General features: G+C 52.3%; 48 protein-coding genes. 28 read left to right on the top strand and 20 right to left on the bottom strand.

What is annotated here, in order from left to right:
* From JMI88_RS37775 to JMI88_RS37765, 3 genes are all read left to right on the top strand, one after another.
* The coding region (locus JMI88_RS37775; RefSeq protein WP_201367262.1) for a phosphotransferase at nucleotides 1-614 on the top strand (614 nt) is incomplete at its 5' end.
* Between the two features lie 720 nt (nucleotides 615-1,334).
* Nucleotides 1,335-1,601 (top strand): hypothetical protein, encoded by a 267-nt coding sequence (locus JMI88_RS37770; RefSeq protein WP_201367261.1) that lies wholly within the window; start codon nucleotides 1,335-1,337, stop codon nucleotides 1,599-1,601.
* A gap of 38 nt (nucleotides 1,602-1,639) precedes the next feature.
* Complete coding sequence (locus tag JMI88_RS37765; protein ID WP_201367260.1) at nucleotides 1,640-2,341, top strand: hypothetical protein; 702 nt, start codon at nucleotides 1,640-1,642, stop codon at nucleotides 2,339-2,341.
* A 317-nt stretch (nucleotides 2,342-2,658) separates the two neighbouring features.
* Here the strand turns inward: JMI88_RS37765 and JMI88_RS37760 are convergent, their stop codons facing one another.
* Nucleotides 2,659-3,045 (bottom strand): hypothetical protein, encoded by a 387-nt coding sequence (locus tag JMI88_RS37760; RefSeq protein ID WP_201367259.1) that lies wholly within the window; start codon nucleotides 3,043-3,045, stop codon nucleotides 2,659-2,661.
* 490 nt (nucleotides 3,046-3,535) lie between these two features.
* Here JMI88_RS37760 and JMI88_RS37755 point away from each other — a divergent pair, with 490 nt between their 5' ends.
* Both JMI88_RS37755 and JMI88_RS37750 read left to right on the top strand, forming a co-directional pair.
* A complete protein-coding gene (locus tag JMI88_RS37755; protein ID WP_201367258.1) occupies nucleotides 3,536-4,387 on the top strand; it encodes a sugar phosphate isomerase/epimerase family protein in 852 nt (283 codons plus the stop codon).
* Nucleotides 4,384-4,533 carry a hypothetical protein gene (locus tag JMI88_RS37750; protein WP_201367257.1) on the top strand — a complete coding sequence of 50 codons (150 nt, stop codon included), beginning with the start codon at nucleotides 4,384-4,386 and terminating at the stop codon, nucleotides 4,531-4,533. The genes JMI88_RS37755 and JMI88_RS37750 overlap by 4 nt, the downstream gene beginning before the upstream one ends.
* Nucleotides 4,534-5,066: 533 nt before the next feature.
* On the opposite strand, the gene JMI88_RS39915 is transcribed toward JMI88_RS37750, so the two are convergent.
* The 3 genes from JMI88_RS39915 to JMI88_RS37730 all read right to left on the bottom strand — a co-directional run bounded on the left by JMI88_RS39915 (nucleotide 5,067) and on the right by JMI88_RS37730 (nucleotide 7,236).
* Nucleotides 5,067-5,288 (bottom strand): LLM class flavin-dependent oxidoreductase, encoded by a 222-nt coding sequence (locus tag JMI88_RS39915; RefSeq protein WP_236023241.1) that lies wholly within the window; start codon nucleotides 5,286-5,288, stop codon nucleotides 5,067-5,069.
* Between the two features lie 268 nt (nucleotides 5,289-5,556).
* Nucleotides 5,557-6,324, bottom strand: a complete 768-nt coding sequence (locus JMI88_RS37735) for an SDR family NAD(P)-dependent oxidoreductase (RefSeq protein ID WP_201367255.1) — start codon at nucleotides 6,322-6,324, stop codon at nucleotides 5,557-5,559.
* Between the two features lie 24 nt (nucleotides 6,325-6,348).
* Nucleotides 6,349-7,236, bottom strand: a complete 888-nt coding sequence (locus JMI88_RS37730) for an SDR family oxidoreductase (protein WP_201367254.1) — start codon at nucleotides 7,234-7,236, stop codon at nucleotides 6,349-6,351.
* 288 nt (nucleotides 7,237-7,524) lie between these two features.
* Between JMI88_RS37730 and JMI88_RS37725 the strand changes: the two genes are divergently transcribed.
* Nucleotides 7,525-8,439 (top strand): AraC family transcriptional regulator, encoded by a 915-nt coding sequence (locus JMI88_RS37725; protein WP_201367253.1) that lies wholly within the window; start codon nucleotides 7,525-7,527, stop codon nucleotides 8,437-8,439.
* A gap of 229 nt (nucleotides 8,440-8,668) precedes the next feature.
* Here the strand turns inward: JMI88_RS37725 and JMI88_RS37720 are convergent, their stop codons facing one another.
* The 5 genes from JMI88_RS37720 to JMI88_RS37700 form a co-directional block, all read right to left on the bottom strand.
* Nucleotides 8,669-9,187: an SRPBCC family protein gene (locus JMI88_RS37720; RefSeq protein ID WP_201367264.1), complete on the bottom strand. Its 519-nt coding sequence runs from the start codon at nucleotides 9,185-9,187 to the stop codon at nucleotides 8,669-8,671.
* Nucleotides 9,180-9,587, bottom strand: a complete 408-nt coding sequence (locus tag JMI88_RS37715) for an ArsR/SmtB family transcription factor (RefSeq protein ID WP_201367252.1) — start codon at nucleotides 9,585-9,587, stop codon at nucleotides 9,180-9,182. The genes JMI88_RS37720 and JMI88_RS37715 overlap by 8 nt, the downstream gene beginning before the upstream one ends.
* An 85-nt stretch (nucleotides 9,588-9,672) precedes the next feature.
* Nucleotides 9,673-10,017, bottom strand: a complete 345-nt coding sequence (locus JMI88_RS37710; protein ID WP_236023239.1) for an SRPBCC domain-containing protein — start codon at nucleotides 10,015-10,017, stop codon at nucleotides 9,673-9,675.
* Between the two features lie 453 nt (nucleotides 10,018-10,470).
* The gene (locus JMI88_RS37705) at nucleotides 10,471-11,256 is read right to left on the bottom strand and encodes an SDR family NAD(P)-dependent oxidoreductase (RefSeq protein WP_201367251.1); all 786 of its coding nucleotides are present in this window, start codon (nucleotides 11,254-11,256) and stop codon (nucleotides 10,471-10,473) included.
* Between the two features lie 490 nt (nucleotides 11,257-11,746).
* Nucleotides 11,747-13,252 (bottom strand): sulfatase family protein, encoded by a 1,506-nt coding sequence (locus JMI88_RS37700; protein WP_201367250.1) that lies wholly within the window; start codon nucleotides 13,250-13,252, stop codon nucleotides 11,747-11,749.
* 505 nt (nucleotides 13,253-13,757) lie between these two features.
* Between JMI88_RS37700 and JMI88_RS37695 the strand changes: the two genes are divergently transcribed.
* The 6 genes from JMI88_RS37695 to JMI88_RS37670 all read left to right on the top strand — a co-directional run bounded on the left by JMI88_RS37695 (nucleotide 13,758) and on the right by JMI88_RS37670 (nucleotide 17,548).
* Nucleotides 13,758-14,249, top strand: coding sequence for an SgcJ/EcaC family oxidoreductase (locus JMI88_RS37695; RefSeq protein ID WP_201367249.1), 492 nt, complete (start codon nucleotides 13,758-13,760; stop codon nucleotides 14,247-14,249).
* A gap of 2 nt (nucleotides 14,250-14,251) precedes the next feature.
* Complete coding sequence (locus JMI88_RS37690; protein ID WP_201367248.1) at nucleotides 14,252-14,944, top strand: nucleotidyltransferase domain-containing protein; 693 nt, start codon at nucleotides 14,252-14,254, stop codon at nucleotides 14,942-14,944.
* Between the two features lie 403 nt (nucleotides 14,945-15,347).
* Complete coding sequence (locus tag JMI88_RS37685) at nucleotides 15,348-16,373, top strand: plasmid pRiA4b ORF-3 family protein (RefSeq protein ID WP_201367247.1); 1,026 nt, start codon at nucleotides 15,348-15,350, stop codon at nucleotides 16,371-16,373.
* Between the two features lie 71 nt (nucleotides 16,374-16,444).
* Nucleotides 16,445-16,657, top strand: coding sequence for a hypothetical protein (locus JMI88_RS37680; protein WP_201367246.1), 213 nt, complete (start codon nucleotides 16,445-16,447; stop codon nucleotides 16,655-16,657).
* A 75-nt stretch (nucleotides 16,658-16,732) separates the two neighbouring features.
* On the top strand, nucleotides 16,733-16,888 hold the full coding sequence (locus tag JMI88_RS37675; protein WP_201367245.1) for a hypothetical protein: 156 nt from the start codon (nucleotides 16,733-16,735) through the stop codon (nucleotides 16,886-16,888).
* A gap of 207 nt (nucleotides 16,889-17,095) precedes the next feature.
* Nucleotides 17,096-17,548: a pyridoxamine 5'-phosphate oxidase family protein gene (locus tag JMI88_RS37670; protein ID WP_201367244.1), complete on the top strand. Its 453-nt coding sequence runs from the start codon at nucleotides 17,096-17,098 to the stop codon at nucleotides 17,546-17,548.
* 88 nt (nucleotides 17,549-17,636) lie between these two features.
* On the opposite strand, the gene JMI88_RS37665 is transcribed toward JMI88_RS37670, so the two are convergent.
* From JMI88_RS37665 to JMI88_RS37655, 3 genes are read right to left on the bottom strand one after another with little or no spacing between them, the layout of a single operon-like run.
* Nucleotides 17,637-18,293 carry a sugar nucleotide-binding protein gene (locus tag JMI88_RS37665; RefSeq protein WP_201367243.1) on the bottom strand — a complete coding sequence of 219 codons (657 nt, stop codon included), beginning with the start codon at nucleotides 18,291-18,293 and terminating at the stop codon, nucleotides 17,637-17,639.
* Nucleotides 18,275-18,517, bottom strand: coding sequence for a hypothetical protein (locus JMI88_RS37660; RefSeq protein ID WP_201367242.1), 243 nt, complete (start codon nucleotides 18,515-18,517; stop codon nucleotides 18,275-18,277). Before JMI88_RS37660 ends, JMI88_RS37665 begins: the two co-directional genes overlap by 19 nt.
* A 32-nt stretch (nucleotides 18,518-18,549) precedes the next feature.
* Complete coding sequence (locus tag JMI88_RS37655; RefSeq protein ID WP_201367241.1) at nucleotides 18,550-18,912, bottom strand: hypothetical protein; 363 nt, start codon at nucleotides 18,910-18,912, stop codon at nucleotides 18,550-18,552.
* 292 nt (nucleotides 18,913-19,204) lie between these two features.
* Between JMI88_RS37655 and JMI88_RS37650 the strand changes: the two genes are divergently transcribed.
* The 5 genes from JMI88_RS37650 (at nucleotide 19,205) to JMI88_RS37630 (ending at nucleotide 23,073) form a co-directional block, all read left to right on the top strand.
* Nucleotides 19,205-19,441, top strand: coding sequence for a ferredoxin (locus tag JMI88_RS37650; RefSeq protein WP_201367240.1), 237 nt, complete (start codon nucleotides 19,205-19,207; stop codon nucleotides 19,439-19,441).
* The gene (locus JMI88_RS37645) at nucleotides 19,431-20,789 is read left to right on the top strand and encodes an NAD(P)/FAD-dependent oxidoreductase (protein ID WP_201367239.1); all 1,359 of its coding nucleotides are present in this window, start codon (nucleotides 19,431-19,433) and stop codon (nucleotides 20,787-20,789) included. Before JMI88_RS37650 ends, JMI88_RS37645 begins: the two co-directional genes overlap by 11 nt.
* Nucleotides 20,790-20,863: 74 nt before the next feature.
* Entirely contained in the window at nucleotides 20,864-22,057 is a 1,194-nt protein-coding gene (locus JMI88_RS37640) for a cytochrome P450 (RefSeq protein ID WP_201367238.1), read from the top strand.
* Nucleotides 22,058-22,286: 229 nt separating this feature from the next.
* Nucleotides 22,287-22,613, top strand: a complete 327-nt coding sequence (locus JMI88_RS37635; RefSeq protein WP_201367237.1) for an ArsR/SmtB family transcription factor — start codon at nucleotides 22,287-22,289, stop codon at nucleotides 22,611-22,613.
* Entirely contained in the window at nucleotides 22,606-23,073 is a 468-nt protein-coding gene (locus JMI88_RS37630) for an SRPBCC family protein (protein WP_201367236.1), read from the top strand. The genes JMI88_RS37635 and JMI88_RS37630 overlap by 8 nt, the downstream gene beginning before the upstream one ends.
* Nucleotides 23,074-23,165: 92 nt before the next feature.
* On the opposite strand, the gene JMI88_RS37625 is transcribed toward JMI88_RS37630, so the two are convergent.
* The 3 genes from JMI88_RS37625 to JMI88_RS37615 all read right to left on the bottom strand — a co-directional run bounded on the left by JMI88_RS37625 (nucleotide 23,166) and on the right by JMI88_RS37615 (nucleotide 26,227).
* Entirely contained in the window at nucleotides 23,166-23,567 is a 402-nt protein-coding gene (locus JMI88_RS37625; protein WP_201367235.1) for a VOC family protein, read from the bottom strand.
* 228 nt (nucleotides 23,568-23,795) lie between these two features.
* Nucleotides 23,796-25,100 carry a HEAT repeat domain-containing protein gene (locus tag JMI88_RS37620; RefSeq protein WP_201367234.1) on the bottom strand — a complete coding sequence of 435 codons (1,305 nt, stop codon included), beginning with the start codon at nucleotides 25,098-25,100 and terminating at the stop codon, nucleotides 23,796-23,798.
* Nucleotides 25,101-25,270: 170 nt separating this feature from the next.
* Entirely contained in the window at nucleotides 25,271-26,227 is a 957-nt protein-coding gene (locus tag JMI88_RS37615; RefSeq protein WP_201367233.1) for an LLM class F420-dependent oxidoreductase, read from the bottom strand.
* Between the two features lie 193 nt (nucleotides 26,228-26,420).
* On the opposite strand from JMI88_RS37615, the gene JMI88_RS37610 reads away from it, so the two are divergent.
* Entirely contained in the window at nucleotides 26,421-27,059 is a 639-nt protein-coding gene (locus JMI88_RS37610) for a TetR/AcrR family transcriptional regulator (RefSeq protein WP_201367232.1), read from the top strand.
* 151 nt (nucleotides 27,060-27,210) lie between these two features.
* Nucleotides 27,211-27,693, top strand: a complete 483-nt coding sequence (locus tag JMI88_RS37605; RefSeq protein ID WP_201367231.1) for a MarR family winged helix-turn-helix transcriptional regulator — start codon at nucleotides 27,211-27,213, stop codon at nucleotides 27,691-27,693.
* Nucleotides 27,694-27,720: 27 nt separating this feature from the next.
* On the opposite strand, the gene JMI88_RS37600 is transcribed toward JMI88_RS37605, so the two are convergent.
* A complete protein-coding gene (locus JMI88_RS37600; RefSeq protein WP_201367230.1) occupies nucleotides 27,721-28,287 on the bottom strand; it encodes a peroxiredoxin-like family protein in 567 nt (188 codons plus the stop codon).
* A gap of 699 nt (nucleotides 28,288-28,986) precedes the next feature.
* Between JMI88_RS37600 and JMI88_RS37595 the strand changes: the two genes are divergently transcribed.
* Entirely contained in the window at nucleotides 28,987-29,403 is a 417-nt protein-coding gene (locus JMI88_RS37595) for a group I truncated hemoglobin (protein ID WP_201367229.1), read from the top strand.
* A gap of 78 nt (nucleotides 29,404-29,481) precedes the next feature.
* Here JMI88_RS37595 and JMI88_RS37590 read toward each other — a convergent pair whose 3' ends face one another.
* Complete coding sequence (locus tag JMI88_RS37590) at nucleotides 29,482-30,342, bottom strand: pentapeptide repeat-containing protein (protein WP_201367228.1); 861 nt, start codon at nucleotides 30,340-30,342, stop codon at nucleotides 29,482-29,484.
* Between the two features lie 284 nt (nucleotides 30,343-30,626).
* On the opposite strand from JMI88_RS37590, the gene selD reads away from it, so the two are divergent.
* From selD to thrS, 4 genes are all read left to right on the top strand, one after another.
* A complete protein-coding gene (gene selD, locus JMI88_RS37585; RefSeq protein WP_201367227.1) occupies nucleotides 30,627-31,688 on the top strand; it encodes a selenide, water dikinase SelD in 1,062 nt (353 codons plus the stop codon).
* 215 nt (nucleotides 31,689-31,903) lie between these two features.
* Nucleotides 31,904-32,347, top strand: coding sequence for a MarR family winged helix-turn-helix transcriptional regulator (locus JMI88_RS37580; protein WP_201367226.1), 444 nt, complete (start codon nucleotides 31,904-31,906; stop codon nucleotides 32,345-32,347).
* Nucleotides 32,348-32,372: 25 nt separating this feature from the next.
* Entirely contained in the window at nucleotides 32,373-33,305 is a 933-nt protein-coding gene (locus JMI88_RS37575; RefSeq protein WP_201367225.1) for a TIGR03621 family F420-dependent LLM class oxidoreductase, read from the top strand.
* Between the two features lie 980 nt (nucleotides 33,306-34,285).
* Complete coding sequence (gene thrS, locus JMI88_RS37570; protein ID WP_236023238.1) at nucleotides 34,286-36,148, top strand: threonine--tRNA ligase; 1,863 nt, start codon at nucleotides 34,286-34,288, stop codon at nucleotides 36,146-36,148.
* A 453-nt stretch (nucleotides 36,149-36,601) separates the two neighbouring features.
* Here the strand turns inward: thrS and JMI88_RS37565 are convergent, their stop codons facing one another.
* The 3 genes from JMI88_RS37565 to JMI88_RS37555 all read right to left on the bottom strand — a co-directional run bounded on the left by JMI88_RS37565 (nucleotide 36,602) and on the right by JMI88_RS37555 (nucleotide 41,183).
* A complete protein-coding gene (locus JMI88_RS37565; protein ID WP_201367224.1) occupies nucleotides 36,602-37,312 on the bottom strand; it encodes a hypothetical protein in 711 nt (236 codons plus the stop codon).
* 246 nt (nucleotides 37,313-37,558) lie between these two features.
* Nucleotides 37,559-39,169 carry a hydantoinase B/oxoprolinase family protein gene (locus JMI88_RS37560; RefSeq protein ID WP_201367223.1) on the bottom strand — a complete coding sequence of 537 codons (1,611 nt, stop codon included), beginning with the start codon at nucleotides 39,167-39,169 and terminating at the stop codon, nucleotides 37,559-37,561.
* A gap of 4 nt (nucleotides 39,170-39,173) precedes the next feature.
* On the bottom strand, nucleotides 39,174-41,183 hold the full coding sequence (locus tag JMI88_RS37555) for a hydantoinase/oxoprolinase family protein (RefSeq protein WP_201367222.1): 2,010 nt from the start codon (nucleotides 41,181-41,183) through the stop codon (nucleotides 39,174-39,176).
* 480 nt (nucleotides 41,184-41,663) lie between these two features.
* On the opposite strand from JMI88_RS37555, the gene JMI88_RS37550 reads away from it, so the two are divergent.
* From JMI88_RS37550 to JMI88_RS37535, 4 genes are all read left to right on the top strand, one after another.
* Nucleotides 41,664-42,818, top strand: coding sequence for a HoxN/HupN/NixA family nickel/cobalt transporter (locus tag JMI88_RS37550; protein WP_201367221.1), 1,155 nt, complete (start codon nucleotides 41,664-41,666; stop codon nucleotides 42,816-42,818).
* A gap of 215 nt (nucleotides 42,819-43,033) precedes the next feature.
* Nucleotides 43,034-43,777, top strand: a complete 744-nt coding sequence (locus JMI88_RS37545) for a phytanoyl-CoA dioxygenase family protein (RefSeq protein ID WP_201367220.1) — start codon at nucleotides 43,034-43,036, stop codon at nucleotides 43,775-43,777.
* Nucleotides 43,778-43,833: 56 nt separating this feature from the next.
* On the top strand, nucleotides 43,834-44,691 hold the full coding sequence (locus tag JMI88_RS37540; protein WP_201367219.1) for a helix-turn-helix transcriptional regulator: 858 nt from the start codon (nucleotides 43,834-43,836) through the stop codon (nucleotides 44,689-44,691).
* Nucleotides 44,692-44,830: 139 nt separating this feature from the next.
* Nucleotides 44,831-46,153, top strand: a complete 1,323-nt coding sequence (locus JMI88_RS37535; protein ID WP_201367218.1) for a serine/threonine protein kinase — start codon at nucleotides 44,831-44,833, stop codon at nucleotides 46,151-46,153.
* Nucleotides 46,154-46,249 lie beyond the last annotated feature (96 nt).

Genomic DNA, 46,249 nt, shown 5'->3' with positions numbered 1-46,249 from the left:
TGGGCACCTTGCATCGAGAATTGGCGACGCTCGACATAACCGTTCCGCGACCTCTGGTTGCCACATATGCGCCTCCAAGTTCTCTAAGTCGATGGCTGCCCATCACAGAGGCAGCCGTCCAAGGTGATCGAGAGGCAGTTGATATTGTACGGTTCCTTCGCAATTTGGTCAGCCGGTTACGCAGGCAATGGCTGCCTGCGTCCCACCTTCCGCAGCAACTTATCCATGGCGATGTTCACCTAAGCAATGTAGGTCAGACTTCAACAGGCAAGACGGTCTACCTGGACTTCGGTTTTCTGGCCTACAGGCCACGGGTTCACGATCTTGCTTATTCTCTGGCGTTTATGGTGCTTGCACTCCAGGGGCACCAAGTACCAGAGAGCTTCGCGTGGCAACATGTCCCGCGGCTTGTTGAGGAATACGAGGCCCACGCGAACTTCCGTCTTACCGCTGAGGAAAGAAAGGCCCTCCTCCCCTACACCGCTGCTATGCCGCTCTATGCTGCGGCTCTCGACGGATTCACCAATGATCCTGCAAGGCAGATTCGAGGTAGGCTGCCTTTCCTGCGCCTTAGCGATTGGCTGCTGGCTCATCCCGCAGCAATGACAGGCTAGTTGGGAACATGATCCCTGATACTTCAAAATCGACTCTGGGCCGATTCCATTGTCTGGACAGAAAATCTGCCTTGTGATGTGGCTAGACTATTGGCATATGAAATCACTGATGGGCAAGTATGTACGCTAAATATATCTCATTACCTTTATATGGCAGCATAACAATTTTTGTCAGATAACGGTATCCCAGCTCTTTGGAACCGAGTTAAAAATTCAATTTACCCGATTGAGATAAAGCTTATGCGCCAATTATATAGATTAAACTTTGCAGTATTAGAAACAAATGGTGTATTGCACTTATATCGTAGTAAAGGGTATAAAGGTATTCCACCTTTGCTACATATTCGAGGCAATAAGGCCCGATTCTGTTATTTTATAGGGCATTTTGTGGGAAAGTAACATAATGGCACATATTTTTGTTGGGGTCATTGTTCCAGGATCTACAGCATTTGAGAAGATTGAAGAGACAGTCAAAAGTCAGCTAGAACCATTCGGTGATTACTGGGAAGTCGAACCTCATAAAGTCTATTTAAGCAAAGGGGAAATCAGTGATATAGCTGAGAGGACAATAATATCTCTCTGAAAGAGCTCGAAGAGTGGTACAAGCGTCCGTTAGCTATTGATGAGCAAGGTATCTATTATATTAGTACATATAACCCTCAAGCCAAGTGGGAGGACTGGTGGGGCATTGGAGGGCGGTGGAACGGAGTAGTCAGCAAGATGTCTCGCCATAATAGTGGTCAGAGTACAAATACTGAACCAGAACATTGTAGATTAAATGAAAACATGATTCGCATTGAGCAGCTAGACACCATTCCTCACTTTTTTGCGCTGCTTACACCAGATTTACATTGGTATGAAATTGGAACTGAAGGGGTAAAATTAGAATACAGTGAACAAGAAGAATCTGAATGGCAAATAAAAGCACAACAAATTTTAGCAGAATATCGAAACGATATCTTAGTAGGAGTTGATTGCCATTCTTAAATGTCTATCACACATTCATGAGAAATAAAGGAACATTCATGGAACTCGATTGGTCAACGCAATCCCCTCATATTCGCTCACTGTACCCTCCCTGGCAATCTGGCGATGGATACGAGGAAAACATCATTCAGGCCGCCGAGGCGCGGCTCGGTAGCCGCTTGCCAGATCCTCTCCGAACCTTTTACTCGACCTGGGGCCGACGCAAGGATCTGACCAGACTCAATCAAGCGTTGGTTGGACCTGATAAACTGGTTGCGCGGCCAGATGCCCCCATTTTCTGCTTTGAAAATCAGGCGGTCTGCTCCTGGGCGATCCGACACGAGGATCTGGAGAAAGCGAATCCTCCCGTTGTCGTCGCTTACGCTTTACCAGATTGGGAGTGGTGGGAAGTTGATGCACCTCTTATCTGGATGCCAAGCCACACCCATGTGTCAGACTTTCTTGACACGCTTACCTATCATCATGCTCTCTGTGGAGGAGCTATACATGGCGGGTACACACATTTTTTCCATCACCAGGAGTATCAAAACGCATGGTTGGAGCAGCAGTGGCAGCGCACGACTGTTGGTCCCCTGGTCTTTGGGCTTGTAGATGATTTTTCCGATGATCTCCCACCTCTCTATGTACGAAATGGTCAGGCGCTCGCCTGGTTTTTGGGTTGTAGTGTCGCTGTTCGGGAGATGGAGGCCCTTGATGAGATCAGCCAGGCACTTCAGGTAACCTGGGTCAAACAATGGTGAATCCAGATACAAACGAATTCAAAGATGAGTAAAATTCCTCCCTTATCCTCTTGCCTTGCTTTAAAAACGGCGGTAAGCTCATCTAGAAATGAGATCTCTTTCATCAAACGCATAGTAGCAAAGCTAAAGCGAAACAATGGCACCTTCTTTAGATCGATTGAATCTCATAAAAGAGAAGCTAAAATCCTTAAAACGACAGGATACCCAGTTTCAGACGTTCGGAGCGAGCGAGCATAAATATAAGCTGAATCCTCCTTTAACTCCTTCGGCGCAGTCTTACCGCAGGAAGGGGCAAAAACGTAAGCAAGAGACCCGCCCTATAAGTATTCGGCAAGAAGAAGATGGGAGGCGTTTCTTATGATACCTGGCACGCGTTCGCTGTTTTTCAGCGCAGTTGAAATCGACAGGGCTATCAACACCCCAAACTGAGAAGAAGGGAGCCAGGCCTTTTTCAGCTTCCGTCGCGCGTTTTCAATATGCTTTTCTAGAGCCTCCTTCGTCCACATATCCAGCTCTCCGTTAAAAATATTTTTCACGATTTCGCGATCGGAAACAGGACGTTCGCATAACAGCTGAAGCATTACCTGGTATTCAATGGGAGAAAAACGCATCTGCTTCGATCCAAAGATAAGGACTCGCACATCATCTAGATGATAAATACTACGGCCATTCATCGTAAAGACAGCATTCTGATTATCAAACATACAAGACATCTCTCACTTTCTAGATCACATACGATCGCCGGGACAAACGCTACCAATAATTACTATTTTGAAAAAGTGCAAAGGGATAATTTGCCCAGAACACTTGCCTTCACGATGCCAAATGTGAGCTGCGCAGAACAGATACAGAACCTATACAGTACCTATACAGTACCGTTACAGCCCTGTTTTTCACTACAGTTGCACTTAATATGATCGATGTCGCTAGCATCACAATATATAATACCAACTGGAGAATTTGGGCATGAAGTATGTTTAATCCCAACGCAGAGGATTTATCTCATTGCATGAATACTTTGCAGGTAAAACCTTGAAAATAGGATTCAAATCCAGTACGCTAAGAGGAGTACGTCTCTGTGACAGAAAACATTCATTGGCCACCCAAAAAGGAATAACCTGACCGCATTGCCATTTGTCAAAATGGTTGGGTCCCCACCCTTCCTTCCAACAACTCAGCAAGAAAGGATCATCCATGTTCCCATTCAAAATGGCGTTAAATGCATCCACTCTGTTTCCGTTTCAGCTCTCTGTCAAGCAACAGTTGCAGGTTGCTGCAGAAGCAGGCTATGAGGGCGTTGAGCTATGGATGCGCGACATTGAGCACTATCTGGCCGACGGAGGAAACCTCCATGACTTGAAGCAATATGGGGACGAACTTGGTATCTCCATCGTCAACGCCATTAGCTTTTTCACCTGGGCCGATGCGGATGCGACTGTGCGCAAGCAAGGAATGGTCCAGGCAGAAAAGGAGATGCAACTCCTGGCGGACCTGGGGTGTCCAGCTATCGCCGCTCCTCCATTTGGGAATGTGGAGCATGTCACGCTGGACGATATGGCCGCCTCTTTTGCACAACTCGTGGAGATTGGTCGCCGCATAGGCGTCGAGCCCTATCTAGAGTTCTGGGGCAGAGCAAAGCAGCTTTCGACTCTCAGTGATGCGTTCTCTGTCGCCCTTCAGAGCGGATTGCCCGATGTGAAGATGTTGCTGGACCCCTATCACATGTATACTGGCGGGAGCGCGGTCAACAATCTCGCATATATCAAGGACAGCCATATTGGCATCGTACACGTCAATGATTACCCAGCCGATCCAGATCGAGCAACCATTCAGGATAAGGATCGCGTTTTTCCTGGTGACGGCATTGCTCCTACCGCAGAGATAGCGAGATTTCTTCATCAAACAGGATACCAGGGGTATTTATCGCTTGAGTTGTTTATCGCGGATTTTGGTGGCCAGACGGCCTTAGACATTGCCACGTTGGGCCTGACAACAAGCAAGCAGGCATTCAGCATCAGCGACAGCTACGGCAAAGAGGCACGATGACTATCGCTGTTTTTGCAGATGTGCGTGGAAGATTGCTGCTTGCGCTTCAGCTTTGTGAACGCTGGCAGAGAGACCGTGAACATTTTTCCTCCTTCTATTCTTTAAACTATCAAACAAATTTGCCCGAGGTAAAAAAAAACATGTAAGATAGTAAACCTCATCTAAACGTGATAAACTAAAAAGCCAGTACTGTTCAGTTGTCTTACAATACGCTCGCAGAATACGTGCCGTCACCGTGCTGACCAGGCTTTGGCCAGCTTTTTGAGAACGCGTGCGTGACACAGATACATACTGAGTACTCGTGATCAAGGGGACAAAGACGATGGCTTTCCAGTCCTTTTCACCAGAGATGTATCGGTCAGGTGAGCACTATCAACTTGGAACGCTTAAGGCGGTATACATCCAACCGGGTGAGTTCCTTTTCCCTGGCAAGCAGAGCTTTTCGCGCGGAAAGCCATTCCTCGTGTGAAACGACGAGATGATTCTTGATGTCGCCTGCATTGTTTTTCATGTCCTCGCCCTCTATTGTTCGTGTTTGTCTTCTGTCCAGAAACAACGCCCCGGGCTCTCCAGGGGCCTGTTCTGAACCAGGCCCCTGGATCAACGTTTCATCTCCGATGGTCGAAACAGGCTGCTCATCACAAAAACGAATACCTGATACTATCTCAACTCGTCTGGTCTACATAATGAATGTTTGGCCAAACTGACGAACCGTCTCCAGATGCGTTGCATCAGAGAAATGGATCACCAGTTCCTGGACCCCAGCAGCCTCATAGGCAGCCAGACGCTCTCTGATGGTCTCGGGGGTGCCAATGAGACCAAAGGCACGGGCAATCGCACCACCAACTGCTCCTCCTGCGCCATAAATCACCGCACTTTTGTTCTCAAGTAACATATTCATCCCCCTATCTCTTACATGTTGAGGAAGGGCATGCCCTCTTTTGGGCATGCCCTTCCTCAACTGGAGTTGGGGCATGGCCAATGGGAAAGACAGTATCGAAGATGGGTGGCATCCGGGACATACCCATCCATCACCAATCCATTTGGACATGCGCTTCATTCTGAAGAACCAGCCTTTCCTCTCTGCCAAACGCTCCGCGTGGCCAGGTGCTCCTGCGGGCGCCACGCAAGATTCGGGAAGTGGTGGGAGTGAACCGTTGGAAGCGGATCTACGACACCAGCTTGACCCCTGCGGAAGATACCAGGAACGCTCTCCCTGCTCTCTCTTGCGAATCGCTTGCACACTCGACAACCGCACGGGCGACATCCTCGGTGGTTGGCGCCGCTCTCATGTTTGTGAGAAAGTCGGCCGGTGAAATGCCCAGAGAGGAAGCGTAGGCTTCGGCCGCCACCCTTCCCAGCTCGGTCGTAGGCATCATCCCTCCGGGCACCAGCGCCAGGAAGCACAAACTGCGATGCAAGTGATCGGCTTCCTTCTGAGCATACTTCGCCAGAAACATCTGCATGCGCTTGGCTCCTGCATAGCCGCCTGAAAGCGGCGAATCCCCCATGGCAGCGCCGCTGGAAATGAGGATAACGGTCGCCCCCGCAGGCAGCGGTGTGGTCAAGGCCGCCTGAGAGAAGAGCAAGGACAGCTTCACATCGCTATTCCAGTTGCGGGAAAACTGATCCCATGTTTGCTCTACCAGGGGCGACATATGAGGGATAGCACCCGCGCAAATGATGAGGACATCTGGCGCAAGCGTCTTAAACACCTTTGCAGGAGCACCCTCCTCCGTCGCGTCCAGCGCGAGGATCTGTACGCCCGGAAATGCCGCGGCAAGCTGCTTGAGCGGCTCGGTCTTTCGCGCAACTGCGAGCACCCGGGCGCCCTCAGCGTACACAGCAGCCACAATACTGCGCCCCAGACCCCTGCTGCCTCCAATGACAACCACATTCTTGTCCCGTAAACGCCGTGTCTGACGTGATTCATTCATAGCATCCTCCTTTTGAGCCATTCCCTATACTCCTTCGAAGTGGCCCGATTCCCCGCGAAAATCGGCGGCATGGCGACGCGCAAACTCGGCGAAGGTGGTGGGACGAATGCCCAACGCGATGTGCGTTTCGGGGTGCACCACTTCTTCACCATTGCCCTCCCGACGCAATCTTGACTGCACATCGAGCGCGTCTACGACATAGGCGGGAATGCCTGCCGCGAGCTGTGCTCGCTTCCTTTCTTCCGGAGCAATGTTGACATACCGCACGGCCTCGCCAATGGCAAGGGAGATCTGTTCGGCAATCTCTATCATGCTCAGTGCTTCTGGACCCGATATCATATAGGTCTTGCCCTCATGCCCTGGTGTGGTCAGCAGCGCAAAGGCGGCTTTCGCGATGTCCTCCAGGTCCACGGGAGTGAGCTTTGCATCCTCGAAAGGAAGGAAAAACGCACGTTCGGCGACGATGGTGGGCACTTCCCGCAAATACTCCGTCATGAACTGGCTGGGGCGCAATTGGGTCCAGGCAAGCCCGGAGTGTTCGAGATGGTGCGCGATTTCTGCGTGCATCCGCGAAAAGAGAAAGGGCGAATCCAATGACGTCGTCACGCCGGAAAGCTTGACAATATGGCGAACGCCCGCCCTTTTGGCGGCATCGATGAGCGTACATTGGGTCTCCACCATCTGCTGGTCGGGGGAAGAGATCAGCAAAACGCGGTCCACACCATCTAACGCGCGCCCAAGCGTCTCAGGCCGGAGCATGTCACCCTCCACAACCTCTACGCCAGGCAGCGTCTCCAGTGCCTGTGCCTTCGCACGATTTCTGACGAGTGCCCTCACGGGGTATTGCTGGCGCGCAAACTCGCGAATCACGGCAGATCCGATCAAGCCATTAACACCTGTCACAAGAATCATGATAACCTCCTCTGAGCAGGGTTCGGCATGATCCAGGAAGAGATAAGTGCTTCTCGAAAAGCCCTCTCATGTAAACAATGCTCCCCTGCTACGCTCTACTATTGAATAAGTAACCAGGTCACTGTTTCCTCTGTGCCGAGCCGCAGTCTCATGATCAGATCCCACCGGTGCGACTCTTGCGGGGTCAAGTGATCCTCTCGATAGGCAGAGTATATCCTTGAACATTGAGACAATCTATGCTATATTGTCCTGGAAAATTGTCTGATCGTCTCAAAAGAGGAAAATGGCATGGATGTGCTTACAGATATCCTGAATGCGCTTGAACTAAAGGGGTGGATCTCTGCGCGCAGGGAGCTGACGCCTCCCTGGCGCTATCACTTTGCGGCCAGTCATGATATGATCTTTCACCTGCTCGGCTCTGGGAGTGGCTATCTCTCCTTCGAGGGAGACCCGACCCCTCTGCGAGTCGAAGATGGAGCGGTTCTGCTCTTCCCTTTCGGGCACGCTCACTCGATCTGTGACGAACTGACGTCACCCCTGACGCAAGTCCTGCATGTGGACTATTCCGCGCAACACGAGTACCAGGGCTTTGCAGATACACCCGATGAGTCAAAGATGAGTGTCCTCTGTGGCGCGTTCCATCTGGAGCATCCCGGAGCTTTTCCCCTGCTCTACAGCTTGCCAAAGGTTATTCATATTCCCGCAGAACAGGGCCGCACGGTGCAGGGCTTCGCCGAGATTGTACGTTTGATCGCACGTGAAGCGACCACGCCTCGGCTGGGCACGCAGGTCGTGCTCAGACGATTAACCGAACTGCTCTTCATTCACGTAATCCGGGTTTGGGTTGAGCAGCAACCGGCATCTTCGCAAGGATGGCTAGCGGCGCTGCGCGATACATCTATCAACACAGCGCTTGGCCTGATTCATCGATCGCCCGAACAGAGGTGGACGGTCGAGGAACTGGCAGAGGCGGTGGCCCTCTCCCGCTCAGTCTTCTCCGCTCGCTTTACCCGTCTTGTGGGTGAGCCCCCTATCACGTATCTCACTCGTTGGCGCATGAGCAGAGCAACCCGCTTGCTCAAGGACAATGTCGAGATAGAAAAGATCGCAGAGCTTCTCGGCTATGAATCGGCAGTCGCCTTTCACAAAGCCTTCAAGCGAGAAATCGGCATGACCCCAGCCAGGTATCGCAAGCTCGGGTAACCAATCGCAACGCCCGCCTCGATCACACTCCCGCGCGAAGCTTTCGCTTGATCGACCCCAGACGCGCAGGCGTGTCACCATGAGCAGGTGTGAGAACCTGAGCGTGCCTCGCTTTCATGGAGAGAGAAAACACGTGTCTACTTGCCGTGAAAGGAGTGATGATCTTCGTATTCTCTGGGAGTGAAAGGGACGCTATATCCTAGAGAGGGCGTCCCTTTCACTCATATGTTTACTTGTTCAGCTCCATAGCAGTCGTTGTCTCACTTTCTTTCTGGTTGGGATGCCCTTGCTCCGCGGTTATCAAATCTCCCTGGTTGGGATGCCCTTTCCCCGTGGTTATCAAAGGCAATAAACTCCCCTGTACATAGTGAGTCCATGCAGGTGAACAGACGCCATAACACTCAAATTTGGGAACTAAACCCTCGTGAGTGAAGAGGAGCTGCGTTTTGTTCCCCTCCTGAGAGATGTCAAAACGCACATGTGTGCCCATCCATTCGCTTTGGTCTTTCACAAAATTAAAGTGGTTATACGTCACAAGCCAGACGACTGTTTTGTCGGGAATAACTTCTATTAATTTCATTTTGCAATAATGGACGTCTTTGGCCCGATATATAAACTCATCATTGAGTTGGGAAGTAGCGCCTTCAATATCTTCCGACCACCATCCGCGAACATTGGTGATAGCATTAAAGACTTCTCTCGGAGTTTGGTTGACCAACAGGGTTGTGGTGAAATTTTGATTATCCATGGTTTGAGTCATGTTCATTCATCCTTTCCTGATGTTCTGTCATGGTCGCATGCTCTTCTTCCGGGGTAGCTGGTGTGCGCGGCTCATCGAGCAGATAGCTCCGCAGGGCAGCCAAGCGCTGATCCCATTGGGCTTCAATGGCCTCAACCCAGGTCGTGACAGTCTGCAACGCCTCTGGCCGTGGCACATACCGCCGCTCCCGACCCGTCTCGCGGGCCGCTACGAGACCGGCCTGCTCTAAAGTCACCAGATGCTTGATGATTGCTTGACGCGTGATGGGCAAACGGGTAGCGAAGCCCGCTGCTGTCCCTGAGCCTTCTTCGCACAAGTATTGCAGCAACAGGCGACGCGTGGGATCAGCTAGCGCCAGAAAGACTCGCTGCGTCTGTGAATCAGTCATCACCTGTTTCTCCTCTCCTCTGGACGAGATGCTCTTTCGCACCACCTCCAACAAGCAATACAAACGGACCAGGACCGCGCAGGCACTACACGATTTCCTGGCTCTGCAGGTAAGCACGCAACCCGTTCAGGCACTCTTGCCAGCCATCCTGGTTGTCGCGATAGGCTTCCTCTGTTGGAATAGGCTGAGGCAGGGAAGCAAATCCCGACTCAACCAGCGTCAAGAGGGTCCCTTCGGCGCGTTCTTCCAGGGTAATTTCCACCAACGTACTGGGTGCGGTGGCAAACGTGAGCCCGGGATGGCTAACAGCATAGGAAGGCCAGCGAAAGGCAAAACGCTGCTCCGGCTCGATGACCTCGATCACGCCAGGATAGGGACACCGTTCATTTTCCCAGGTAAATTGGATGGCACCGCCTACGCGAAAATCCATATCACTCACTACCCCAAACCAACGGGCAAGCTGCTCTGGTTTCGTGAACGGCATCCCAGACACGCTCACGCGGGACAGGCAAAAGCATGGTTCGTTCGATACGATCAGAAAGGGTCATAGAATCTCCTTTCAGGTGACGCAAAATGCGCATGTCTTTTTTTATATAGGCAACCCTCAAGTTGCCTATTAGAGAGTATACCAGAAAAAACCGCGATAGGCAACCCAGAAGTTGCGTTTTTCAGGGATATCAGAAACAAGAGCAAGATTCGAGAAGTGGTGGGCGTGGACCCGATGGCGCGCTGTTCTCTTTGCTGATGAATGGCACGCTCATGCAAGGTCAGAGGCGATGCGATCCAGTAGCTCCCCATACTGCTGTCGCACCTCTGTGGAGGAAAGCCGGTCGGCGTTCGTCAAGATAAAGGACGAGTCCTGCTCGATAATTTTCCAATGTATCTAATAGGTGAGAACGCCACCATCGGCGTTCAATGCCTGCCCGGTCATGTAACGCGAATCCGGGCCGACCAGGAATGAGACGATTGCGGCTGCGTCGGCTCCGTCACCCATATAGCCCAATGGAATACGGGCGTTGCGTTCAGCGCGGACCTCGGCCGGGGCCTGTCCCGTGATACGGGCGACTTCACGGTCCACCGCATCCTGCATCGGTGTCTCAATCATACCCGGACAGACAGCATTGACGCGCACTCCGTACCTTGCAGCATATAGGGCCAGCGTTTTCGTCGTCGCCAGCACCGCCGCCTTGCTGGCATTGTAAATGGGATGGTAGGTTGTGCTGGCCATCTTCCCGGCAATAGAGGCTATATTGACGATGCGCCCGCTGCGCTGTTCTATCATGTGCTTGAGGGCCAGCTGGCAACAAAAATAGGTAGCCTTCGCGTTGACATTCATGACGAGGTCCCAATGTTCCTCATTTACGTCAAGTGGCAGGGCGATGCGCTGAACGCCCGCATTGTTGACCAGCGCATCAAAACGGTGAAAGGTCGAAAGCGCTGTCTCGATCATGCGCTGGCGATCTTCAGCGTGCAGGATGTTTAGTGGAAGCGCAATCGCTTCGCCTCCTCCCGCATGGATCTCAGCAGCAACCCGCGCCACGGCATCGCCTTGCAGGTCCGCCAGGACAAGGCTCATCCCATCCAGGCTCAAACGCAACGCTATGGCGCGTCCGATACCCTGTCCCGCACCGGTGACAATAGCGACTTGCCCTTTTACAGGCTGTTCCATATGTAGTTCCCTCTTCTTTCATCGGCCTGGTAGCTGAGTTCACGTTGCATCAGGCTAAAGAAAGTGGAAGATCCCACCTATCAGCCTACGCCACTCAGGCCCCAAACAAGGAAAAGCCATTCATCCCCGCCATTCATGGCAGGGCTTTCTGTCTCGTTCACTGTAACACAAAAGAAGGCAAAAAAGAAGCGACTTGGATCAGAAATGGACGCATGGTCAACTGCGCCGTTCCATTCCAAGCAAGCATGCTATACAATATTCCACCTCCATCTCTCACGACATCGATCATCCTCCCTGCGGACCCCTTTATTGACAACGATTCCATATACCAGCATACTAGCCATAGAGAGAGAATGAGGAGAGACATGGATAGGGATCATGAGCAGATACATAATCAGAATGATCAATAGTAGCTGCGGATTTACGACGCTCTACGCCAGACTCGCTTCTTCCATACCTTTCTTGCGCACGTGTTTGAGTTGGATTGCTGCTATAAAATTAAAGGGGTCGGAGCATAATCTGTGTCTATGTGTTCCCAGCGGTCCATAAATCGTTTGATATCTTCCTCGCGGCTCTGACTGCGCAAACGTTTAATGAAGGAGTTCAATGATTTCCCCAGCGCCGTGGGTGGATTATGCTGTACGAGGCGCATCGGATCAGGCTGGTTGGTGACTGCGACATTCTCTCTTTCCCAGTTGCGTAAATGAGTATCCATTTGTTGCAGGCGGTCAGGCAAGGCTTCGGCTACATTGTTTACCTGGTAAGGATCAATCGAGAGGTCAAAGAGCATCTGTGGAGGATACTCAAAATAGCCTGGATGGTAGGTACGAATATACAGCCAGCGTCCATCATAGACAGCACGTTGCCTTGTATGCAAGCCATGCCCCATTACCATCTCAGAACGAGGTTGTGCGAGCGCGCGCCCTTCCAACAGTGGCAAGAAGCTCTGTCCAGCCCAGCCGGTAGGGACCTTCAAACCGAGGCTGGCGCTGACGGTTGGGGCAAGATCAATATTGAGTAGCAACTCCGAGCGTTGGTCACCAGCCACCTGCTCTGTAATGCCGGGCCATTTGATAATCAATGGTACACGATTCACCGCCGGGCTTACACTGCCATGCTCCATGTATTGTCCTAGCTCGCCAAATGCCTCCGCATGATCTGCAGAAATGATGATCGCTGTTTCATCAAAAATCCCCTGGCGTTCCAGCTCAGTAAATATTTGCCCGAGATTCTCATCGGCGAAGCGAATAGCGCCATCGTAGCCATTAATAAGATGTTCAAAGTCGCCACGATGCTTGATCTGGTCAGGCATTGTCGGCACGCGACTTTTGCCGTAGCCTTCTCCCGGAGAATCAGCCCAGAGCATTTGCGGCGTTCGTACGCCTGTGAGCCTTTGTTGCTGCTTGATGGCGTCAGCATCTGGCCATGCCGGAGCTGGATGCTCCTCCATCATCCTCATATAAGAAAGAGGCTCGGTATAGAGCGTGTGCGGATCCCAGTAGTTGAGATGCACAAACCAGTTATCTTCGCGAGCATGCTGTTCAAACCAGGGTAGAGCGACAGCGTTGACTTCGTTAGCATCTTCGTTGCCATTTTTGAGACTCGACAGGTTAAATTGGCGAAAACCAAAGTGGAACCATCCCGCCAGGTGACGGTTAGCAAAGCTGGAGAAACTGACAGTATTCATACCGTTGTGTACCAGGTGGTGCATCCACATGGGAGCATCCGCCTCGCCATGTCGTTCCCGGTTGCCATAGCGCAATGTTGCCCCTATGGGCGTATCCTCATGAGCTACAACGCCGTTCTGAATGCCGGGACGAGCGCTGAAACAGGCGGCACGACTTGGCAGACAGGGACTATCAGAGCAAAAATAATTAGTGAAAAGAACACCTTGTGAGGCAATGCGGTCAATGTTAGGTGAGGTTGGCCGTTGATAGCCATAGCATCCCAGGTGATCAGGACGTAACGAGTCAATATCGATATAGAGAATTCTCATTTTAACCCCTTCCTGAGTTGAGGTGACTGAATGCAGCAATGTAAATAGAAGTCAGAGGGCATCGGCAGACTGACTTTTCCAGTATATCATTTAATTGAAACTTACAATTAAGCAATAGCATAATACAACGGCCCGGGGAAAGAGGGTGATTGGTATTGGAGTAGGAGTTAGGAGTACCGGGCATAGTTGATATCATGACGGGAGAATGGCACATACCTGGACATGAGCAGTTCAGCGATAGTGTTCTCCGTATTCACCAGGTGAGAGTAACAGGTAGCTATCATAGCTGGATTGCAAAAATGCCGAGAAAAACACGGCGGAAGTGATGCTCAACAACAAGCCCCGATCCGAGGATACACAATCACATCCCATCAAAATAGCAAATTAGAAGATGTTTTTTTGTGAGTTAGAGATTATAATTATCAGGGCTTTCATACGCGCGACGCAGTATTTTAGTAAAGATGAATGATGTGGGAAATCTATTTAGAGATTAGGAGAAGCGATTATGGGTTTAGATGCGGCTCAATCACAAAATATATCATCTTCGGATGAAGAGACGGTTCGTGCGCTTTACAGACAGATATTGGATGGCTGGAACCAGCACGACGCGGCCGCTTTCGCCGCCCCGTTCGCCGAAGATGCTGAGGTCATTGGCTTCGATGGCAGTCTGATGTTCGGGCGAGGAGAGATCGAGGAGACGCTGCGGCAGATTTTTTCCAACCATGTTACTGCCCCCTACATAAGCAAAGTCAAAAGTGTGCGCCTGGTGCGTCCTGGAGTAGCCATGCTGCGCGCGATTGTGGGCATGATACCTCCAGGGCAAAAGGAACTCAATCCCGCAGTTAACGCACACCAGGTCATCGTTGCGGCGCAGCATAATGGTGGCTGGCACGTTGAGTTGCTACAGAATACGCCAGCGCAGTTTCACGGCCGCCCTGAGCTCGTACAGCAAATGACGGATGAACTGACACAGAAACAAAGTTCAGGAGAAAGATAGATTTGTTGTACCAGGATTTGCTACAAGAGATTATCGAGGAAGCACGCCAGCAGGAAGAGATTATCGGAATCCTGCTGACTGGCTCCGTCGCCAGAGGCGATGCCTTACCAGGGTCCGACCTTGATTTACGCTTCATTCTTACGCCAGGGCTCAAGCGTGAGTTTCAATCAGAGTTGCGCCAGGGCGTTCTGGTTGAACAGGGATATGCGGATGTGGCATCGGCTCAATCCAAGCTCGAAGCCGACGCGATGCAGGTTTATGCTTATCTGGATGGACGCATTCTCTTTGATCCGCAGGGCGTCCTCGCGCAGTTGAGAGAGCAGGCGCAAAAACGCTTTGAAACCTACAGGATCTCGGAACAAGAGCGAGCGAAAATCATCACCAGGCTAGAGGCAGCTCGTTTAAAAATCCAGGTGGCCTTCAAAGCAGGTCATCTGTTGAAAGCTGCGTTTGTAAGCGGGACAGTTTCCTGGCAGATTATCGAGGGCCTCTGGGCAGCCAACAATCGCCCCTTGCCCCCAAATAGCTCAATCTGGCCGCACCTCAAGGATCTAACGCAGGGGCCTCCCGACGTAGAAGAGCAGCTAAAGCAACTCTTTTGCGCAGAGACGCCCCAGCGTATCCAGGTTACCCTGAACCTCCTCGACTGGATTCTGTCACAACTGGATAGTGAGAAGGTTTCTCCCAATTTATAAGCCTGCTTCCTTAATTGTGCCCTCAAATCCAATTCACATACCCAAAAGAACCAAAGCGACAAGAAACACGACACGTAGGTGCGCCCCTTGCGGGCGCTTCCTTGATTATCGATCAAAAAACCACAAAAGAGGTAATAGAGAACCATTTCACACGATGCATATCATCATTATTGTTTGTTTTTCAAGCAGAGGAGGTAAAAGCGCCCGCAAGGGGCGCACCTACGATGGTCTTGTTTCTTTCTCTTCGTATCTTCGCCTCAATGAAATGTATTGGCCAGATGGGGCACTCTTTTACCTGGCATAACATTTCTCAGCATAAATAATAGAAACAGCATATCTCTCTTGCCCCGAATGCAGTATACTGTCTTAGACATAAAAGTTTTATGCTTGAAGGAGGCTTTCTATGCCAAAGAAGACAGCCAGGCATTTTGTTTATCAGCTAGACGTACGTCTGGCGGATTTAGAACCACCAATCTGGCGGCGCATCGAAGTTTCAGGTCTGACCACTATATCAGAACTTCATGGCATTATTCAAAATACTATGGGTTGGGAGGATGAGCACCTTTATGTGTTCACCATCGGTAATCAGACGTTTGAAGGCAGACCCGACTTTCCTGAATTTATCATGACTCCAGTAGAGGGTGCCGTTGATCCAGATACAATCAGTGGCGGTATACCGGATATGTTCGATGAGGACGAGGATGAAGAGGACTATGAGGACGACGATCCCATGCTGCAAGAGCTGGTGACACGGAAAGGGAGCAAATTCTACTATGAGTACGATTTTGGGGATAGCTGGGAGCATGTGATTACCGTCGAAGAGCGCACCCCCTGGACTCCTGATAAGGTTCTTCCACGCTGCCTGGATGGAGCCCGCGCCTGCCCGCCTGAGGATTGTGGTGGCATCTATGGTTACGCGTCGATCCTGGATGCGCTGGATAGGCAAAAGAACAAACAAGAATCCCAGGCCAGCACTGAAATACCAGAGATTGTGGCAATTGCAGAAGCGGAAGATGATGATGAGATTTTGGAATGGCTTGGAGAGGATTTCGATCCTGAAGCATTTTCGACTGAAAGCGTTAATGAGTACTTTGGAGAATGGCGACTCACCGACAAAGAGATAGAGAAACGTACCCAACAATTTGAAGAGCGAAAGAAAACGGGGCGACCAGCCAGCCAGCAGGAAGAAGAAGAGTTCAATCCAGCGCTTCAAGCGGTGATCTTTGAGCTCATAGATAACCAGATGCGAGGCAACGATCCTCCTGAGACGCGACAAACCTTTCAACGACTTCAAGCCGCTGGCTATACCAAGTTGGATGCCAAAAAGCTGATCGGGTCAGCGCTGATAGAAGAGATCGTGACAATGGAGAAAGAGCAAAAACCATTTAATCGTCGGCGCTTCGCCGCCCTACTCGCCAGACTGAAATAGCTGCAAATCACAAAAAATAGTGAAAAGAAGATATGCTCCATCTTCTTTCACTATTTTTGGTAGAGACAGTGATGAGCGAAACACCCACGGATCGGCACGTACAGCCACTTTCTACCGAGATGGCCTGGTACGCGTTACATGAGCCATTGAAAAACTTTATTCGCAAACGCGTAACCGATCGCCTGGGTAGACTGATTGATTATCAACCACGTTGCCACTGCTGTGAGCCGCAAACGGCTCGTGTGCAAGCATCAACAGTGCAGTGGTATGAAAAAGTATTCTAGGAAGCAAAGCTTGCGTCCTTTGGCGATTCTTGCCGTCTATATCATCAGTAAGATCACATAAATAAGCATGATGCAATGCATTACAGAAATCGAGCCCTGTCTGGTCAGCTAGCAAGCATCATCGGCGCGCAACCGCTAGCCAGGCAGGGCCTGCTTTTTGCTCAATTCAAAATACTTCTCACAGCAGGCAGCGACCTGATCCAGTGCTCGCTCTCTTTCAATGAAGGTTGAAAGAAATAATTGCCAGCCATAACACATGCCGGCCCAGGTTACTGCATGCGTTCTCACCCCCTGAGCGTGAGCCCGTGCTTCTAGTTATATATTCATTTGTTCATGACTATATAGTGATTATTTTGTGATGTCATCAACTGGATTGTGAGGCAAATGAGAAGTCAGCACGGCATAGTATTTTATATATAGTACAGAAAGGACAAAAAGATGCTAGGCGAACTCACGCAGGACCAGATTAACCGCTTATTAGCAAGCCAGAACTTCGGGCGTATCGGTGTCTCAAATCATAATAGAATATACATAATTCCAATTAATTATATCTTTGATGGTACCGACATTTATGCTCACAGCTTGCCGGGAACCAAGCTACAGATCATGCGCAATCATCCTGAGGTATGCTTGCAGGTAGACAAAATTAAAGATGGCTCGACCTGGCAAAGCGTACTGGCCTGGGGTACATTCCAGGAACTGGCGGGAGATGAAGCGGCTAACGTCTGCTACGCGCTCGGCAAACAGCTTAACTGCCTGATTGCCAGCGGCTACGCGCTCCACGAGATGCGTTCCCTTGATACCAGCAACACACCACGTCCGATTACCATTTATCGCATCCATCTCACCGAAAAAACCGGGCGCTTTGAACTGCCCGAAGAAACAGAATAGGCGGACTGTCCGGCAGCCATCCTGGCACCTAACAGAAAGCCCCCCGGGATCGCAGGGACGCGTCCCATCGATAATTTTAGCTGGCCTTTCAGACGAGCAAAGCACGATCAATGGAGAGTGGTTGGATTGTTGTAAGCTTTTTCATCAGGCGCGTATCCAATGAAGTATTTTTTGGGTAGGTACAGTCCGCAGGCATGGTGATGGGTACCAGACTTTGGTAAGGCACCTTCAGGCATGCCATGGCTTGCCGGTAGAAATCATAGATACTCATGGCGGGGCCCGCGACATGGACGATGCCCGTGTAGGATGAGCACGTCAGCAAGGTAATAGCTTCAGCGACCTGATTGACCTCCATCGGACTTTTCCACATATCGATAAAGAATTCGAGTCGTTCGCCCGCGAGCAAACGGGCGCGTGCCTGTGAGAGACGTGCATCAAGTTGTGAGAGTGAGTAGCCGTAGAGATAACTGGGTCGAATAATGCAATAATCAGGGCAGAGAGATTGAATAGCCTCCTCAAAATAGTAGAGGTTGCGGCCATACAGTGTGATTGGTGATGGAATATCTTGCTCACTATAGTTGCCTTGCTGACCATCAAAGATGCCATCGCTAGAAATATAGACTACACGACACTGCTTGCAGCTCTGCACAAGTAGTTTTACACGTCGCTGGAAAAGTAGAGCATCGGTCGCCTGATAAGCCATATTGGCCGCAACCACGACAGTATTTATGCGAGATTGATCCACCAGTGACGCGACATCATCAGTCCAGAAATCGTAATGCTGAAAGCCTGGCGAGGCGGTTCCAGTTCTATGAGTGGGCACAACAAACTGGCCAGCTTGCTGCAACTGCTGGTATTATGAGTGGGCACAACAAACTGGCCAGCTTGCTGCAACTGCTGGTATAACGTGCGTCCCAGATAGCCGCTAGAGCCCAGCAGCAATATACGTTGATTCCGATACCGATCCATCCACTATCCTCCAAAACAATATATTTTCCTTGTTAAAAGTCTTTTTCTAATTGAGGCGATGCTACAGGCGCAGAGATATAGCCTTCCTGCAACTTGACCTGGTAGGTATAGTCGATAGCATCCTTTAGCTCTTGCTCAACGCCATAGTAACGCGCGACACTGAGCGCGCTGCGGATCACATCCTGTATCTCTTTAGCCAGGGCGGCTTTGTTGGGCAGGCCGTGTTTCTGTCGCTTGACGCCACTCCCTTCAAAGTGATTGACCGCGCTGGCCAGCTCACTAGCCTCTTCACATAAGCGCGTGATGATCTGAAAAGGATCATTGCCGGCAGGAAACTTCTTGTTATAAGCGTCAGTGGTCAGTATCAACTTTTCATAATAATCAGGAGAATGCATGAGGCAGATTCCTTTTTAGTATTCATACTACCTCACGCATCAATAAAATGCAATGCGATGATTGTAGCTTTTCGTGATCATTGTAAACAAAAGTCACTCAAACGTCTCAGATTTCAAATTAAAAGAATAAAAGGCTACGCGCCATAGACAGCCTGTGCCTCTAGTTTTAAACGTTGACCTTGACATGTTTCCTTCTTATACGCCCATGCTATAACGTTGATTATTTGTGGTAATCAACACCTGCATCATAACTGTTGAGGTACGGCATTTAGTTAGTGCGGGAGAGATGGCTATGCGCATTGTCGTTGATTTAAATCGCTGTCAAAGCTATGGTCAGTGTTGCTTCGCAGCTCCTGCGGTTTTTCATTTCCATAATGGGGAGTCACTGGAGTATGATTATGCCCCTGACGATGCATTGCGAGAGCAGGTGTGGCGCGCCGCCAGGGCGTGTCCGGTTCAGGCAATTTCGATTGGCCTGATCGATGAGGAGTATGAGGCATTGCAGGATCAGGTGCCGCATGGTCAGTAAGATCAATGAGACAATCGCGCCCAGGCATGTTGTGATTGTAGGAGCGTCACTGGCGGGTCTGCGGGCCGCTGAAGCGCTGCGGCGCGAAGGCTTCAGCGGTGAATTGACGCTTATCGGCGACGAGCCATATGCTCCCTATGATCGCCCACCTCTCTCCAAGCAGGTGTTGACCGGTAGGTTGCCGGTGGAACATACGACTTTGCCGCTTTTTGAACACCTGTATGCTCGCTGGCTGCTTGGTACGCCCGCACGGCGACTGGACACGCAAAAGTGCCAGGTGATGTTGGCGGATGGTCGGGCGGTCGATTTTGATTATCTACTGATAGCCACGGGAACGAGGGCCCGGCCCTGGCATGACGCGGAAGAAGCCGCCCTGGATGGGGTTTGCCTGGTGCGTAGTCGCGATGACGCCGTTCGCCTGCGGGAGAAGCTGGCGGCCAGACCCCGGCGTGTCCTGATCGTTGGTGGGGGCTTTATTGGTTGTGAGGTCGCCTCCGTTTGCCGCGACCTGGATCTGGAGGTAACGGTGGTTGAGCGTGGGCCTGCGCCTCTGGGAGGAGCTTTGGGGACGACTATTGGAAATATCGTCGCCAACCGCATGCGTCAATACGGGGTTGATCTACGTCCAGGGCTGGTCGTGACGACATTAGAAGGCGATGCAAACCAGCAGCTACGCAGCGCACAGCTATCCGATGGCAGTATAATTGAGGCCGATGTAGCAGTAATTGCCCTGGGAGGTATTCGCAATGTCGAGTGGTTGTATAAAGCCAACATTTCAGCTGACGAGCGTGGTGTGGTTTGCGACACCTATTGCCGCGCCCTGGACACCAATGGCCAGGTGATTGAAAACATCTTTGTCGCCGGCGATGTGGCGCGCTGGCCCCATCCACGCTACAACTACGAGGGGCTACTACTGGCCGTTGAGCATTGGGGAAACGCCATCGAACAGGCTGAGACGGCAGCCCATAACATGCTCAACCCCTCCTTTGATTATCGGCCGCATACCCACCTGCCCAACTTCTGGTCCAGCCAGTTTGGGGCCAGCATCAAATCGGTTGGTCTGCCCACTGTGGCCGATGAAGTTGTACTGACCCAGGCCTCGTTCGGCATGCGCCGCTTCACCGCCGTCTATGGTCGCCAGGGTAAGACCGTCGCTGCTGTCGCCTTTAACGCCGGTCAAATGCTAGCATCCTACCAATGCTTAGTCGAAGAGGCGGCTCCTTTTCCTCCCGACCTCCATGCGCCCGATGGGCCCTCCCGCGTCCAGCCGCAGCCGGCAGGTTTTCCCAGCGCGGGCCATCCCAGGTACGATACGGGATCTGAACCGAATGTGGTCACACAAGCATAAATAGTTGCTGACGTACATGATTATTAGATAAGAGATTGGACCCGGAATCCAGGCCCACAAAGGAGTAATGTATCATGGTTGTATCACCTTCAAATCTCTTAGACCAGGTGCTCGACTATGCCAATCGCGCCAATCCCTATCCTATTTACGCCAAAATGCGCAAGCACCCGGTCCAGGTGCAGACAGATGGGCGCTATATTGTGAGCAGCTACGAGCTGGTTGATGCGATCTTACATGATCCACAGATGAGCGTGGACATGCGCAAGAGCAACGAACCAGGCGTCCGTATAGAGCAGGAGGAGCCGGGCTTCGTCTTTCAAGACCCACCCAAACACGATTGGTTGCGCCACCAGGTGATGAGTAAGTTTACGCCCGAGCTGATCAGTGGCTTGCAGCCCCGACTGGAGGAGATCGTCAAAGAGTTGCTGGACGCACAGCGCCCCAATCAGCGCATGGATATCGTGGACGACCTGGCCTACCCACTGCCGGTGACCGCCATTTGCGAACTGCTGGGAGTGCCGCGCGCAGACGAGCCAAAATTCCACATCTGGTCCAGCATGATTATCAAAGGCACCAACCTCGGCAAAGATCCCGTAGCAGTCCAGGAAGCAATGCAAGGGAGAGATCACCTCAACCATTATATGGGGGAGCTGATCGATAAATTACAGCGTCAGCCCGCACCAGGACTACTCTCAGCATTGATCCACGACACCACCTATGAGAAGCGCATGAATAAAGCCGAGCTGGTCACGACGGCTGTGCTGCTGCTGATCGCCGGCCACGAAACCACGGTCAACCTGATCACCAACAGTATGCTCACCCTCTTGCGCAATCTGGCCTCATTCGAGCTACTGCGCCACAAACCAGAGATCCTTTCTAATCTTATCGAGGAGGTACTGCGCTACGAGCCACCTGTCCAGTTCACGATCCGCACACCCCTCACCGATGTCACACTGGGAAAAGTCAAAATCCCCAAAGGAGCCATTGTCATGGTCATGAATGCGGCCGCCAACCGCGATTCGGCGCGTTTTCAGGACCCCGACCGTTTTGATCCGTTGCGCCCGAACATCGCACATTTTGGCTTTGGTGGTGGCATTCACTATTGCGTCGGGGCACCGCTGGCCCGGCTCGAAGCTTATATTGCCCTGAGCGCCCTGGCTCGCCGCATGCAGAATCCCAGGCTGCTCCAGGATCCGCCGCCCTATCGCGAAAGTCCTGCCCTGCGTGGCCCCCGCCACCTGCTTGTCAGCTACGACCATATTGCTTGAAAGCTGCCGGGCCGATTGGCCCACTACAGAACAGGCAGTCAGTTAGCCTGGTCCTATAGTTGTAAAAGAAGGCACAAGCCTTTTGAAACCAAAATCTCCAGGTGCCCCATTTGGAACCCAGCCCAAATGGGGCACTTGACGAGTAGGAACATTCCTACGTATAATGAGGGCAACTCAAATTGGTAGGAAATATCCTACCAATCATCCAGATCCAAAGAGGAGGCGACGTATGAGCGATCCCATTGATGAGGTTTTCGCCGCTCTAGCCAACCCGACGCGACGGGAACTCTTGCGTCTGCTTCGCGACGAAGGGCAACAGCCCGTTCAGCAACTGGCGAACCACTTTGCCATGCAACGGCCGAGTATCTCGGAACATCTGAAAGTGCTTCGGGATGTTGGGTTAGTCAGCGAACAAAAGCAGGGACGACAGCGCTATTACTCCTTACAAGGAGCTCTGCTTCAAGAGCTTCAGGAGTGGTTAGCACCCTACGAACAGTTCTGGAAGGACCGGATCGCCAACTTAGAGGTATTACTTGCAGAGGAGAACCATGACTGACTTTTGTACCATTCGCACCGACCAGTTTCTACCCTATCCGCCAACCCAGGTCTGGAAAGCGTTAACTGATCCAGATCTGCTAGCTCGGTGGCTGATGCCAAACGACTTTCGACTTGCCGTTGGACATCATTTCACGTTCAAAAACTTTCCCATTCCCGCAGTCTCGTTCGGAGGCACAGTTTATTGTGAGGTGCTTGACTTTGAGGTGGAACGAAGATTACGCATCAGTTGGGTCGATCGCGGAGAGGAGAATGGACTGAACTCGACCGTGACCTGGCGTCTAGAACCTGAAGGCAACGGGACTCACCTGTTCCTGGAACATGCTGGGTTCGATCCTAATCATCCACTTCAACAGTTGGGATACAAAATGATGAGCCAGGGCTGGGGCCGCATTGTTGGGCAGCGCATGGCTAAGGTACTCGCCGAAGATTCCATGTCCGTTCCACCAGAAGGCATCTGAGCTTCACCCAGGCCGACTGGTGGGCAAATCTCACTTCGGGCATTTACCCGCGAAGCCGCGATGGCCTCGTTCTTTGGCCATCGCGACTTCGCTTAATTCTCTGGCTTCGATTCAATGGACTGGTTAATCTCCCAGAGGTTGCCTTCGGGATCGGAAAAGTGCGCTGTACGCAGCCCCCAGGGCTGATTGGTTGGGGGTCTGAGAAACGTGACTCCCTTTGCCTTGAACGCCTCGTATACGGCATCGACATCCTCAACACCAACGGCCAGCAGCCCCCGGGGTCCTCCTTCGATCTTCAGTGCACTGGTCTCCACACCGATCAGTTGTGCGGCGGATGAGATCTCCAGCAGGAGAACATACTGGTCTCCCAATTGAAAAGTGACAGAAACGGAATCGTTATATGTCATCTGAAGCCCGAGCGTGTCTTGATAAAATGTCGTACATCTGGCCAGATCTCGTACGAACAATACCGTCGCGACTATTCTGTGAATCATTGTTTCCACCTCTTTTTTCTTTATCGAGTCAGCACTCATGCTCATAGCAAGTGGGGTTATGCATCTCTTCGTTTCATCATGAACAAAGTGGATGTGCTCGACAAGCAACAGTGTAGCGCAGAAAGGGGGACAAAACTTCTCCGATCTTGCTCTTTTTACATGGGTCTACCATGCGTGCGTGGTGCCATCATGCGTCTTGCTCGGGAGTGATTAAAGATATGCGACGCCTTACCTGTGCTCATCCTGAGGCGGGCTGAGCCTGTCCAGTGCTTTACGAACGGCAGTTCGGACCCTCGGGTCTGGATCGTGAAGGACGGCGGCGAGTGGCTTTGCAGCACGAGCGTTCCCAATCCTGGCCAGCGCTTTGGCGGCGGCCCTACGCTGCGATGTTGAACCTTGCTGCAAAAGCTTGATGAGCGGTTCAAGCGCCCGGCCATCCCCCACCTGGCAAAGGGCTCCGAGCGCTGCCTGGCGCACCGATATGCGGCTATCTTGCACAACGGACAGCAGCGGATCTATCGCCCGGGCGTCACAGATCTGACCCAGTGCCCTGGCGGCGGCCGCGCGCAGGTGTCCGGATCGCGCCGTGAGCGCCGTACAGAGCACCTCAATGGCTGCTGGATCGCCTAACAGTCCAAGCGCCCTGGCCGCCGCCAGGCGCAGAACAAGGGATTTCTCACCCAACACGGCACACAACGGCTCTACGGCCCGGACATCACCAAGCAGGCTCAGAGCATAGATGACCTTTTTCCGATCCCACATCGACAGACTGATATGCGCCAGAAGGGCCAGCAGCGGTTCCACAGCGCGCCGCTCTTTAAATTCTCCCAACGCCCAAAACAGGCCCTCGGGCAGGTCTGACAGCTTCTCATGCTGACGTGCTGCTTGTGAGACACGCGCGAGTGTCTCTTGCAAAGCGGCCAGCAGCGGCTCTACCGCGCGCCGGTCTTGTAATTGACCCAGCGCGCGTGCTACCTTATCCTGCATGTACCAGGAGGTGCCGGGCAGGACGGCAATGAGCGGTTCTACCGCACGCGGGTCCCCAAGCATTGCCAGGGCACCGATCATCATCTCCAGATCGTGTGTTGGAACGAGCAGCGCCCCTCTCGCTGCTGCCTCTGATCGACGGCGAGCAATTTCCTCCTGGAAGACTGCCAGCAGCGGCTCTACCGCGCGATAATCATGCAGCAAACCCAGCGCGAGCGACGCTGAACTTTGGGCCTTCGCGTCGCGCAGAACAGCAATCAGTGGTTCCACCGCACGTGCATCCCTGTTGAAGATCAGCGCGTATGCAGCTACCGACCGCACACGACTATCCACATCGGATAGAGCCACCAGTAGCGGCACTCGCACTTGCTCATCTCGCCGTTGTGCCATTTGATTGACCGTTTCGCGGCGGCATTCAGGGTCCGGGTGAGTGAGAGTCAACAACAACTCAAGCACTTCCTGGTCCTCGCTCGGATTTATCCAGGTGGACGCGATCTTATAAACAGTGGTCTGCTCAAACGATGATGGAGGACTAAGATGATCCATGAAAGATCCTTATAATTTTATTCTATTATCCCACATCAATACACTTAATGCAGCAATATAGTGAATAAAACAACATATGACCATTGCTAACAATGGCAAGGAGCAGAGCAAACGTATCGTAACAGGGTAGCATTCACCTGCAAGAAGCTCCTTAGATCAGGAGCAAACAATCAGGCAATGAACTCTTGCGCGAAGCGCCGAATCGCATCCTGCTGGTTAAGGCCTGGGAATCGGAGCATGAGCTCCTGCACGCCCGCATCTTCATAGGCAGCAATACGGTCGCGAATCGTGGCGGGACTGCCAATCAGCGCGGCATCACCGAAGACGGCTCGTACGCTCGCGGACGCTTTCGCCAGCGCCTGCTCATCGGTATCCGCGATGATACAATACGACCCCGAGGTACGATAAATGCTCTGGTAGTCGCGGCCCACGCTCTCGCAATGCGCTTTGAGCACCGCGAACTTGTTCTTGAGCGTGGCTGGATCGCCGTGAATGTTACAGGCATCATCATACTGTGCCACCAGCTTGAGTGTGACTTGCTCACCATTGCCAGCAATTAGCAGAGGAATATGAGGCCGCTGAACCCCTTTGGGCTGATTGATGGCGCCCCGCACCGTATAAAACTTTCCTTCAAAGGTAGCCTCTTCCTGCGTCCACATGGCCAGGAGGATCTGGACCGCTTCGCGCAATTGCCGCGATCGCACAGGCACATCAGGATAATCATAGCCATAGGCGCGCGCCTGAGCCTCAAGGGCGGGCGAGCCCGAGCCGATCCCCACCGTAAGTCGGCCGTGGCTCATCACATCGATGGTACTGGCCATCTTCGCCAGCAGCGCCGGGGAGCGAAACAGATTGCCAGAGACAAGCTGACCGATGCGCACACGCTGCGTGTCGCGCGCCAGCGCAGCCATCGTGCTCCAGCACTCGAAAAGAAACTCCTGTGATACATCTACCCCGGAAAAGTCGCCGGGCCAAAAGACATCGGACACCCACAGAGCATCGAAGCCCACCTCCTCGGCGGTCTGAGCCACGCGCGTCATAGACTCATAGGCCTCTACAGGATCTTTCATGCCAGCCAGTTCATTAGTTGCGCCATTAGGTAAGATCACACTAAATTTCATTGTCATGCCAGATACCTCTTTTCCATTTTCAGATAAGATTATGTCCTCGCTCAATCTCAAACGATATGATAACCTATCGTATCATTACAGATCGAGCAGGTCAAGAACAAGAAAATATGTTAGAATAGAATCTCTCGTATCATCTGTTCCGCGACAAGCAGAATAGATCCAATCCAGCGATGAAGAACGGAGGAAGAGCATGCGCACGTGGTCTGAGGATCACCCCAAGGCTCGTCTGCTTGAGCGCAAACAAGAAGCCATTAAAGTGGCGGCCAGGGCCCTGTTTCTGCAACATGGCTATGCCAACACAACAATGGAAATGGTGGCGGCCCAGGCTGGCGTTTCCATTATGACCCTCTATCGCCATTTTCGCGGGAAGGATGTCCTTTTCCAGGCGGTGATTCAATATCTGTGCAGCCCGAAAGAGAACAAAAAACAAAAAATGTTATGGCAGGAAGATCCTGCAGAGGTGCTGCGTCGCCTGGGACAGCTACGGCTCGCCTATGCCCTCAATCCAGATGAGGTCGCTCTTTATCAGGTCATCCTGGGTGCGATGGAACACTTCCCAGAAGTGGGGCGCATGTATTATCAGTTGAACGTTGAGAAGGTACGGGATAGGCTAAGCCAGTACTTCCAGGAACTCGATCAACAGGGGCGCCTGCACATTCCCGATCCTGACTTCTCAGCGCAGGCTTTTTTAACCCTGCTGCAAGGGCCGCTCATCGAGCGCGCGCGCCTGGGCGTGGGACCCGTTCCCACCAAAGAGATAATCGAGCAGCATGTCGATGCCTGTGTCTCATTCTTCCTGGCAGCCCACCAGATCAAGCGAGGCGATTGAGCACCTTTTCGTCTCTCGATAGAAGAGGCCGTCTTCTTGAGAGAAGGACTGAAACCTCAGGCAAACGGCCCTGGTCGTGCTATACAAGGTTGCGAAATTCTAGATATTATTTGATATTCTGAGAAAAGCAGACCAGGAGAAAGTAAATAGCATGAGCGAAGATGCAGGCCAGTACGATGCGCTGGTACAGAGACGACAGGAGAATATCGGTAGATATTTCTGGCGCGCACATCGCGCCTTTGTGGCGCTATCGGTGCGTAAGCTAGCGGCACGCGGACACACAGGACTGGCGCCGGCCCACGCGACCCTCATCTCTCACCTCGATACCGAGGGAACGCGCATCACGACGCTGGCGGAGCGCATGCACATAACCAAGCAGGCCGCTGGACACCTGGTAGCAGACCTGGCGGAAAAAGGCTATATCGCCAGCGCCGCAGACCCGACCGATCGGCGCGCGGTGCTGATCACCTTCACAGAGATGGGCTGGCGCTTTCTCCGCGATGCCTACGAGCTCAAAGGCGAAATCGAGACGGAATTCATTGATATCCTGGGCAAAGAACGCTATGAGCAACTCCGCGAAACACTCAACGATCTGCTAACGCATATCGAAGACGAAAGAGACGACGTAAAATAACCTCCGATCATTATTATTGTTGCTTTTTCAATTACGAACGCTCAGGGCCTCTTCGATCTCCGCCAACGAGAGATGGTCGCCGATAAGGTCAGAGTAGAAAGCCCGCTGGATACGCTGGTCAGGCCCGATCAGAAAGTCTGCAGGCATGCGATGAAAGTTTGCACCATCCTCATGGGTAAGCTCATAGCCAATGGCGGCGGCATCCTGGATCATCTGCTGGATCTCTGGAGTTCCAACCCGGGCCACGCTGGCCTGCGCCTTCTCCTGCGAAACCTCGACGCCATACAGATCATAGAGCTGCGCGCCCGGATCAACAATAATAGGAAACGGCACGTCCTGTCTGGATGTCACATACTGCTTGATACTGGCCACCGGCGACTCAAAGACGGCCAGCATCTCCAATCCATGCGCATACAGCTCTGGATAACGCTTTATCAGCTGGTGGACGCGCAAATTGCAGAGCGCACAACCACCATTGCGCAGGAAAGAAAGTAGAACAAACTTACCCTCATAAGCGCGTAAATCGATACGCTCCCCGAAAACATCCTCCGCCTCAAAGTGAGGCGCAACCATCCCTGTTTGTAGTTTCATCATATTTTCCTTGGCAACTTCTTATATATCAAATATATCAAATTTAGACAACTATATTTACCAATCCATATAGTAAATATAGTTGTCTAAATTGTCAATACCGAAGCAAACTTTTTGCCTTTATAGCCTGAATTTTTGTTCCGTGTTACTATTCATAAATAGGAATCTCTACAAAAACGGGGGAGATCAGTCCTTACAGTTATAGTTTTTTGGGGCGATGCCCCTGTGATCATGGCTCTTGGGCTTGAACATCCCCTCTGCGAGGGGACGGTATCGCTTGTCAAAGGAACAAATCGGGCGCAAGGCCCGAACCTATTGGGATCATGGGTGTTGAATGTTTCATCGCATGGACCATTGAAATGTATCAAGGAAAATGACACTCATAGGTTCGGGCCTTGCGCCCGATTTTTCGCTCACATATGAAAATGTTCAAGAAACGACATCATGTTTCCATTCATCAGCCAGCAGAACAATAAAAAACCTACGCAATCGCAATTTTAAGCGTTATTCAGATAGCGCAAAGAGACGATAAGCTGGCCAGTACCCAGAATCTGGACCATACCTGACGATTCGAGATCAGCAAATTTATTATCAGGGTTAGATAGCCATTCGAGACTATAACCTGATTTGTGTTTTCCTTGTACACTATCTTTTGAGCGATCTAATTCCGTGCATCTTGTTACTTTCGAAAAGGGGATCGCTATGCAAAACCCAGAAACAGTGACGCTTTATGATCGACTCGGTGGGGTGTATAACGTCGCTACTGTCGTTGATGATTTCATTGACAGAATCATGGTTGATCCAAGGCTAAATGCCAATCCTCACGTGAATGAAGCCCACCATCGCGTGTCACCAGCAGGGTTTAAATACCTTGTGACTGAAATGGTTTGCTCGGCAACAGGTGGCCCACAAAGCTACAGCGGGCGTTCCATGGGTGACTCCCACAGGCATCTCATGATCAATTCCCACGAGTGGGAGGCCTTTATGGATGACTTTCATCAGACGCTCGATAAGTTCAACGTGCCCCAGGCTGAGCAAGAAGAACTGGTTACGATAGTAGAAAGCACACGCGAAGCTATTGTCATCGCACCCTTGCAAGAGAATCCCGGAGGTGGCTAGATATAATACGCTGCTCCAGATCATAGACAGGAAGTGGCTGACATCTTTTGGAACAAACCTTTTATTTTTGGTGACTAGCTACTCTGTTGGTTCATCTTGCTGATAGCTTGAGCATAGCCGATGGGCAAACCCGATCCATAAAGCATGGATTTCTTGTTCACTATAGCTGGTGCTGGCTTGAGCCAGCCAGCCATCAAAAAGCGTGCGCGCATGGGCAAAAGTAAAGCCTTGCGGAAACAGTTTGCGCACCTCGCGGGGATCTGACTCCGCAGGCAGTGCTTGCTCACCCAGGTGCATGGCTTCCTGATCAGAGAGCGCTGGCCGGGATGGCGTAGATGCTGGTTGAGTCTGGGCCGCTAGTGGTTGCGTAGAGGATCTGGCCCTCTGTCCAGGATGCATCCTGTCGCTGAAGAGCGCACCACCATGTAAGATTGCTCTCCTCAATTCGGGTCCATACAACTGGGCCGTACTCAAATCTGCTCCTCGCAAGTTTGTGCCATACAGCACGGCATCGCGCAAGTCGCTCCCATTTAAGTCAGCATTGTGGAGGTCCAGATCGGACAAATCAAATTCGCGCAAATCCAGGTTCTTGAGGGTCGCATAGCTCAGTTTGGCCCGGCGCAAATTCACGCGCTCCGCCGCCTCTTCACCTAAATGCGCACCGGTCAGATCGGCCCCATCCAGATCGGCCTCGCTGAGGTTAGCCGCCTGGAGATGCGCACCACTGAGATTGGTGCCGCGTAGGTTGGCTCCCTGGAAGTTGGTGCCCCGCAGGTTCGCCCCACGCAAATCTAAATAGGATAGATTGCTATACTCTAGATGCTGGGAACTCAAGTTCAATTGTGCCGGACTCTTCACTTTGCTCAAGAGCAACTCAACGTCCTGCCGCGTCAAATGAGAGGAGGACTGCCCCGTTCCTGCTGGTCTGTCAATGCTCATGCTACGCTCCCTGTCGTCCCAAAAAGCTCTGCTACGTATAAAGGATCAGGCAAAAAAGTGACCTGTCCACACACTCTGATTATATAAGATGCGCACCTATCCTACCCAACATCTTTTCCGTCGAAATGTTACCTCAGCCTTCGTTACCAAAACACAAAAGGGGAAAATATGTGCCCAATGTTCGGTATTGGATACAAAAACAGGTGGCTTTTATTGGAACTATCGCCAGGCGAGTAGTACAATCAACACTAAGACTTGTTAATTGTTCGAGAAAGAGTACAAATATGAGTATAGATATACCCCCAATTCGTTTGACGACCCTGGCCGGGAGCGCCGGCTGCGCAGCCAAAATGGGTCCGCAGAATCTGGCTCAGGTTGTGAGTCCTTTGAAACAGACCAGCGTGCCGCTGGACCTGCTGGTCGGGCTGGATGCGATCGATGATGCCGCCGTCTACCGCTTGAATGATCAGCAGGCGGTCATCAGTACCGCGGACTTCTTTCCACCGGTCGTGGATGATCCTTATAGCTATGGTGCCATCGCGGCTGCTAACGCGGTCAGCGACATCTATGCGATGGGTGGCAAAGTACTAATGGCCATCAACCTGGTCGCATGGCCCGACGACCTGGATCCAGCCATCTTGCGCGAAGTCTTGCGCGGAGGCTCTGATATTATCGCTCAGGCAGGCGGAGCCATCGCTGGCGGGCACACCATCATTGATAACGAACCCAAATATGGACTATCGGTCACTGGACTGGTGCATCCGGACCACATCCTGACCAAAGGTGGAGCGCAACCCGGTGATATCCTGGTGCTGAGCAAGCCACTGGGAGCGGGATTGATTACGACCGCCCAGAAACGCAACAAGGTTTCTGACGAAGATATCCAGGCGGCGATTGCCTCAATGACACGTCTGAACCTTAAGGCCAGTGAGGCCCTGGTCGCCGCTGGCGCAGGGGTACATGCCGCCACCGACGTGACCGGCTTTGGCATCATGGGGCACGCCCGTGAGATGGCCATCCAGAGCCTGACCAATATGCGCTTCGAACTGGAAGCCTTCCCGCTGCTCCAGAATGCCCGCCACTATGCCGAACTCGGCTGCATCCCAGGCGGCGCCCAGCGTAACAAAACCTTTTTAGAGGCACACGTATGCATTCGTGAAGGCATCGACCCGGTCGACCAGGCCATCCTCTGGGATCCCCAGACCTCCGGCGGACTCTTCGCGGCCGTCGACCCGGCAGTCTGGCCGCAACTGGCCGCACAAGCTCCCGATGTCACCTTCTGGCGCATCGGCGAGGTAACCGACCGGGTTGACAATGAATCCGAAGTCGTCCTGGAAGTGCGCTAAAAACGAACATTTAAACAGGTAACTGGCAATTTTCCCTGGCCAGTTGCCTGTTTTGTATTTGGTGTAGTTTTTTTGTCCCTCTTGACATTACTCATCACAGGAGATATCATTGGCATGCCAACAATTTTGTTGGCATGCCAATGATATGAAAGGAGGTATGAAACATCGATATACTTCGCAGTCCTGGTTTCTTGATCAATCAACTCGCTCATCTAATGGCGAATCAGTTTGAACGCCAATTGCGCAGGCACGGCGTTACCGTTTCCCAATGGGCAATTCTCGCAGTGCTTTGGACACGTGATGGGATAGCACAAGTAGAGCTACAACATCTGCTTCACCTTGATGGGGCAACTGTGACAGGACTTGTCAAACGGATGACGCGTTGGGGAGTTGTGCGCCAGGAGAGAGATCCGGCCGACAAGAGAGTTCAACGCGTGTATCTGACCGAGCAGGGAAAGCAATTAGAAAGCCTGCTGATTCCAGAAGCGGAATGCGTGAATGCACAGGCGCTGCAGGGATTTACTGAAGAGGAAGTTGCTTTCCTGATCGACTTCCTCTCACGTGCTTGTGCCAACATGCAGAAAACAAGTGTGAAGGAAAGGCGAATCTCTTTTTCCAGGGAGAGCTCTGATGGAGGCGAGAACAACACTATTCTATAAAACAGCAGAAAAGGAGAAAATGAAGATGCAGCGACCATTTCGTTTTGGCGTAATCTGTGGAGCGTTCTCATCGGCTGCGAACTGGAGAGAACAAGCTCGCAAGATAGAAGATCTCGGATATTCAACGCTATTGGTACCAGACAGCCTCCATATGATGTTTGATCCACTTGTTGCTCTCACTATTGCTGCCGATGCCACGACCACCCTTCGCATAGGAAGTTATGTGTTCTGTAACGATTTCCGGCATCCAGCCCTCCTGGCTAAAGGGGTGGCAACACTCGATAGTTTGTCTGGAGGACGCTTCGAATTTGGTCTTGGAGCAGGTTATAGTGTTGCCGATTATAACCTCGCGGCTATTCCATATGATAGTGCTGGGGTACGTATCAATCGTTTTGAAGAATCCATTCAGGTGATGAAACAGCTCTTTACGCAAGAAGCCGTTACTTTTCATGGTAAATACTATACGCTGAACGATATGCAAGCGCCTCTGAAGCCCATCCAGAAACCTTATCCTCCCATCTTTATTGGCGGGGGCGGCAAACGCATGCTTTCTATTGCGGCGCGAGAAGCCAGTATCATCGGCATCAATGCTATCAATAAGGCGCAGGGTATGGATGTCACAGATTCGACTCCCCAGGCTCTGGAGCAAAAAGTAGCATGGATTCGTGAGGCAGCGGGAGAACGCATCAACGATCTGGAACTTGCCTGCCCTGTCTTTCGTATGGTCCTGAGCGATAGCCGAGGACAGAGTGACCAGGTATTCCAAAGGGGAGGGCCAGTGATGGCGAGTGAGTTGGGCTCCGTTCAAGAGTCGATGCATACACTGGTAGGTAGCATCGATCAGATCGTTGAAACATTGTTGGAACGACGTGAACGGTACGGTATCTCTTATATTCAGATCACCGCAAACCTGCTGGATGCCTTCACCCCGATTGTCTCTCGTTTGGCAGGGCAATGAGATCTGTTGGAGTGACACCCCGGCTGGTAGCATCAGGAAGGAATGTGCCAGGATATTTCATCTCCCCAAACCGGCACGCGGGTGTTACCTGATATACTCCAGGAGCCGTTCATAAAAAGATGGACATTAATTACGCACCAGGCTGGCAATAAAATGATCATAAGAACGAGGGTCAGATAAAAAATAATTGCGAGACCATATGAAATACGCTCGGCATTCAACACAATTACCATCCCCCTTCTTATGCACTCACACTCATCTTTAAGCCATCAGTATTTTTAAATTAATCTATTAATACATTGAATTATAGCATAAGATTGATATTTGGATAAATCAGTAAAAAGGCGTTTTTTAAGCTGCATATTATGTTTGCCAGTCAGGCCGTCTACCATCCAGACATACCCTGACAGACAAATTTCTTGGAGTATAGACACTGCCGGTGTTTTATGCTATAGTCGCTTCAGTACGTCATTTAAGCTACACAACAATTTCAATAGAAGCTGGCATGGCTTGAGACAATGTCATCGCTTTTTGTGTTGACAGAGAAGGACAATCCAGGCTGTAAGTTGTCCTGAACACACCCGATGGATACCACTCAAGAAGCTTCTCTTCCAGGTATGCTGGAGAGCGGTGAGCCTCCGTTAATGGGCTGTAGAGGTTCGTTGTGCCGGCAGGCAGGATCAGTCAGGCTGGTAGAATGAATGAATTGTGGGTGGAACCACGGATGAGTGAGCTCTTTCGTCCCCGGTGTGGGATGAGGGAGTTTTTTTGTTGGCGCAAAATCGCCAGCAGGTCCACGCAAAAATATGTAAAGTGCATAGGCAGGCTCTATATACTGTACACAGCGCAGGCTCCGGCGTCGTCATGCATGAAGATTGCCAGAGTAGTTTGCCCGGTTAAGAAACGATTCTGAATGAAGCGCAGCAATAGTAAATACTACTGCTTACGATATATATGTTGTAGTGAGAAAGGGAAACAATATGAGTACTTCAATGAAAGTATCTGAGGAACAAGCACAGTTTGAACTGGATCGCATGCGCCATTCCACAGCCCACTTGATGGCTGCGGCGGTTCAACTCCTATGGCCCGAGGCAAAATTTGGGGTTGGCCCGGCCATTAAAAATGGATTCTATTATGATATCGAGCTGCCCGTTGCCCTGACCCCCAAGGACATGGAGCGGATTGAGATCAAGATGCGCGAGCTGAAAAACAAGAAGCTTCCCTACCAGCGCATTGAGATGGATATCGACGCTGCCATTGAGGAAATGAGCAAGCGCAATCAACCCTATAAAGTAGAGCTCTTGAACCTGCTTAAGGAGCGCGGCAGCACCGCCGTTATTGAAGAGACAGGCGACAGCGAAGCGGTAGGCGTGAGCAGCGATCAGGGTGTGGACAAGGTGTCGTTCTACCAGACCGGCCATTTTGTCGATCTGTGCCGTGGACCACACGTAGATACAACCAGTCAGATTGGCGTGTTCAAGCTGATGAGCATCGCTGGCGCCTACTGGCGCGGCGACGAGAAGAATCCGCAGCTGCAGCGCTTGTATGGAACCGCCTTCAACAGCAAAGAGGAACTGGATCATTATCTCTGGTTCCTGGAAGAGGCCAAGAAGCGCGACCATCGCCGGCTGGGACAGGAATTAGACCTGTTTACGTTCTCAGACCTGGTGGGAGGTGGCCTGCCACTCTTCACACCGAAGGGCACCATCATCCGTGACCTGCTGGAGGAGTTCGTGCAGTCGCTGGAGAAGCCCCATGGCTATCAGCGCGTCCGCATTCCGCACATCACCAAGAGCGATCTATACAAAGTGTCGGGTCACTGGGACAAGTTCCAGGAGGATATCTTCCATGTCAGCGGCAAAAGTGGCGAGGACTTCTGCATTAAACCGATGAACTGTCCGCACCACACCCAGATCTACGCCAGCCGCATGCGCAGCTATCGCGAGCTCCCCATCCGCATGAGCGAGGTCACCGCTGTCTATCGCGACGAGTTGCCAGGCACCCTGCAAGGCCTCTCACGCGTCCGTGCCATCACGCAGGATGATGCCCACGTCTTCTGCCGCTCCGACCAGGTAGCTGAGGAGGCCATGCGCATCTTCTCGATCATCGAGGGCTTCTATAAACCCTTTGGTATGGAACTCTCAATTCGGCTCTCGCTCTGGGACGAGACGCATCCAGAGAAATATCTGGGCACACCGGAAACCTGGAACAACGCCCAGGAGCAGCTGCGCCAGGTCTTGCGCGACAAAAACGTCAGCTGGACCGAAGAGGCGGGCGAGGCCGCCTTCTATGGTCCCAAGATCGACTTTACCGCCAAGGATGCCCTGGATCGCTCCTGGCAGCTAGCAACCATCCAGCTGGACTTCAACCTGCCCGAGCGCTTCAACCTGGAATATGTGGGGGCCGATGGCCATGCCACACGCCCGGTCATGCTGCACCGCGCCATCCTGGGTTCGGTCGAACGCTTCATGTCGGTGCTGATCGAGCACTATGCAGGCGCCTTCCCAACCTGGCTGGCACCCGTACAGGCCGTGGTCATCCCAATCGCTGACCGCCACCTGGACTATGCCTACGAGGTCAAAAAGGCCCTGCAGGAGATCAGCCTCCCGAACGGCCGCATCCTGCGCGTCGAGATCGACGAGGCCCGCGAATCGATGCAGAAGAAGATCCGCAACGCCCAGATGCAGAAGATCCCGTACATGCTGGTAGTCGGCGACAAAGAGGCCGAGAATGGCACGATAGCCGTACGCCGTCGCAGCGGCGGAGACCTCGGCACCCTCCCCATCGCCGATCTCGCCGAGCGTCTCAAAACCGAGATCATCACCCGCAGCGACCTGGCGTAACCATACGTTCACATAAGCGCGGCATAGATGCCAGCGCAATAAGAAAAAAGGAACGCCCTGTAGCTTACGACCCTAGCGGTCGTTTCCGCCGCCCGCCGCGCGAGGCGACCCCACGTGCCCAAGCGATGCGGTACCCTATGGGATGAGACTTGCGCGTGGGGTACCGCATGCACGGCCAACGGTTTCGTTGCGAGGAACTGAACCGACCAGGAGCGGGGCCGCATTGCTCTCGCTCGCGGCCCAAGCGACTGTTGAAGGTCGCAGGCTACAGGGCGTTCCATTTCTCTTGATGCATTGATTTCTCGTTCTCGTTTTTTTCATTGAACGCATTGCCCACAAGGGCTACGTTAGGGTTTCATTTCCTCTTTTTTTTAATTACATGTATTGTTACTTGTGCCTTTCCCAACGGTGCACCACCACAGGCCAGCATTCCGGGGGCAAGCGAAGGCGAGCTCAGGTTAATTCCCGACGGCAAATTTGCTCTGCCAGGAGCCGTTCGCCCAGCTTACCTCCAGTGCGTAACAGCCTGCGATCGAAAAAAACAGGAAAGAGCCCCCATTCTTTCCAGCCAGCATCTACCTCCCCATGGGGGACGTACGCCAGTCCGCGAACAGTGCCAACATCCCTTTTATCCTCCCGAGGCTTCAGGACCAGTGTCTGAGCAGTTGCGACAGGAGGTGACTGGGCATCGGTCCACCACGCCAGTGCTCCCGTCTCCATGTTGCGCAGGCGTAATGTGACCGGCTGGTCATAGTTCGGTTCAACCTCCACAACCATTTTTACTCCTGGCCATTGCTGATTGCCGTATTGAGCCGTGTGGAAGATACGCTGGTAGAAACCGTCATTGATCCAGAAAGGGCCGCCACCGAGCAGCTGCACGTTACTGTTCGAGCCCAGAGAGTCGAGGTGGCGGTGCTGGGGTGGAAGACTTGTATTACAATTCTGTGGCGGTGCTGCCAGCGGCTTTGAGACGGGAGCAGGAGTGGCCACTGTGGCGGGAGCAATGCTAGCAGCCGTCGCGATAGGAGTCGGGCGCAAGGTGACTGGATTGGGATTTGTAGATGAACAGCTTATGAGCAGCAGAGCTGCCAGCAGGCAGACACAACTTCCTAAAGGGGCTCGTAGCAGATACACCAGGCGAGGAAAGAGGCGTAGAAAGATCATGCATTTCTCCTTTTTTCTTTATGCATAGAACTTTTCCGCTTTTTATAGAGTCTATTTACATATCTTGCAAACTGGCGACGCGATGCCATAATCGGGAATGGCGCGCATCGACCAGCAGCGGGATGGTGCTTCCTTCAGGATATTTCTCGGGATGTTGAATCATTATCTTTCATGCGAAACGTATTTATTCATGAATAGCCTGTATTTCTTCCTGAGAATAATCTTCTGTATTTATAATACAGTTTATCATTTTTCAGGCTTGTCGGGAAGTGAGGGTTTGCCCCAGCCACCGCCACCAGGAGAGGCGATGATCAGGCGATCGCCGGGGGCGGCCTGGATATGGGCTTTGCCGGGCAGGATGGTCTCCTGGCCGTCGTGGATCAGGCGGTTCTCTCCGCGCTGGCCGGGCTGGCCGCCCTGCAGACCGTAGGGAGAGAAGCGGCGGCGCTCGCTGAGCAGGGTGACGTCGGTAGGAACCTCAAAGGTGATCTCACGGATCAGGCCGTCGCCGCCACGATGCTGGCCCTCACCGCCAGAGCTGTCACGCAGCTGGTAGCGACTGATGCGCATCGGATAGGCATATTCAAAGGCCTCGACCGGCGTATTCAGGGTATTGCTCATATGCACATGCACGCCCGACAGGCCGTCTTGTTTGGGTCCTGCACCCATGCCGCCACCCATCGTTTCATAGTAAGCAAAGGGACGCTGGTTGCGCGGATCGATGCCACCGGCAGTAATGTTGTTCATGGTACCCTGACCAGCGGCCGGAACGACCTCTGGCAAGGCCTGAGCCAGGGCACCAAAGATGGCATCGGTGATGCGCTGTGAGGTCTCAACGTTGCCCTGGGCCACACCAGCAGGCTGGCGTGCATTGACCACGGTCCCACTGGGGGCGATTACGGTAACGGGCGAGAAGGTGCCATGATTCATGGGAGCATCGTCGGGCATCATGCAGCGCACCGCATAATAGGCGGCGGACCTGGCGACGGACGCTACAGTATTGATGTTGCCACGTACCTGGGAGCTGCTATCCGTAAAATCGACGGTCAGGCTGTTACCATGCACGGTGACGCCCACAGCGATCTTTACCGACTCTTCACTGATCCCATCATCATCCAGGTAATCCACAAAACTGTAATAACCATCGGGAATGGAGTCGATGGTAGCCCGGGTAATGCGCTGAGCATATTCGATCAGGGCGTCAACATGCTCGTCCAGCACAGGGAGGCTCCAGCGCTCGACCAGTTCCTGCATGCGGCGGATGGCTGTGCGATTGGCGGCCACCTGGGCCGTCAGGTCGCCGCGCCGCTCGTCGGGGGTACGCACATTGCGCAGCAGCAGGGTCAGCAGCGGCTGGTTCGGTTGGCCGGCATCCCACAACTTCACGGGGGGAATAATGATGCCTTCCTGGTAGATCTCGTTGGCCAGGGGCATCGAACCCGGAGACATGCCACCTATATCGGAGTGGTGGGCTCGGTTGGCAGCGAAACCAATCAGGCGCGGCTCGTGCTCGATCTCCACATAGATTGGGGCAATCAGCGTAACATCGGGCAGGTGCGAACCGCCCAGGAATGGATCGTTGAGGGCGATGATATCGCCGGACGCAAAGTGATCAAAAGTAGCGAGCGCGGAAGCCACCGAGTCGGGCATCGCCCCCAGGTGCACCGGGATATGGGCCGCCTGAGCAACCAGGCGCCCCTGAGTATCAAAGAGCGCACAGGAAAAATCGCGCCGCTCCTTGATATTTGGCGAGTAGCTACTGAGCATCAGAACCGTTCCCATCTCCTCCGCAATGGCTGTCAGGGCGCTGCGAAAAATTTCCAGGCTGATAGGGGTCACATGTGTAGTCTCGATCATGGCGTTATTTTCCTTCCACCTGCTCAAGAATAAGATTGCTTACCTCATCGACATAACTGCGCCATCCCGGCGGCAGAACCGTCGTGGTATCATATTGCACAATAATCGCCGGCCCCATCAACATAGTACCAGGTAACAGATCGGCCCGCGCATAGACAGGCGCATCATAAGAGACAACCTCACCAGCGGCTCCGGCAAAGATCACCTGCCGCTGAGAGAGTGGCTGGGCCGTCGCGTCATGTACCGCCTTCTGTCGGCGCTGTTCCGGCTTGCTGGTTACGCCACGAGCTTTGAGGCGCACATTGACCACCTGCACCAACTCGTTTGGATCATTATAGCCGAAACGCTGACCATGGGCCGCATGAAAATCCTTCACCGCCTGCTCAACATTCTGCTCGAAAGGGATACGCAGTTCATACGATTGACCGACGTAGCGCAGATCCAGGTAACGCTCAATGCGTATATTGTGGGTCGCAATATCCTCGCTGGCCAGATCCTGACGTCCCTGCTGCTCCAATTCCTTCAACACAGACTCCACCACCTCCTCAGACTCCTCCGAAGGCACCATCACGGTACGCACGTAATCCTTCAGCGTATCAGCCACCAGGGTACCCAGGGCCGAGAGCACACCGGGGACGGTAGGGACCAGCACTCTAGGAATACGCAGGGTGGCCGCCAGCTCGCAGGCGTGCAGGGGTCCGGCTCCCCCAAAGGCCACCAGGGCAAAGTCTCGCGGATCACAACCGCGCTCCACAGAAATCACGCGGATGGCCGCTTCCATATTGGCATTGACCACACGAATAATGCCCAGCGCCGCCTCTTCCGGAGTCGCATTGAGCCTGGTCGCGATCTTGTCCACCGCCTGCCGGGCCGCCTGGGAATCCAATGACATCGTGCCACCCAGGAAAGCCTCAGGCACCAGGCGACCCAGCACCACATTGGCGTCGGTAACGGTGGCCTCCGTGCCGCCATGACCATAGGCAGCTGGACCCGGATTGGCACCAGCCGAGCGCGGCCCTACCCGCAGGGCTCCTCCCGTATCAAACCAGGCGATACTGCCACCGCCCGCGCCAACCGTATGGATATCGATCATCGGCAGCTTGATCGGATAGCCGCCAACCGTCCCGTCGGTCGTCTCGGTCGCCATGCCATTGATCAGGGCCACATCGGTCGAAGTGCCACCGATATCAAACGAGATCGTCTGCTCGAAGCCGGATGCCTGGGCCGCAAAGACCGCTCCAACCACGCCAGCCGCGGGTCCAGACAGCAAGGTACGCGCCGCCTCACGACGCGCCATCGTGCTGGAGATAGAGCCGCCATTGGATTGCATGATGCGCAGCCGCGTGCGTTCTCCCAGCTCCTGTTCCAGGCGTTCCAGGTAGCGCGCAATTAAAGGTCCAATATAGGCATTCAACACTGTCGTACTGGTACGCTCGTACTCACGAAATTCAGGCAAGATGCTGGATGAGGCAGCAACATAAAAGCCGGCCTCCTGGGCCCGTTGAGAGACTCGCTGCTCATGAGCCGGATTGGCAAAGCTGAAGAGCAGCGAGATCGCCACCGCTTCCACACCAGATCTCTGCAAGGTAGCAATAGCCTGCGCCAACGATGCCTCATCCAACTCAACCATCACCTCACCGCGCTCATCCAGCCGCTCAATCACCTCCACTCGCAGCTCTCGTGGCACCAGAGGAGACACCTTTTGCGCCCCCAGGCTATAAAGCTTGGGGCGTGTCTGCCGACCAATCTCCAGGACATCGCGAAAGCCCGCCGTCGCAATCAAACCAGTGGGAACCCCCTTATGCTCCAACACAGCATTGGTCGCCACCGTCGAACCATGCACCAGCACACCCACATCCTGCAGGATTCCCATCTCATTCAGTCCCTGCAGAATAGCCCGCGAAGGGTCCTCAGGCGTCGAAAGCACCTTATGAACTTTAAAGTCCCCATCCTGTAACAGGACAATATCAGTAAATGTGCCACCGGTATCAACCCCAACCAGCAGGTTTGTCATACATAACTCCTCATCATGTATATAATAGGCCCAGGCAGCCGCCTGGCATTCGCGATCCATAAAGAAAACTACACATATCAATAGTAAACAAAAAAGAGGATTTCCCCAATACCCCCCAGACAACAGCCCCATTGCATAACTACATATCAGCTTGCAGACAGGTACGCGCAGGCGAAAATCAGGCTCACAATAGTTATACCCGGCTGCTCACGAAATGCGGAAACGCAAAAAAAACATGGAAAAATACCATCCGAATACCAAAGCGATCGTCGTCAATAAAGAAGTGCTAAATTATGTTATTTGCGAAAAATTTGCAATAGCCTATGGTTAGCGAGTATACTTTGATGGTGCGCCTGTAGCACAAAATCAACAGGTCACTTGTGAGAATGAACTGGAAGAGTCCACCATAGGTGCGGCGATTCTTACTGCTGGCAGCTAGCAGTCAGTTCATGGATTTAAAAGCTTAAGGGAGAACGTTTCATGAGTCGTACTCGTGGTGCCGTCAAGAGCAGTTTTGGATTTTCAGCCCTGACACATGTGTTTAATGATAGTTCACAGGATGTGCGCAGTAAGATCATCGGCATCTATACATTTCTTATTTTGCTTAACCTGGTCGTCTGGATCCTGGCGCTGGTAGCATTCAGCGGAGCCATGGCGACGCTGGGACTGGCGATCACCGCCTATACGTTTGGCCTGCGCCATTCTGTCGATGCCGATCATATATCAGCGATCGACAATGTCACACGTAAGCTCATGCAAGAGAAGAAGCGACCGGTAGCAGTAGGCTTCTTCTTCTCCCTGGGACACTCCACAGTCGTCTTTGGGCTCTGCATCGTCATCGCCATTACTGCCAGCGTCATCAAAGATTTCGACGCACTCAAAAACATCGGCGGCTTCATCGGTGCCTCTGTATCCGCAATCTTTCTTTATCTCATTGCACTGCTGAATGTCGTCATTCTCTGGGACATCTTCAAAACCTTCCAGAAAGTGAAGCGTGGCGAGGAATATAACGAACAGACACTCAATGATAGCCTCAACCAGCGCGGCTTAATGGCCCGCTTCTTCGGTCCATTGCTGCGAGCCACCGATAAAAGCTGGAAGATGTATCCAATCGGAGTGTTGTTTGGCCTGGGCTTCGACACCGCCACCGAAGTTGGCATCATGAGCTTAACCGCGCTACTGGCCACCCAGGGTCATTTGCCCATCTGGACCATCCTGCTCTTCCCACTGTTATTTATGGCGGGTATGTGTCTGATTGATACCACCGACGGCATTTTGATGCTAGGCGCCTACGGTTGGGCCTTCGTCAAACCGGTGCGCAAACTCTACTACAACCTCAACATTACCCTGATTTCGGTGCTGGTCGCCTTTGTCGTCGGCACCATTGAAGTATTGGGCATCATCAGCAACGCCCTCAATTTGTCGGGACCATTCTGGAGCCAGGTAGGCAACCTGAATGATAATTTTGGCTTTATCGGCTACGTCATTATTGGTATCTTTGTCGTCAGCTGGATAGTATCCACCATCATCTATAAAGTCAAACGCTATGATAATCTGGAAGTCCCGGCTGCCCAGGCTCCGGTCAATCCAGTTGTAGCAGACGAACCAGCACCTTCAGGCGTGGCTAACCGCTAGGGTCCCGACCAATCAGGTAGTTATCAACATACCTGCAAAGATCGAGCGGATATTCCTGTTCGAGGAATATCCGCTTTTTGATTACCCACAACTACCGAAGATATGCATATTCTTCCCCAAAATAGGCAGAGTATTTTCAGCAAGCCGGAGGTATACTTTTAAGTATCAATGAATGATACCGGTAGAGGTAATATGAGCTCAAGGAGGATACATCTATGGCTAAATTGGTTACCCCTCTATCACCCCAGGATGTGGCATACTACCGAGAGAATGGCTACCTGCTCTATCACCATCAACTCTTTTCCGAAGAAAAGTTTGCTCGTTTACATGCCATTTTTGAGGAGCACCTGGCTCAGAAGGGCTCCAAACTTTCCGATGAGCTGGACGTCCCGCACTTTCGCGATCCCCGGCTGCTGGATTTCTTATTGAGCGACGAGGTGCTGGACCTGGTCGAACCAATCATTGGACCAGATATCTTTTTGTGGGCCAGCCATTTTATCTGTAAAGATCCGTATACAGGCCGCACGACGCCCTGGCATGAGGACTCCGCCTACTGGAACGGTCGGGTCAACAATTATGAGAAGATCATTACAGTCTGGCTAGCCCTGGATCGCAGCAACGATGAGAACGGCTGCATGCGCGTCATTCCTGGCAGCCACAACAATGGCTTCTCAGAGTATGAGAAGGTAGACTCGGCGACCAATACATTTGGCAGTCAGATTAAAAATCTGGATGACTCGCGGGCGGTCTCGTTTGTGCTGGAACCTGGTGAATGCTCGCTGCACGATTCGCGCATCATGCATGGGGCCAACGCCAATACCAGCCAGTATCGACGCTGTGGCTACACGATGCGCTACATGTCAGCCGATACCAAAATTATTCCAGAGCGTAACGTTGGACACAAACTCTGGCTGGCCCGAGGCAAAGATAGAACTGGCAATAGCTATGTAAACGCCTGATAGGAAGGAAAGAGGGGGCTGCGGAGAAGCAGACCCCCTCCACACAATAGGACAAGATGCGCCACACGCCACTGCGACGGCTGAGCAGCACCGACCACATGGGTCCAGATCTGCCGCTACACATCTACCGGCAATCGCTTCACGGCCACAATGGAGCCGGAGGTGTCCACTGGCACGAGTTCTACGAGGTCGGCTTTATCCTGTCGGGCGAGGGACAGCATATCCTCAATGGCACGGCATATCCGGTCCAGCGCGGCAGCTGCTTCCTGCTGACTCCAGCAGACTTCCACGATCTCACGCCCGCCAGTGGCGAGACGCTGGAGCTGTTCGACGTGGTCTTTCTGGCCGATGTGCTGCAGGGAGAGGTCTATCGACTGCTCTTTCACGCCTTGAAAAACTATCGCCTCGACTTTGCGCAGGCCGAGGCGCACCAGATGGAGCAAGAGTTTCAGCGTCTCTATCGCGAGTCAAACTCTCATCAAATTGGCGCTGAATTGATCATGATTGGGACCCTGGAACGCATCTTGATCGATCTGCTGCGCCATAGCCGACACGACAGCCAGAATCCGATTGAGGACACCACGGCTACACGGCATCAGAAGCTGAGCATGAGTCTAATCTATCTGCACCACCATTTTCGCGAGCCGCTAACTCTCAAGGATGTGGCCCTCCAGGTTCACCTCTCACCAACCTATTTCAGCGAATATTTCCACCAGGTCTATGGCATAACCTTTCAGCACTACCTACAGGATTTACGCCTGCGCTTCGCACACTCCCTGCTCACCAGCAGTACCATTCCCGTTTCGCACGTCTATGCCGCCGCCGGATTTCAAACCCTGTCGCATTTCGAGCGTGCATTCAAGCAAAAGTTTGGCCACACCCCACGCCAATGCCGCCAGGATAAACATATATAAGAAAAATGTGGAAAACTGTGGACGGTAGCTAAAAATTATGAACACAAATATCCATAAAAAGAGCACTACATGTGGTAGAATACATATATAAGATAAGGGAGAATAGCAACCCATGCCAGCGGCAGGAGCACACAAGCTGATGAACAACGAAATAATCAGTAACTACCGCATCGAGGAAAAAATTGGCAGTGGAGGATATAGTCGTGTTTATTGGGCGAGCCACATCAGCGAGAAAGAAAAAGTAGCGGCCATTAAAATTTTTCAGGAATATGTAGATACACCTGAGGCAAGAAAAAAGTTTGAGCAAGAGGTGCACTTCTTGCTTAAATTGCGCCATGAGCATATCGTACCAATCGTGGGGTATGGTATTCAATATATCAAGAGCGAAGACGCGCTCCGTCCTTATTTGATCACAGAACTGGCTCCCTATGGTTCCCTGCGTGATTTGATAAACGATATGGATGGGCTTCCATTTCCACAAGAACAGGCACTCAAGATTATCACACAGGTAGGTGAAGCCTTGCGCTATGCACATGAGCATGATATTGCCCATCTGGATATCAAGCCAGAAAATATTCTATTCAAAACACCAGATCATATCTGGCTGGCTGACCTTGGCATCGCCGTAGTATTGAAATCAACGCGCACTCGTGATGGAGGTATCGCCGGTACCTATGCATATATGGCACCAGAGCAATTTGAAAACAAGGTCAGTAAAAATAGCGATCAGTACGCTCTGGCTTGTATCGCTTATGAATTGCTAACTGGATCTCACCCTTTTGATACGACCGAGCCTCGTTCATTGATGTATCAACATATTTACGTACAACCAGTATGGCCCGCCAAATATAATTCTGAAATTCCCCGTGCAGTTTGCCAGGTACTACTCAAAGGATTGGCTAAAGAGCGCTCCGAGCGCTATGAGACGGCTGCAGAATTTGTGAGAATAATAAATTTAGCCTATAACACAAGCAACCGAAGAGCGCGTAGATATCTGCCTGACGAATCAGCATTGTACACCTGGGATCCTGATCAACAGCCGAAGGTGCTGCGGGCCAAGAGACTACCGCCAGATAGGAACAATAACCGTCGTGCAGACAATCCTCCGCGCATCATCAATCGTCCTGTATATCGCCCTCCACATGACATATATCGTCCTGTTAATAATCCTGCCAACCATGCCGCCTATCAGCCGCCGTCGTCGCGCCTCGAAGGCCATGCCCAGCATATGAATAATCAAATCGTCCACCACCGGCCGGCCAGCTATCCATCGGCTCGCCCCCCACGCCCTATAGCCGGCGTCTGCCACGGCAACCGCCGCGCACGCGAGTACAAGAATTTATCAGTCGCCCGCAGTTTCTTTCAGTTCAACCATCCACCTATTTGCGTCAGCATTATAGCAGTGGGCAATCGCAGTACAAGAACTGGTTTAAGGTCGGCTACATATGGCTGGCGCCGTTGATGTTTTTACTGGCCTTGATCGTTTATCTACTCCCGCTGGTAATCTCATCCTTCGCCTATACGCTTCAGCTCCAGATCATTGATTGTGTGGGCCTGT

The sequence above is a fragment of the Dictyobacter formicarum genome (assembly GCF_016587435.1).
This window is presented reverse-complemented; position numbering and strand designations above follow the sequence as displayed.

Bases quoted from the DNA above. Each gene is read 5' to 3' on its own strand.
- JMI88_RS37770 (WP_201367261.1), top strand. From the start codon at position 1,335: ATGTCTCGCCATAATAGTGGTCAGAGTACAAATACTGAACCAGAACAT.
- JMI88_RS37765 (WP_201367260.1), top strand. From the start codon at position 1,640: ATGGAACTCGATTGGTCAACGCAATCCCCTCATATTCGCTCACTGTAC.
- JMI88_RS37760 (WP_201367259.1), bottom strand. From the start codon at position 3,045: ATGTTTGATAATCAGAATGCTGTCTTTACGATGAATGGCCGTAGTATT.
- JMI88_RS37755 (WP_201367258.1), top strand. From the start codon at position 3,536: ATGTTCCCATTCAAAATGGCGTTAAATGCATCCACTCTGTTTCCGTTT.
- JMI88_RS37750 (WP_201367257.1), top strand. From the start codon at position 4,384: ATGACTATCGCTGTTTTTGCAGATGTGCGTGGAAGATTGCTGCTTGCG.
- JMI88_RS39915 (WP_236023241.1), bottom strand. From the start codon at position 5,288: ATGAATATGTTACTTGAGAACAAAAGTGCGGTGATTTATGGCGCAGGA.
- JMI88_RS37735 (WP_201367255.1), bottom strand. From the start codon at position 6,324: ATGAATGAATCACGTCAGACACGGCGTTTACGGGACAAGAATGTGGTT.
- JMI88_RS37730 (WP_201367254.1), bottom strand. From the start codon at position 7,236: ATGATTCTTGTGACAGGTGTTAATGGCTTGATCGGATCTGCCGTGATT.
- JMI88_RS37725 (WP_201367253.1), top strand. From the start codon at position 7,525: ATGGATGTGCTTACAGATATCCTGAATGCGCTTGAACTAAAGGGGTGG.
- JMI88_RS37720 (WP_201367264.1), bottom strand. From the start codon at position 9,187: ATGGATAATCAAAATTTCACCACAACCCTGTTGGTCAACCAAACTCCG.
- JMI88_RS37715 (WP_201367252.1), bottom strand. From the start codon at position 9,587: ATGACTGATTCACAGACGCAGCGAGTCTTTCTGGCGCTAGCTGATCCC.
- JMI88_RS37710 (WP_236023239.1), bottom strand. From the start codon at position 10,017: ATGGATTTTCGCGTAGGCGGTGCCATCCAATTTACCTGGGAAAATGAA.
- JMI88_RS37705 (WP_201367251.1), bottom strand. From the start codon at position 11,256: ATGGAACAGCCTGTAAAAGGGCAAGTCGCTATTGTCACCGGTGCGGGA.
- JMI88_RS37700 (WP_201367250.1), bottom strand. From the start codon at position 13,252: ATGAGAATTCTCTATATCGATATTGACTCGTTACGTCCTGATCACCTG.
- JMI88_RS37695 (WP_201367249.1), top strand. From the start codon at position 13,758: ATGGGTTTAGATGCGGCTCAATCACAAAATATATCATCTTCGGATGAA.
- JMI88_RS37685 (WP_201367247.1), top strand. From the start codon at position 15,348: ATGCCAAAGAAGACAGCCAGGCATTTTGTTTATCAGCTAGACGTACGT.
- JMI88_RS37680 (WP_201367246.1), top strand. From the start codon at position 16,445: ATGAGCGAAACACCCACGGATCGGCACGTACAGCCACTTTCTACCGAG.
- JMI88_RS37675 (WP_201367245.1), top strand. From the start codon at position 16,733: ATGCATTACAGAAATCGAGCCCTGTCTGGTCAGCTAGCAAGCATCATC.
- JMI88_RS37670 (WP_201367244.1), top strand. From the start codon at position 17,096: ATGCTAGGCGAACTCACGCAGGACCAGATTAACCGCTTATTAGCAAGC.
- JMI88_RS37660 (WP_201367242.1), bottom strand. From the start codon at position 18,517: ATGGATCGGTATCGGAATCAACGTATATTGCTGCTGGGCTCTAGCGGC.
- JMI88_RS37655 (WP_201367241.1), bottom strand. From the start codon at position 18,912: ATGCATTCTCCTGATTATTATGAAAAGTTGATACTGACCACTGACGCT.
- JMI88_RS37650 (WP_201367240.1), top strand. From the start codon at position 19,205: ATGCGCATTGTCGTTGATTTAAATCGCTGTCAAAGCTATGGTCAGTGT.
- JMI88_RS37645 (WP_201367239.1), top strand. From the start codon at position 19,431: ATGGTCAGTAAGATCAATGAGACAATCGCGCCCAGGCATGTTGTGATT.
- JMI88_RS37640 (WP_201367238.1), top strand. From the start codon at position 20,864: ATGGTTGTATCACCTTCAAATCTCTTAGACCAGGTGCTCGACTATGCC.
- JMI88_RS37635 (WP_201367237.1), top strand. From the start codon at position 22,287: ATGAGCGATCCCATTGATGAGGTTTTCGCCGCTCTAGCCAACCCGACG.
- JMI88_RS37630 (WP_201367236.1), top strand. From the start codon at position 22,606: ATGACTGACTTTTGTACCATTCGCACCGACCAGTTTCTACCCTATCCG.
- JMI88_RS37625 (WP_201367235.1), bottom strand. From the start codon at position 23,567: ATGATTCACAGAATAGTCGCGACGGTATTGTTCGTACGAGATCTGGCC.
- JMI88_RS37620 (WP_201367234.1), bottom strand. From the start codon at position 25,100: ATGGATCATCTTAGTCCTCCATCATCGTTTGAGCAGACCACTGTTTAT.
- JMI88_RS37615 (WP_201367233.1), bottom strand. From the start codon at position 26,227: ATGACAATGAAATTTAGTGTGATCTTACCTAATGGCGCAACTAATGAA.
- JMI88_RS37610 (WP_201367232.1), top strand. From the start codon at position 26,421: ATGCGCACGTGGTCTGAGGATCACCCCAAGGCTCGTCTGCTTGAGCGC.
- JMI88_RS37605 (WP_201367231.1), top strand. From the start codon at position 27,211: ATGAGCGAAGATGCAGGCCAGTACGATGCGCTGGTACAGAGACGACAG.
- JMI88_RS37600 (WP_201367230.1), bottom strand. From the start codon at position 28,287: ATGATGAAACTACAAACAGGGATGGTTGCGCCTCACTTTGAGGCGGAG.
- JMI88_RS37595 (WP_201367229.1), top strand. From the start codon at position 28,987: ATGCAAAACCCAGAAACAGTGACGCTTTATGATCGACTCGGTGGGGTG.
- JMI88_RS37590 (WP_201367228.1), bottom strand. From the start codon at position 30,342: ATGAGCATTGACAGACCAGCAGGAACGGGGCAGTCCTCCTCTCATTTG.
- selD (WP_201367227.1), top strand. From the start codon at position 30,627: ATGAGTATAGATATACCCCCAATTCGTTTGACGACCCTGGCCGGGAGC.
- JMI88_RS37580 (WP_201367226.1), top strand. From the start codon at position 31,904: ATGGCGAATCAGTTTGAACGCCAATTGCGCAGGCACGGCGTTACCGTT.
- JMI88_RS37575 (WP_201367225.1), top strand. From the start codon at position 32,373: ATGCAGCGACCATTTCGTTTTGGCGTAATCTGTGGAGCGTTCTCATCG.
- thrS (WP_236023238.1), top strand. From the start codon at position 34,286: ATGAGTACTTCAATGAAAGTATCTGAGGAACAAGCACAGTTTGAACTG.
- JMI88_RS37565 (WP_201367224.1), bottom strand. From the start codon at position 37,312: ATGATCTTTCTACGCCTCTTTCCTCGCCTGGTGTATCTGCTACGAGCC.
- JMI88_RS37560 (WP_201367223.1), bottom strand. From the start codon at position 39,169: ATGATCGAGACTACACATGTGACCCCTATCAGCCTGGAAATTTTTCGC.
- JMI88_RS37555 (WP_201367222.1), bottom strand. From the start codon at position 41,183: ATGACAAACCTGCTGGTTGGGGTTGATACCGGTGGCACATTTACTGAT.
- JMI88_RS37550 (WP_201367221.1), top strand. From the start codon at position 41,664: ATGAGTCGTACTCGTGGTGCCGTCAAGAGCAGTTTTGGATTTTCAGCC.
- JMI88_RS37545 (WP_201367220.1), top strand. From the start codon at position 43,034: ATGGCTAAATTGGTTACCCCTCTATCACCCCAGGATGTGGCATACTAC.
- JMI88_RS37540 (WP_201367219.1), top strand. From the start codon at position 43,834: ATGCGCCACACGCCACTGCGACGGCTGAGCAGCACCGACCACATGGGT.
- JMI88_RS37535 (WP_201367218.1), top strand. From the start codon at position 44,831: ATGAACAACGAAATAATCAGTAACTACCGCATCGAGGAAAAAATTGGC.